This window comes from Alteromonas sp. BMJM2, assembly GCF_027257845.1.
Lineage (GTDB): Bacteria > Pseudomonadota > Gammaproteobacteria > Enterobacterales > Alteromonadaceae > Alteromonas.
Window position 1 is genome coordinate 1 of record NZ_JAPVOT010000019.1, and the last position, 57,671, is coordinate 57,671.

The 57,671-nt window shown below is 44.0% G+C and carries 50 protein-coding genes (1 of these 50 running past the window's edge); 21 read left to right on the forward strand and 29 right to left on the reverse strand.

All coding sequences use genetic code 11. The features are described from left to right. Positions 1 to 309 precede the first annotated feature (309 nt). From O9X84_RS15970 to O9X84_RS15985, 4 genes are all read right to left on the reverse strand, one after another. A complete protein-coding gene (locus tag O9X84_RS15970; RefSeq protein WP_269520687.1) occupies positions 310 to 1,170 on the reverse strand; it encodes a class II glutamine amidotransferase in 861 nt (286 codons plus the stop codon). 213 nt (positions 1,171 to 1,383) lie between these two features. Further along, complete coding sequence (gene yiaA, locus O9X84_RS15975) at positions 1,384 to 1,869, reverse strand: inner membrane protein YiaA (RefSeq protein WP_269520688.1); 486 nt, start codon at positions 1,867 to 1,869, stop codon at positions 1,384 to 1,386. Positions 1,870 to 1,879: 10 nt separating this feature from the next. Continuing rightward, the gene (locus tag O9X84_RS15980; RefSeq protein WP_269520689.1) at positions 1,880 to 2,689 is read right to left on the reverse strand and encodes a DUF2145 domain-containing protein; all 810 of its coding nucleotides are present in this window, start codon (positions 2,687 to 2,689) and stop codon (positions 1,880 to 1,882) included. Positions 2,690 to 2,696: 7 nt separating this feature from the next. After that, positions 2,697 to 3,101 (reverse strand): hypothetical protein, encoded by a 405-nt coding sequence (locus O9X84_RS15985; RefSeq protein ID WP_269520690.1) that lies wholly within the window; start codon positions 3,099 to 3,101, stop codon positions 2,697 to 2,699. 131 nt (positions 3,102 to 3,232) lie between these two features. Here O9X84_RS15985 and O9X84_RS15990 point away from each other — a divergent pair, with 131 nt between their 5' ends. The 6 genes from O9X84_RS15990 to O9X84_RS16015 all read left to right on the forward strand — a co-directional run bounded on the left by O9X84_RS15990 (position 3,233) and on the right by O9X84_RS16015 (position 8,900). Continuing rightward, positions 3,233 to 3,967, forward strand: coding sequence for a helix-turn-helix domain-containing protein (locus tag O9X84_RS15990; RefSeq protein WP_269520691.1), 735 nt, complete (start codon positions 3,233 to 3,235; stop codon positions 3,965 to 3,967). A gap of 188 nt (positions 3,968 to 4,155) precedes the next feature. Beyond that, the gene (locus O9X84_RS15995) at positions 4,156 to 4,374 is read left to right on the forward strand and encodes a VF530 family protein (protein ID WP_269520692.1); all 219 of its coding nucleotides are present in this window, start codon (positions 4,156 to 4,158) and stop codon (positions 4,372 to 4,374) included. A gap of 162 nt (positions 4,375 to 4,536) precedes the next feature. Then, complete coding sequence (locus O9X84_RS16000; RefSeq protein ID WP_269520693.1) at positions 4,537 to 5,271, forward strand: methylamine utilization protein; 735 nt, start codon at positions 4,537 to 4,539, stop codon at positions 5,269 to 5,271. Positions 5,272 to 5,279: 8 nt separating this feature from the next. Beyond that, positions 5,280 to 7,607, forward strand: coding sequence for a GGDEF domain-containing phosphodiesterase (locus O9X84_RS16005; RefSeq protein WP_269520694.1), 2,328 nt, complete (start codon positions 5,280 to 5,282; stop codon positions 7,605 to 7,607). A gap of 14 nt (positions 7,608 to 7,621) precedes the next feature. After that, positions 7,622 to 8,449: a DUF3034 family protein gene (locus tag O9X84_RS16010; RefSeq protein ID WP_269520730.1), complete on the forward strand. Its 828-nt coding sequence runs from the start codon at positions 7,622 to 7,624 to the stop codon at positions 8,447 to 8,449. A 4-nt stretch (positions 8,450 to 8,453) separates the two neighbouring features. Further along, positions 8,454 to 8,900 carry a group I truncated hemoglobin gene (locus O9X84_RS16015; RefSeq protein WP_269520695.1) on the forward strand — a complete coding sequence of 149 codons (447 nt, stop codon included), beginning with the start codon at positions 8,454 to 8,456 and terminating at the stop codon, positions 8,898 to 8,900. Positions 8,901 to 8,977: 77 nt separating this feature from the next. Here O9X84_RS16015 and O9X84_RS16020 read toward each other — a convergent pair whose 3' ends face one another. The 14 genes from O9X84_RS16020 to O9X84_RS16085 all read right to left on the reverse strand — a co-directional run bounded on the left by O9X84_RS16020 (position 8,978) and on the right by O9X84_RS16085 (position 24,943). Then, entirely contained in the window at positions 8,978 to 12,283 is a 3,306-nt protein-coding gene (locus O9X84_RS16020; protein ID WP_269520696.1) for a glycoside hydrolase family 2 TIM barrel-domain containing protein, read from the reverse strand. A 167-nt stretch (positions 12,284 to 12,450) separates the two neighbouring features. After that, positions 12,451 to 13,350: an MBL fold metallo-hydrolase gene (locus O9X84_RS16025; RefSeq protein ID WP_269520697.1), complete on the reverse strand. Its 900-nt coding sequence runs from the start codon at positions 13,348 to 13,350 to the stop codon at positions 12,451 to 12,453. Positions 13,351 to 13,571: 221 nt separating this feature from the next. Beyond that, positions 13,572 to 13,820: a DUF1653 domain-containing protein gene (locus O9X84_RS16030; RefSeq protein WP_269520698.1), complete on the reverse strand. Its 249-nt coding sequence runs from the start codon at positions 13,818 to 13,820 to the stop codon at positions 13,572 to 13,574. Positions 13,821 to 13,908: 88 nt separating this feature from the next. Beyond that, positions 13,909 to 14,979, reverse strand: coding sequence for a DNA polymerase IV (gene dinB / locus O9X84_RS16035; protein WP_269520699.1), 1,071 nt, complete (start codon positions 14,977 to 14,979; stop codon positions 13,909 to 13,911). Positions 14,980 to 15,204: 225 nt separating this feature from the next. After that, positions 15,205 to 15,438, reverse strand: coding sequence for a (Na+)-NQR maturation NqrM (gene nqrM / locus O9X84_RS16040; protein WP_032095528.1), 234 nt, complete (start codon positions 15,436 to 15,438; stop codon positions 15,205 to 15,207). A 21-nt stretch (positions 15,439 to 15,459) separates the two neighbouring features. Next, positions 15,460 to 16,488 carry an FAD:protein FMN transferase gene (locus O9X84_RS16045; protein ID WP_269520700.1) on the reverse strand — a complete coding sequence of 343 codons (1,029 nt, stop codon included), beginning with the start codon at positions 16,486 to 16,488 and terminating at the stop codon, positions 15,460 to 15,462. 75 nt (positions 16,489 to 16,563) lie between these two features. Further along, the gene (gene nqrF / locus O9X84_RS16050; RefSeq protein ID WP_163107327.1) at positions 16,564 to 17,796 is read right to left on the reverse strand and encodes an NADH:ubiquinone reductase (Na(+)-transporting) subunit F; all 1,233 of its coding nucleotides are present in this window, start codon (positions 17,794 to 17,796) and stop codon (positions 16,564 to 16,566) included. Positions 17,797 to 17,816: 20 nt separating this feature from the next. Then, entirely contained in the window at positions 17,817 to 18,425 is a 609-nt protein-coding gene (gene nqrE / locus O9X84_RS16055; RefSeq protein WP_032095525.1) for an NADH:ubiquinone reductase (Na(+)-transporting) subunit E, read from the reverse strand. Positions 18,426 to 18,428: 3 nt separating this feature from the next. Continuing rightward, positions 18,429 to 19,061 carry an NADH:ubiquinone reductase (Na(+)-transporting) subunit D gene (locus O9X84_RS16060; RefSeq protein ID WP_032095524.1) on the reverse strand — a complete coding sequence of 211 codons (633 nt, stop codon included), beginning with the start codon at positions 19,059 to 19,061 and terminating at the stop codon, positions 18,429 to 18,431. Positions 19,062 to 19,071: 10 nt separating this feature from the next. Beyond that, the gene (locus tag O9X84_RS16065) at positions 19,072 to 19,836 is read right to left on the reverse strand and encodes a Na(+)-translocating NADH-quinone reductase subunit C (RefSeq protein WP_163107326.1); all 765 of its coding nucleotides are present in this window, start codon (positions 19,834 to 19,836) and stop codon (positions 19,072 to 19,074) included. Then, complete coding sequence (locus O9X84_RS16070) at positions 19,826 to 21,028, reverse strand: NADH:ubiquinone reductase (Na(+)-transporting) subunit B (RefSeq protein WP_163107325.1); 1,203 nt, start codon at positions 21,026 to 21,028, stop codon at positions 19,826 to 19,828. Before O9X84_RS16070 ends, O9X84_RS16065 begins: the two co-directional genes overlap by 11 nt. A gap of 3 nt (positions 21,029 to 21,031) precedes the next feature. After that, entirely contained in the window at positions 21,032 to 22,372 is a 1,341-nt protein-coding gene (locus O9X84_RS16075) for a Na(+)-translocating NADH-quinone reductase subunit A (RefSeq protein WP_269520701.1), read from the reverse strand. Positions 22,373 to 22,855: 483 nt separating this feature from the next. After that, entirely contained in the window at positions 22,856 to 24,034 is a 1,179-nt protein-coding gene (gene fabV, locus O9X84_RS16080) for an enoyl-ACP reductase FabV (protein WP_269520702.1), read from the reverse strand. Between the two features lie 288 nt (positions 24,035 to 24,322). Further along, positions 24,323 to 24,943: an FKBP-type peptidyl-prolyl cis-trans isomerase gene (locus O9X84_RS16085; RefSeq protein ID WP_269520703.1), complete on the reverse strand. Its 621-nt coding sequence runs from the start codon at positions 24,941 to 24,943 to the stop codon at positions 24,323 to 24,325. Positions 24,944 to 25,176: 233 nt separating this feature from the next. Between O9X84_RS16085 and ppc the strand changes: the two genes are divergently transcribed. After that, complete coding sequence (ppc, locus tag O9X84_RS16090) at positions 25,177 to 27,798, forward strand: phosphoenolpyruvate carboxylase (RefSeq protein WP_269520704.1); 2,622 nt, start codon at positions 25,177 to 25,179, stop codon at positions 27,796 to 27,798. A 188-nt stretch (positions 27,799 to 27,986) separates the two neighbouring features. Next, positions 27,987 to 28,784, forward strand: coding sequence for a hypothetical protein (locus tag O9X84_RS16095; RefSeq protein WP_269520705.1), 798 nt, complete (start codon positions 27,987 to 27,989; stop codon positions 28,782 to 28,784). Positions 28,785 to 29,006: 222 nt separating this feature from the next. On the opposite strand, the gene mdh is transcribed toward O9X84_RS16095, so the two are convergent. After that, positions 29,007 to 29,945, reverse strand: a complete 939-nt coding sequence (gene mdh / locus O9X84_RS16100) for a malate dehydrogenase (RefSeq protein WP_032095517.1) — start codon at positions 29,943 to 29,945, stop codon at positions 29,007 to 29,009. A gap of 260 nt (positions 29,946 to 30,205) precedes the next feature. Here mdh and argR point away from each other — a divergent pair, with 260 nt between their 5' ends. Next, a complete protein-coding gene (gene argR / locus O9X84_RS16105) occupies positions 30,206 to 30,670 on the forward strand; it encodes a transcriptional regulator ArgR (protein WP_269520706.1) in 465 nt (154 codons plus the stop codon). A gap of 164 nt (positions 30,671 to 30,834) precedes the next feature. On the opposite strand, the gene O9X84_RS16110 is transcribed toward argR, so the two are convergent. Further along, positions 30,835 to 31,518, reverse strand: coding sequence for a type 1 glutamine amidotransferase domain-containing protein (locus tag O9X84_RS16110; protein ID WP_269520707.1), 684 nt, complete (start codon positions 31,516 to 31,518; stop codon positions 30,835 to 30,837). Between the two features lie 252 nt (positions 31,519 to 31,770). Beyond that, entirely contained in the window at positions 31,771 to 34,914 is a 3,144-nt protein-coding gene (locus tag O9X84_RS16115; RefSeq protein ID WP_269520708.1) for a TonB-dependent receptor, read from the reverse strand. Positions 34,915 to 35,412: 498 nt separating this feature from the next. Here O9X84_RS16115 and O9X84_RS16120 point away from each other — a divergent pair, with 498 nt between their 5' ends. From O9X84_RS16120 to O9X84_RS16140, 5 genes are all read left to right on the forward strand, one after another. Continuing rightward, complete coding sequence (locus tag O9X84_RS16120) at positions 35,413 to 36,183, forward strand: PhnD/SsuA/transferrin family substrate-binding protein (RefSeq protein ID WP_269520709.1); 771 nt, start codon at positions 35,413 to 35,415, stop codon at positions 36,181 to 36,183. 2 nt (positions 36,184 to 36,185) lie between these two features. Next, positions 36,186 to 37,148, forward strand: a complete 963-nt coding sequence (locus O9X84_RS16125; protein WP_269520731.1) for a hypothetical protein — start codon at positions 36,186 to 36,188, stop codon at positions 37,146 to 37,148. 245 nt (positions 37,149 to 37,393) lie between these two features. Further along, positions 37,394 to 38,017: a uridine kinase gene (udk, locus tag O9X84_RS16130; protein WP_032095511.1), complete on the forward strand. Its 624-nt coding sequence runs from the start codon at positions 37,394 to 37,396 to the stop codon at positions 38,015 to 38,017. 12 nt (positions 38,018 to 38,029) lie between these two features. Next, on the forward strand, positions 38,030 to 39,241 hold the full coding sequence (locus O9X84_RS16135) for a NupC/NupG family nucleoside CNT transporter (RefSeq protein WP_269520710.1): 1,212 nt from the start codon (positions 38,030 to 38,032) through the stop codon (positions 39,239 to 39,241). 168 nt (positions 39,242 to 39,409) lie between these two features. Continuing rightward, positions 39,410 to 40,249 carry an isopenicillin N synthase family dioxygenase gene (locus O9X84_RS16140; RefSeq protein ID WP_269520711.1) on the forward strand — a complete coding sequence of 280 codons (840 nt, stop codon included), beginning with the start codon at positions 39,410 to 39,412 and terminating at the stop codon, positions 40,247 to 40,249. Positions 40,250 to 40,328: 79 nt separating this feature from the next. Here O9X84_RS16140 and O9X84_RS16145 read toward each other — a convergent pair whose 3' ends face one another. Next, a complete protein-coding gene (locus O9X84_RS16145) occupies positions 40,329 to 41,495 on the reverse strand; it encodes a tetratricopeptide repeat protein (RefSeq protein WP_269520712.1) in 1,167 nt (388 codons plus the stop codon). A 380-nt stretch (positions 41,496 to 41,875) separates the two neighbouring features. Between O9X84_RS16145 and O9X84_RS16150 the strand changes: the two genes are divergently transcribed. Next, a complete protein-coding gene (locus O9X84_RS16150) occupies positions 41,876 to 42,382 on the forward strand; it encodes a fasciclin domain-containing protein (RefSeq protein WP_269520713.1) in 507 nt (168 codons plus the stop codon). A gap of 201 nt (positions 42,383 to 42,583) precedes the next feature. Beyond that, a complete protein-coding gene (locus tag O9X84_RS16155; RefSeq protein ID WP_269520714.1) occupies positions 42,584 to 43,567 on the forward strand; it encodes a GGDEF domain-containing response regulator in 984 nt (327 codons plus the stop codon). Between the two features lie 25 nt (positions 43,568 to 43,592). Here the strand turns inward: O9X84_RS16155 and O9X84_RS16160 are convergent, their stop codons facing one another. The 4 genes from O9X84_RS16160 to O9X84_RS16175 all read right to left on the reverse strand — a co-directional run bounded on the left by O9X84_RS16160 (position 43,593) and on the right by O9X84_RS16175 (position 48,402). Continuing rightward, positions 43,593 to 44,285, reverse strand: coding sequence for a 3'-5' exonuclease (locus tag O9X84_RS16160; RefSeq protein WP_269520715.1), 693 nt, complete (start codon positions 44,283 to 44,285; stop codon positions 43,593 to 43,595). Positions 44,286 to 44,310: 25 nt separating this feature from the next. Further along, positions 44,311 to 46,140 carry a putative nucleotidyltransferase substrate binding domain-containing protein gene (locus tag O9X84_RS16165; RefSeq protein ID WP_269520716.1) on the reverse strand — a complete coding sequence of 610 codons (1,830 nt, stop codon included), beginning with the start codon at positions 46,138 to 46,140 and terminating at the stop codon, positions 44,311 to 44,313. A 284-nt stretch (positions 46,141 to 46,424) separates the two neighbouring features. After that, on the reverse strand, positions 46,425 to 48,131 hold the full coding sequence (locus tag O9X84_RS16170) for a sodium:solute symporter family protein (protein ID WP_269520717.1): 1,707 nt from the start codon (positions 48,129 to 48,131) through the stop codon (positions 46,425 to 46,427). Between the two features lie 4 nt (positions 48,132 to 48,135). After that, entirely contained in the window at positions 48,136 to 48,402 is a 267-nt protein-coding gene (locus tag O9X84_RS16175; RefSeq protein ID WP_032095503.1) for a DUF4212 domain-containing protein, read from the reverse strand. Positions 48,403 to 48,660: 258 nt separating this feature from the next. On the opposite strand from O9X84_RS16175, the gene O9X84_RS16180 reads away from it, so the two are divergent. After that, positions 48,661 to 52,113, forward strand: coding sequence for a PAS domain-containing hybrid sensor histidine kinase/response regulator (locus tag O9X84_RS16180; protein ID WP_269520718.1), 3,453 nt, complete (start codon positions 48,661 to 48,663; stop codon positions 52,111 to 52,113). A gap of 81 nt (positions 52,114 to 52,194) precedes the next feature. Here the strand turns inward: O9X84_RS16180 and O9X84_RS16185 are convergent, their stop codons facing one another. After that, a complete protein-coding gene (locus tag O9X84_RS16185; RefSeq protein ID WP_269520732.1) occupies positions 52,195 to 52,815 on the reverse strand; it encodes a mechanosensitive ion channel domain-containing protein in 621 nt (206 codons plus the stop codon). Between the two features lie 274 nt (positions 52,816 to 53,089). Between O9X84_RS16185 and rimK the strand changes: the two genes are divergently transcribed. The 4 genes from rimK (at position 53,090) to O9X84_RS16205 (ending at position 56,646) form a co-directional block, all read left to right on the forward strand. Beyond that, the gene (gene rimK / locus O9X84_RS16190) at positions 53,090 to 53,995 is read left to right on the forward strand and encodes a 30S ribosomal protein S6--L-glutamate ligase (RefSeq protein ID WP_032095501.1); all 906 of its coding nucleotides are present in this window, start codon (positions 53,090 to 53,092) and stop codon (positions 53,993 to 53,995) included. An 82-nt stretch (positions 53,996 to 54,077) separates the two neighbouring features. Beyond that, a complete protein-coding gene (locus O9X84_RS16195) occupies positions 54,078 to 55,109 on the forward strand; it encodes a succinylglutamate desuccinylase/aspartoacylase family protein (protein WP_032095500.1) in 1,032 nt (343 codons plus the stop codon). 5 nt (positions 55,110 to 55,114) lie between these two features. Next, a complete protein-coding gene (locus O9X84_RS16200) occupies positions 55,115 to 55,549 on the forward strand; it encodes an ATP-dependent zinc protease family protein (protein ID WP_269520719.1) in 435 nt (144 codons plus the stop codon). A gap of 98 nt (positions 55,550 to 55,647) precedes the next feature. Next, positions 55,648 to 56,646 (forward strand): amino acid ABC transporter substrate-binding protein, encoded by a 999-nt coding sequence (locus tag O9X84_RS16205; protein ID WP_269520720.1) that lies wholly within the window; start codon positions 55,648 to 55,650, stop codon positions 56,644 to 56,646. A 46-nt stretch (positions 56,647 to 56,692) separates the two neighbouring features. Here the strand turns inward: O9X84_RS16205 and O9X84_RS16210 are convergent, their stop codons facing one another. Beyond that, positions 56,693 to 57,337 carry a response regulator transcription factor gene (locus tag O9X84_RS16210; RefSeq protein WP_269520721.1) on the reverse strand — a complete coding sequence of 215 codons (645 nt, stop codon included), beginning with the start codon at positions 57,335 to 57,337 and terminating at the stop codon, positions 56,693 to 56,695. A 15-nt stretch (positions 57,338 to 57,352) separates the two neighbouring features. Beyond that, positions 57,353 to 57,671, reverse strand: partial view of an acetate--CoA ligase gene (gene acs / locus O9X84_RS16215; protein WP_269520722.1) — the 3' portion only. 1,628 nt of this gene lie beyond the right edge of the window; 319 of the gene's 1,947 nt are visible here — the last part of the coding sequence; the start codon falls outside the window, past its right edge; it ends in the stop codon at positions 57,353 to 57,355.

Sequence of the window (57,671 nt, forward strand, 5' to 3'; positions counted from 1 at the left end):
ATCGATTCCACAATAGTACGGATGTGTATTAGTATAAAAGTTCATTGAGTTTTCTCCCTTGGTTTGGTCGCCTATTAGGATAAACTTAGTTTATGCTGATAGGGAGGAGGCTCAATGATTATCAAAAAAATTAAGTCACTCACTTCGTTCGCTGGGACGCACACATGCGGGGCGGCTTCGCCATTATGCCCCACATGCCTGCGCCCCTTATTTGAAAGTTATTGACCGTCCGTTCATTGTTTTTTGCTGCCTGTCGGGTCAACGAAAATTTCGAGCAAATGTGTCAGATTAGATATGAGCCACTACACGTCAGCCTTGGTTTTCATCAGCTGGCGGTTCTCTTTCAATATCTGGGTCGGGAGATACCATTTCAGATTCTTTCTTGTGTTCAGGTACATCTACTTTGCCAGCAGCAATCACTTCTCCGTCTTGCCACAGTTTCCATTCCCCTCGCTCGTAAACATCCCACTGCTCATCATTGGTTAGGGGCTCTGTGGCAATAATACTCACTACGTCTTTCGGTGTGGTCTCTGCTGCAAAATCAATGGCTACTTCCACATCCTTTAAACACGCTGGCCCAAACGGTGCTCTTCGGGTAATACTGGCTAATTTTGTACTGCAAAACGTAAACAACCAATCGCCATTACCCAACAAACAATTAAAGACACCTTGCTTGGCATAGGCTTGAGCTAATGAAACAAGAGACTCGACCAATTTCAGAGGTGATGTGTCTCGCGGTAAATGTTGTCGTACGTGGTTCATAATGTCGCAAAACATTTCCTCGCTGTCGGTATCGCCCACAGGCTCATACATGCCTTTTACAGCAGAGAAGCTGGGTAGTTGGCCGTTGTGCGCAAACACCCAATATTCACCCCAGAGCTCACGGGCAAAGGGATGAGTATTCGCCAACGTGATGTTACCAACATTCGCCTGTCGAATATGGCAGATGGCGGTTTTGCTTTTGATGGGTAATGTAGAAACAAAATCCGCAATGGGTGATGTAGCGCTAGGCTCTGGGTCGTGAAACATCCTTACGCCTTTACCTTCGTAAAACGCCACTCCCCACCCATCTTTATGCGGGCCAGTCTCACCACCACGGCGAGTAAGCCCGGTAAAGCTGAAACATAAATCTGTTGGTGTATTGGCACTCATGCCTAAAAGTTCGCACACAGCGTTTATTACCTATTGCAGTTATTTAATTAAGTACGTTGAGAATACGCAAGCTATCGAGTTGAATCAATTCGACATTAGGTAGGTGTATCGCTTTTTGTTGCAGGTATAAGCGTTGCTTTAGACAACGTAAAGTGGCTAGGAAATTTAATGGGGTCAGAGTCGGTTATTCTTATATTTAATAACATAAGACACTCTGACCCCATTTATTTTTTATACGGTTTTCGGTGAGTCCTCAGCCTCTAAAGCGTTGTACTCTTGTTCATTGTCGGTCTTGCGAGACTCGATGCTTGCCTTACGTGATTCGCCGATAACATGGCTATCCCGTACGTTTTTCTGCACCGTGATAGCGGCAAAAAGGCTTAGGGTGAAGGCCATGCCGAAGAAACCTTTTTCACTCAATAAGAGTTCAGCATTTAATAGACCTATTACTAATAATACGATGGCTGATACGGTGGCCACGGCAGATGCTAAAAAGTACGCTTTGGTAGTCGGCACGCCTTCCATCTTATCGCGTACCGTTTTTTGCAAACTCACCACTGAAAATAAGCCAAACAACATGATTGTGAAATAGTACCCTTTTTCGTTCAGGGCCATAGGCGCGTTATATAAACCTATGAAATATGCGCCTACTCCTACAATGAGTGCTGCTAGTGACGCAATACGAAAAGCTTTAGTGGGTTTATTAAGATTTTGCATAGTAAAACTCCTAAATATTCTTTATTTGACCCGTATGGGTAAACGTAACTGCCTTGTTCGTTAAATCGTACTTTTGCATATAGCGGACAAGGCTACCAAAGGTGGTGGTTTCTACCTTGCGGCCGTGGTCTGACAGCGTTACGCCATCGCTAAACATACTTGCCATTCCAAGTTTAGCCCTGCTCATATGTACTTTTTGCGGCGTGAAATGCGCTTTCGCATTTACCTTTAACTGCGCAATATCTGTCGTTGAGTACATTGCTGCGTTCAATACATCAAGGGTGTATTCAGTGCAGTTTTGACGTTCGCTATTAAACGGATTGGCCACCACCGAATACCGAGAATTGTGAAGTAACTTAGCGTTGTCATCACGGTATAGATTTATCAAAGCCTGTTGCACCTCTACTGACGGAATAATAATTCCTGCTTCCAGCGCATAGGCACTCCAGAAAAAATCTACAGGATAATCCGTTATTAAGTGACTTTTGCCCTGGTCTTCAGCGTCTTGATACAAATTGTGTATGGCATAACCTTTGGCCGTATTACCATCGCTCAGCTGAATACTCGAGTAAATAGCAATTGCGGTATGGGTAAAGCGAATGCCTTTTGGCATATCTTCAATAGGTCTGCCACGCCTTGCGATAATAAATGCCCGCGCGCCTTCACTTGCCGCATACTTTTCCACATCTTTTGAAAAGGTCGCAATCGCTTCTGGTGTAAAGCTAGGCTTACCATGCTGCTGGCTTCCCGCGTGTACGTTTTGAAAGCTAGACATTAAGAGTACAAAGACAAACCCGATTGAAGTTAACAAGGTTTTCATACCTAACCTACCGCTTAGTATTAGTGGTAGTGGTAGTTACTTTTGTTTTAGTGGTAACCACTTGGTTTGGGGCAGGGTCGGCAGTAATAATTGTCTCGGTAATAACCAAAGGCTGGTTATGAGCCACGGAAGATTGGTGGCTTGCCTGATGAAGGTTGCCAGCACTTTCATCCACCACGCTTTCTGTCAAAGCGCTTCCCGCTACGACTACACTCCCAGTCAGTACCACAGGTACTGCTACTACCGCACTGGCTACTGAGGCCGTGGTCGCTAAACCTTCAGATGCGGCTAGCGCACTGTGCTTACTGGCTTTACCACTATGGTTAATAGAATCATCTGCCAATGCACAGTGGGTAAGAAGCGCACTACTTAGTAATGCAGTTAACATCAATGTTGAACGTGTATTTTTCATATCACTTGCTCCTAGTGTGTTAAGACAAGGTTTGCCTGAACACGTTCTACACTAGAGACAAGAATAAATTTCGTAAACCAAAATGATTAATGTAGTATTAAATTACACCATAAGTATAAAATATTAATACCATGAGCCAAATTACTCTTGTTTATAACACATTAAAACAATGCTTACGCGAACAGCGATTCACTTATAAGCAGCTTGCAGAAACCCTTAACGTGAGCGAGGCAAGCGTGAAGCGTAATTTCTCCTTACAAGCGTTTAGCCTGGATAAATTAGAGCAGATTTGCGAATGCTTAAATTTGTCACTAAGCGACTTATTTAGTCTTTCACAAAAACATCAAGAAAAGATTTCACAGCTATCTGAACAACAAGAAATGGAGCTGCTCGCTAACCCCAAGTTACTCCTTGCCGCGGTGTGCGTAAGAGACGGCTGGCGCTTTGCAGAACTTATCGAATATTACGATATTGATGAAGTGGAAGGCATTAAGCTAATGACAACCCTCGATAGACTTAAGCTTATCGAGCTGTTGCCGAACAACCATTACAAACTGCTTATTGCTCAAGATTTTCGCTGGATCCCCGGCGGACCACTAGAAAAATTTATGGAACAAGAAGTGATGGTGAAGTTTATGGACCCGAAGAAGAACGAGCAGTGGATGTTTCGCTTTTACTTGCGAGGTCGCTATTCCCAATCATCTATCTCTATTATTCAACGACGTTTAGAACAACTTAGGCAAGAGGCGGCCAAACTAAGCAGCGAAGACAACGACTTGCCAATTGAAGAACGTCAGCATGTGGGGTTACTTATGGCAATGCGGCCTTGGGAGCCTTCGCTTTTTGAGAACATGAAACGAAAATAGACTGGCAAGGGTATATCTGGGGTCAGAGTAAGGAAGTAATTTGACGTTTAGTGTAAGTCTTAACACGCCAAAATAATCGTTCATTACATTCAGACAGGCGCTGACAAACGATTGGAATGATCGCAGAGCCTTCTACGATGGCTATATTAGGTATGTTACCATAGTAAAAAAACACGCTTGGCTACCACATGACAGAACAACCAAATAACCCCCTTCACGGTCTTACCCTCGAGAATATAGTAACCCAACTGCACGAGCGCTATGGGTGGGAAGGTCTGTATTACCGAATTCGAATTAATTGTTTTAACAACGATCCTTCTATTAAATCGTCGCTTAAGTTTTTACGCAAAACTCAGTGGGCACGGGATAAGGTTGAGCAACTTTATATACAAACATTTTCTAAGTAGCATTGATTTAAGATGGATACACACGCAGGTTAGTGTTTTTGCTTGTCTGTTTTGAGAACGAAAGTGTCAATCAACACCTTAATAGTGTTTACTTTTTAATGTACTAAGAAGTACAAATACTGCTATGTTTAGCAAAACGAAAAACACCGAAGGGAATAAACCATGATTAAGCAACTTGTTGAATTTCGAACGTTGTTAAATTATGCGCTGCTCCTTACATTAAGCTTTTCACTGTCATGCGCTGCAGCTACCAGCACAGTCACCGTTGTCGACCAAGACAATAAGCCTGTCAGTAATGCTGTAGTCGCTTTTCTCCCCATACCCAACGAGCTTAACACTTCCTTAAACGCAACTACCATCGCTGACCAAGAAACAGCAAAGCGAGCTGACACTGCCAATATCGATAGCGACAATGAAAACGTGGCCATTATGGACCAAGTAGATAAGCAGTTTTTACCTCGCGTTATCGCCATTCAAAAAGGCCAAAGGGTCAAATTTCCTAACAGTGACGATATACGTCATCACGTTTATAGCTTTTCCCCCACTAAACCGTTCGAAATAAAGCTGTATAAAGGCTCAAGTGTCGATCCTGTTTTATTTGATAAGGCAGGTATTGGTACTCTTGGCTGTAACATACATGACGATATGGTGGGGCATATCTACGTGTCCGACGGCGAAGTAACTAGCGTGTCTGACAGTAACGGCATCGCGAGCTTTGACCAGTCAGTGCCAGAATCTGTGATAGTGTGGCACGAAGACTTATCGATAGATGGCAGCCTTAAAGTGAAAGTAATCCTAGAAGAGAGCGACATTACCTCTGTTGCGAGCGTTACGTTAGTCCGCCGCGCTCCGCCCCCTAAAAAGCGTACCTTCGGTGCTAGCCGTTTTGGCGGTTGAGGAAACCTTTGAAGTCTTATTCTCTCAATCAACACGTATTTAGACTGGCTGCAGGGCTGGTTTTACTGTCTACTTTAGCGATACTGTTAAGCGTGTGGTCGTCGACCACTGAACATGCCAAACGCGAATTAGCAGAGAGTCTTGAGGTTGCACGCTACGTGGTAGCAGAGGTTTTTAGTAATCGTGAAGAGCAACTATTTACTAACGCGAGAGTACTTACTGATGATTTTGGTTTTAAAAGCGCAGTAGCTTCACAAGATAACGCCACCATAACAAGCACTTTAGAAAACCACGGTAACCGAGTTGGCGCAGACATGATGGCATTGCTTTCGTTGTCGGGCAGTATTACCAGCAGCACCTCTGAAGGATTGCAGTCTGGACAACAATTTCCCCACCCTCAACTAGTGCAAAATGCGCTACAACAAGGTGGTGAGAATGCATTTATTGTAGTGAACAATGAGCTATATCAAGTGTTACTTTTACTTGTTGAAGCGCCCAACCCCATCGCTATCGCTGCTATCGGCTTTAAAATCGATGAACCCGTTTTAGCTCGTTTAAAATCAATTACCTTGTCTGATGTTGCTATTGTGGCAGAAGAAAAAGACAGCATCGTTTTTAGGCAAAGTACGCTCAGCGAAGCGCAAGAAAATTATAAGCGTGTAAACGGCGTAGACGAACTGTCTTGGTTATCGTTTATTCCTTCAAACCAAACCCAGCTCATTACGCAATACATTCCGTTATCTAGCGATAGTGAGACCAAGATTACACTAGAGCTTTCAGAGAGCGCACAGACTCTTTTAGCCGAGTTTGCCAAACTACAAAAGCAAATTAGCATTATTGCCGCCCTGCTTCTTGCGATCTCGCTTATTATTGCTGCATTGTTTGCAAAACGGATATCACGGCCACTACGTCGATTATCCACAATCTCGCAAGAAATAGCCGCGGGTAAATATAATCAAAAAACGTTCGTTGCTTCCCACACAACGGAAATTGCGGCGCTTTCCGACTCTTTTCAGTCTATGCAAAGCAACATTCAAATGCGCGAGGAGCAAATTCAGTTTCAAGCCAGTCACGACTTGCTAACGGGCTTAGTTAACCGCTATCACATTGCCGATGTCATCAATACAAAGTTGTATAACAAAGAATCTTTTGACGTAATCGGGATAAACATTCTTAGCTTTCGAAATGTGAATGATGTGTTTGGTTATAGCAACGGCGACTTATGCTTACATACTTTAGCAGGGCGCTTAGATAAGCTTGGTGGTATGGCAGCAAGACTAAATGGTGGTGAGTTTTTGTGGATACCCGAATCTAGGCTCAGCAATAACGAATTAGCGGCTATTCAAGCTGAACTTGAAGCCCCTATTTACGCCGAAAGTGTTGTGATTACATTAAAGCTGTCTTTCGGTGAACTACACTGTCCTGAAGATGCCGATGACCCTTCTACTTTACTAAAACGCCTCGCGATTACATTAGACCATGCGCGCCATTTGCCAGAGCACCGCGTTCGCTACAGCCCCAATTTCGACGCTGAATACACGCGGCGTATTAGCATTATTACCGAATTAAAGCAGGCTCTGCACCGAGATAGCCCTGAACTGTCTTTGGTTTATCAGCCCAAGCTGAGCTTAGACACTGGCTCGATAAGCCATGCGGAAGCGCTCATGCGCTGGACCAGCAAAACTCTTGGCTTTGTGGGCCCAGATGAATTTATACTTGTTGCCGAACAGGCAGGGCTGATAGGAGCGGTTACCGATTGGGTGATAAAGCGCGCTATTAATGATACTAAGACATTGGTGGATAATGATGTAGAGGTGTGCGTTGCCATTAATCTATCTGCCAAAGACATATTGAATAAATCACTTCTGCCACAAATAAAATCACGTATTGCAGAGGCAGGGCTATCACCCACTCAACTTGCCTTTGAAATAACAGAAAGTGATTTAGTCAGTGATGCCCAGGGTGTATACAGTGAACTTGGTTTGTATCGAGAGGCGGGGTTTACTCTGGCAATCGATGATTTTGGTACCGGTTATTCATCACTTTCGTATTTAAAAAGCTTACCGGTTAATGAACTTAAAATAGATAAAAGCTTTGTACTGAATTTAGACAAAAACCAAAGTGACCAACAGATAGTCAAAACCATTATCGACTTAGCGCATAACTTTGACTTAAAGGTGATTGCTGAGGGCGTTGAAACCCTACCTAGCCTGTCGTTGCTTAATCAATGGGGGTGTAATTATGCCCAAGGTTACTTTATTTCTCGCCCGGTACCGGTAGAGCAGTTTATGCAATGGTACAAAGACAACAAAAAAACTGATTGGTTATCACAATGAAACACTGCACGGCGATGTTATGCGCCCTTTTATTGATTGTTTATAACAATGAAGCTCTCGCTGGCGACGGTAAATTACTTGGCACTGCAGGGCTTATCCAAGTTGAAGGCTCTGGTGGTGGCGGCATTGTTCCGTGGGCAACGTTGGCTGGCTATGATACGCAAGATCAAGTATCGGTTAATGCTGTGATGACACAAGTTGATCTTGATGACTACCGGCTCAATGTTATGGGCGTTTCCGCTTCTTTCTATGACCGTATCGAAATAAGTGCAGCCCACCAGCGCTTTGACTTGAAAGCGCTTGGAGGCGATATTAGGCAAAACATATTTGGCGTGAAATATCGCCTTTATGGTGATGCAGTTTACTCCCGCCTGCCCCAAGTCAGTGTAGGCCTTCAACACAAACGACTTGAAGACGGTGCCATAGCCGACTTAGTTAGCGCTGACTCATCATCAAACGGGACCGACTATTACATTGCAGCGACTAAAATTCATTTAGGTGCTGTAGCAGGTTTCAATGCGGTGTGGAACGTGACGGCGCGAGCTACTAAAGCCAACCAGCTTGGTTTACTGGGGTTTGGCGGTGCTGAAAACAACGATTATGAAGTTATGCTTGAAGCCTCAGCAGGTATATTGCTCTCGCGCAGCGTTGCCATTGGCGCAGAATATCGTCAGAAACCTGATAACTTAGGTTTAGGTGAAGATGATTGGGTAGACTACTTTGTTAGCTACATCCCCAACAAACACGTTGCGCTTACCCTTGCTTGGGCTGAACTTGGCAGCATTGCAGGTGCACAAGATCAAAACGGCCTGTATCTCTCAATAAATGGCCAGTTATGGTGACATCATGTTGATAACGCGTATTCTCCCCCTCATCAGTTTTGTAGCAATTATTGGCTTTAGTGGCTGCTCTACCAGCGTTGGTGGCCAGAACCCATCATCAAGCGTATACGCAGAGCTGGGCGGCAGTAAAAAGGTAGAAGAGATAGTAGAAAACTTTGTTGTTGAGATTGAGCGCGACCCCGTTATTCTCGCCTATTTTGATGGCGCAGATATTAATCGCTTTATCGATAAATTAAGTGAACAAATATGCCATCGCACCGGCGGCCCCTGTGAATATTCAGGCGATACTATGGAGCAAGTGCACGGTGGTATGAATATTACTGAAGCTGACTTTAACCGCACAGTCGACTTACTGATTAAGGCAATGAACAAGGCAGACGTGCCCCATCCGCTGCAAAACAAAGTGCTAAGAGTGCTTGCTCCCACTCGCGACGAAATGCTTTATTTATAACCTTTTAAACGCTCTGCTTTAAAGCGATTTACTCAACCGTAATAGAATCACAGCCGCTACTGCGGCTGTGCTTTTAGTTACTGCACCTGAATACTAAAGCTATAGTGATAGTCTCTCCACGGTAACGTGTATTTAAACAGTGGAGGACTCATCCACGAATCAGTACCGGCAACCCCTCGCTGCTTAAAGTCGATATTCACGAAGGGCGCATTTTGCTTCGGTATTTCATGAGGATGAGAACCTGTTTTTGTTAGTCCATCGTAATCGAGTATATCGCGATATTCAGCATTGAAACCGATGGTTGGCGAGCCCATAAAAGTAATGTGTGGACGTACATTTGCACTGCTGCCTAACGGCTTGTCAGCGTAAAAACTTACCTCGTAAACGTCTGTGCGATGCCCATTTTCTTGAGGACGAACGTAATCATGACCTAAATCAGAAATAGGCATGCTATAACGTTTGAAAAAGGCCGCTGATTTTCTGTCCCAGTAATTCTCGAAGGGGCCTCGTCCAAACCACGATACTAAGCTGTAATCATCATTTAGCTGCAGTCGGTGCCCAATTCGTGGAAGTGCAGCCTGAAAACGGTGAGGCGCGGCTAAAAGCCAAACGTCTACGTTTAAACCAGAGGAGTTTATGCGGTAAGTTGTTTTATAACGACTCTCTAGCAACGGAAAGTAGTGCTCGGTAGTCACTGAGTAGCCGTCGTTAATCAGTTCAGACGTCATTGAGACTAATTCAGCGCGCTTATCCACACCTTGCCAAACCGCACTTTTCTCTGGGAATCCCTCGCCATAGTCATTGTCGGTAGGAGCGCGCCAGAACCAAGGAACTAATGGTGACTCAAGCAATTGATGATTATCAGCCTCAATGGATGATAACCATCCCGATTGAGTATCAATCGAATAGCGCGTGTTGTTGGCGCGCATTACCCATTGATTTTCTTTCTTAACCAACTGCTTTTCATTCGTCTGCGGCTCGTTGACTAATTCCCCATTTACTTTTTCACCATGCTTCAAATTTTGCAAAGGCTGAGCGTAGTGAGCTTTCGAGATATCTGCAGGATACGCTAACTGTACTTTTGCTATTTCGTGACCTTGAGGCAGTGCCTTAGTCGCCTTATTCAACATGAAATAAAGTGACAGGTGATACCGGGTGTATTTTTGACGTTGGGTGTTTATAGAGAGCGCAATGGCTTTTTTAGCACGAGGTGCAATGGCTAAGGTACCTATTTCGCCAGTTTCAACTACTTCCCCGTCAGCAAGTAATTCCCAGCGAAGCTGCATATCATTCGTGGAGGTGAAAAATCGTCTATTTTCGATAATAATTTCATTTCTCTGAGCGGAAGTAAAGGCAACATCAATATCTTGATAAACATACTTTACTTCATGAGCATGAGGATGTAATTGACGAGTCGCTGTGAGCAGCCCATTCGCAGAAAAATTACCGTCGTGATATTGCCCCTCTTCTTCAAAGTCTCCACCATAGCCCTGAAATTCAATACCTGAGGCGGTTTCAGTAGTAATCGTCTGGTCTACCCAATCCCAAATAAACCCTCCTTGCAGCGGTTTATGTTTGCGTATTAACGCCCAATATTCACTGAGATTACCTACTGAGTTGCCCATCGCATGTTCGTATTCGCATAAAATCATAGGACGATCGCTACCGATTTCTACGAAATTTTTCATTAGATCTATTGATGCATACATCTGTGCATACATATCGGTATGAGGCCTTAGTTGAGCCTGCTCTGACATAACAGGCAGTGACGTTCTTTCTTTAAGCCAGTGGTATAAGTGTTCGATATTTGGGCCATCACCACTCTCATTTCCTGGCGACAACATCACAACTGATGCATGGTTTTTGCTAGCTTCGTACATATTGCGAATTCGATCCTCGTAAGCCGGTCTCCACGAGTCTATATTCACCATATGACGGTCTGGGCTATAGCTATGACCTTGGTTAGCAGCGCCAATACCGTGCGATTCAATATTTGCCTCATCGACGATATACAGACCAAGCTCGTCTGCTAACGCATACCACATTGGATGGTTGGGATAGTGTGAGTTTCTCACCGCGTTAATATTAAGCGACTTCATCAAAGAAATATCTTTTCGCATAGAATCTAGCGATATCACGTGGCCCGTAACAGGGTCGTGCTCATGTCTATTCACACCCTTAAACAAAACAGGCTGACCATTGATGAGTATATTGCCACCTTTCAGCTCGCTTTTGCGAAAGCCCAACCGCAACCAAACAATTTGCTTAGGAATGTTATTGTCATCGAGCAACTGCACTCTCGTGTTATATAAATTAGGCGTCTCGTGATTCCAGAACTCAATATTTTCTATCTGCGTTTTTGAAAATTCGACAGTGTAAGTTGTAGCCTGTGAGTGTGTTGAAGATGCTAGCTGTGCGTTCCCGTTAATAGCCTCGGTTTTATCAAAAACAGGATTACCGTTATCATCAAACAAGGTCATTCGCACACGTGCTTTTTCAATCACATCGCCAGTAATGGTGATAGATGACTCCAATGTACCAGCGGTATAGGTATTATTGAGCGATGCAGTTGTCGCGATATCCTGAATTCTGGTTTTCGGTGTGCGATAAATAAAAACGTCTCTTTCTATACCGCTTAAGCGCCACATATCTTGAAGCTCTAGGTAGCTTCCATCTGACCAGCGATACACTTCTATCGCCATCGCATTTTTTCCAGCAGTTAAATACTCGGTAATATCGAATTCCGCTGCAGTCTTGCTGTCTTGAGAGTAACCGACATAATGTCCATTCACCCAAAGTTTAAAGGCAGACTTTACCGCGCCTAAATAGGCAATTACGGTGCTGTCATGCCAGTCTACAGGTAGCGTGAACTGTTTCTTATAACGACCTGTAGTGTTTGAATCTATAGGAATATGGCCCAATGGTAATTCGCTTGAGTCATTTGCAAAGTCGGCCCGCATATTGACGTAATTAGGCTTGCCATAGCCATTTAACGACCAATTTCCCGGTACTTGAATATGACCCCATGACGCAGTGTCGTAAGTATTCTTGTAAAAATCGACCGCACCTAGGCGCGGCGACTGACTTAGACGAAAGTCCCATTCGCCATTTAGGCTAATATAATCTTCACTTTTCCATGGCGTGTAGGAAAACGTACCGGGGTCGGTAGTGAAAGCGTAAAAGTGGGAGCGCGCAGGCAACCTGTTTTGGCTAAATAAGGTATGGTCATTCCATGGGTCGGTAGCATCAATTTTACGACTACCTGTAGAACCATCTTCAGACACGGACTGAGCCTTAGCAGCAGCCTCCGCGCCAACTGTACAAAGTAAAGCTGCAGAGAGCCAAGTTAGGAATAAGCGGGACAGGAATGAGCGTGTAAACATAGTGCTACCTCTTCGAAATGAACAATCATTCTAAGGTAAACGTTTAACCTATGTAAAGGAAAGTGTTAGATTTATGTTAAAGTGAAATGATAAATGAAATCTGTGCCTAGAAGCCGTAGAACAAAAAATAAGTACTCTTCTACGGCTCTAGTACATACGAGCGTTAGTTATGCATCGTTATAAAGCGTGCTGATCCATTTTTCTTCGTTGATAAAGTTCCAACTCCATTTAGTCCACTTATCTTCAAGCCCTATTGCTTTTACCTCATCGAGGCTTTTGCCTTCTTGCTTAAGGGCTTTTACATAATCAAAAGTTTCACTGATCATGTTAAGGAATGTCGTATATTCCGCCTTAGTGCCTACACCACCGTGGCCTGGAATAATCATGGTGCTATCGTCTATCTTCGTCAGTATATGCTCTACAGACTCCATATACCCTACTACATTGCCGCCTGCTCCTTGGTCTATATAGGGAAACATGCCGTTAAAAAATAAGTCGCCTGTATGCATAACATTTGGCTGTTCGATCCATACAACACTGTCACCATCGGTATGACCCACAGGAAGGTGCATCACATGTACCGTCTCGTTGTTAAAATATATTTTGATACCGTCTTCGTAGGTTATAGTTGGCAAGGCGTCAGGCTCAACGTTCTCGTCTCCCGCTAAACGTACCCGAACGTTTTCGTGAGCAAATATGGTGGCGCCTTTGTGGCTGTGGAAAAAGGCATTCGAGCCTGTATGGTCACCGTGATAATGGGTGTTTATCACATACTTAGGTTTGTCACTGCCTAGCTCGCCAAGTTGTGCGGCAATTTTTTCCGCAAGCGGAGCAAACTGATCATCAATAATAAGCACGCCATCTTCACCCGCGGAGACACCAATATTACCGCCCATTCCCGTTAGCATATGCACAGCACCTTTAATAGGTGTTGCTTTTACTTCAACATTAGCGAACCTATCTTGGGCAAATGATACAGAGGTTGGTAACGCTACCGCCGATAGTGCAACTATTGCTGCCGCTATTACCGACAGTGAATGTGTCGATGCTTTTTTTGCTGTTTTCATTCTTATTTCCTTGGGTGGGTAACCTGTACTTGCAATGCTGCAACTACTTTAACGCTATTAATTTAACAGCCATTTTATCGATTACTAAAATGTAGCAGCTTGATTGGCAATGCTAATTAGTTGCTAACGATTTTGCGGACGATTAACCTTAACTAGCATTAACTAATGGCCGATATTAAGCATAAAATTTACTATGCATTCACTATGGCTAAATCGACGTATTAGATCATTTTTTCACCGTCAGGAATATCGCCCACATAAGCAAAGCGCAAGATTTCATTTCCGTCACGCTCTACTGTTTCTGTAAACATATCGAGAGGGCGAACCCACAGTGCACGTTCTCCGTAACAGGGCCTGTATACCACCAGTTTCGATTCATCCTCTGAATGCGTGGCAACCTCATACACATCGTACATATTGCCTTTGTAATGCTTGTAGCGGCCTGGAGTAATTAGCTGTTTCGTTTCCATTGTGAGTCCTTATTTTTAGCTAGCTTTATCATAAGATTGCGTTTGTTAGATGGCTTAGCGCTATTTGCTTAGCTAGGCTGGCTTGGCGTTAATCGTCAAAAGGTAAGATCAATTGCTGTGTTGATTGATGGGCAGCTAAACCTATGTGTATTCCTACTAGGCGTATTCCCCGTCCTTTAGCCCGTTCAAAAGCCTCTTCCATCAGCGTTGCAAAGTAATGCTCTTCAAGCATGGCATGTCGATGCTCAACGGTAGTCAACTGAAAATCATTAAACTTAAGCTTAACGCCTTGTGTTCTCAAACGCACAGGCTTCCCGGTTCTTTTCTTGTGATTTTCCATGCGCTCGTGGAGCTTTTCGAGTAGATGGGGAAGGAATGCCTTGCACTGTTCAATCGTCTGAATGTCGTCACTTAAGGTACGCTCTACACCAATTGATTTTCGCTCGCGAGACACCGACAATTCGCGCTCATCAATACCATGGGCCCTTTCCCACAATACACTGCCAAACTTCCCAAGTTCTTTTTGTATTCGTTCAAACGGATACTGTCTCACATCGTTACAGGTATTTAGCCCCATGCGTGACAACTTTTGCATTGTCACTTTACCCACTCCAGGTATCTTTTTAAGGGGCATATTGCGAACAAACTCATCAAGATTATCCGGCGTAATTACACAAATGCCGTCGGGTTTGTTTTCATCACTCGCTACTTTTGCAACGAACTTACATGGGGCGACCCCTGCTGATGCGGTTAAACCTAATTCGCTTTCGATTCTTGCGCGGATTTCCTGAGCTATCAACGTAGCGCTGCCGCCGCAAAACTGACTTTTAGTCACATCAAGGTATGCTTCATCTAATGACAATGGCTCTACTATGTCTGTGTAGTCAGAAAAAATTTTACGAATTTTTTGAGACTCGCTGGCATAAGCGTCCATGCGGCCTTTTACTAAGGTAAGATTTGGGCACAGCTTCATGGCATAAGCGGTAGCCATTGCGCTACGTACGCCGTATTTTCTTGCTGGGTAGTTACACGTTGAAATCACGCCCCTGCGGTCAGAACTTCCTCCTATCGCGATGGGAATATTCTTAAGCGCAGGATTATCCCGCATTTCCACTGCGGCATAAAAACAATCCATATCAACGTGGATGATTTTTCGCATTTAAACTCGCATTGCGGTGATAGTGTAGTTTTGAAGCACACACTTACACCAAGCTGTACATATAGACAGTATAGTAGCGACTAGCGAAGACTTATTCCAGTGTTGCATTGGCTTTTGATGTTTGAGCAGATGTATTAGGTAAGGACATTATCAGATTCAAAAAAGCCGCTATTGATGACTAGCGGCTTTATTTATTTTGGAAAAGTTGTACGGTCGCGTATTAAACTACAAAATTTGGTTTTGTTTCCATTCGTTTAATTTTTTCTGGCGGGCTTCTTCTTTTTCCATGCGCGACTTTTTGCGATCGCAAGGTTCTGGGCAGTCACAGGCTTTCTCTATACCGATTGCGCCTAATCCGCCACAACTTCCCGAAATAGTTTTTCGCTGCACCAAGTAACCAATGGCCATGGCTGCAACCATGGTCAAAAAGAAACCGAATGCGAGAATAAATGTAGACATACCTACCCCTTAGTTATCCCCTTAGTTATGTACTGTAACCAGTTTATCAAATTCTGGCGACGCATACTCCTCAAAACTATCTTCTGTGCGACGAATGAGGAATACAGCAAGACTTTCTTGCTCTGCCACTTCAATAGCCTGTTCCCATCCCATTACATTGAATGCCGTGGCAAGACCATCTGCAGTCATTGATGACGGATGAATGACGGTTACCGACACTAAGTTGTGGGATATTGGGTATCCTGTGGTTGGGTTGATAAGATGAGAATAGCGCATGCCATCTTCTTCGTAATAATTACGATAGTCACCAGACGTAGCCACAGCGTTTGTTCCAATCGACACCACTTTTTGAATTGCGCGCTCAGTAGTCACTGGCTTTTCAATAGCAATTAGCCACTCGCTACCATCGCCACGCAGCCCTTTAACTCGCATCTCACCACCAATCTCAACTAGGTAGTTTTCGATATTGTACTGTTCTAGAATTTCAGCAACTTCATCAACACCAAAGCCTTTCGCAATGGTAGATAGGTCAACATACACCATAGGATGCTGTTTCTTTAGACCTGTCTGAGTAGTACCTAATTTTTGATAACCAACAAAATTGCGAACATTGTCAATATCATCACGAGAAGGGACTTTTTCAGGTCGCTTAGTGGGGCCAAACCCCCATAGGTTTACCAACGGCCCTACTGTAACGTCTAATACACCGCCACTTAAATTGGCCAGCCGCAATGCCTCATTTACTACAAGTAAGGTATCATCAGAAACTGGAAAATTATCGGTATAACGATACTGATTAAAGCGAGATAACTCAGACGTGGGGTCGTAAGTTGACATCATTTTGTTAACGTTAACTAAACGCGCATCAATCTCTGCCTGAAGACCTTCTACCGCCTTACCTTTATCTGCCAAATACTTAACATTATATGTTGTGCCCATAGTTTGTCCCTGCAGATGCACAACAGGACGACTTTTGTCGCTGCAGCTTGCAAGCATTACCATGGCTATGGCAATAACAGCTAATAGAATTCGAACAAAAAATCGAATCACAATAGGTTCCTTACTCTATTTTTAACACAAACAAAAAAGGGGCTTACGCCCCTTTTTTAAACTTATTTGCGTAGATTAACCACCGAAGTCATCTAGCATGATGTTCTCGTCTTCAACACCTAACTCTTTAAGCATGTTGATAACGGCAGCGTTCATCATAGGTGGCCCACACATGTAGAACTCACAATCTTCTGGGGCAGGGTGATCTTTCAAATATCTTTCTAGCAATACTTGGTGAATAAACCCAGTTTCGCCTTCCCAGTTATCTTCAGGTTGTGGATCAGAAAGCGCTACATGCCACTGGAAGTTCTCGTTTTCTGCAGCTAGCTCGTCGAAATCTTCTGTGTAAAACATTTCACGAAGTGAACGTGCACCGTACCAGAAACTCATCTTACGCGATGATTTTAGACGACGAAGCTGGTCGAAGATGTGTGAACGCATTGGGGCCATACCAGCACCACCACCTACGAATACCATTTCGTTCTCAGTGTCCTTCGCGAAGAACTCACCGAACGGACCAGAGATAGTCGCTTTATCACCTTCTTTAAGGCTCCAAATGTACGATGACATTTTACCAGCAGGTAGGCTTAAGTTATTAGGCGGCGGCGTAGCAATACGCACGTTCAGCATAATAATGCCTTCTTCCTCTGGGTAGTTCGCCATTGAATATGCACGAATGGTTTCTTCATCTACTTTAGACTCAATGTCAAAGAAGCCAAAGCGCTCCCAGTCACCACGGTACTCATCAGGAATTTCAAACTCTTTATACTTAACATGGTGAGCAGGTGCTTCAATTTGAATGTAACCACCAGCACGGAAAGGTACACTTTCACCGTTAGGAATTTTAAGTTTCAGTTCTTTGATGAAGGTTGCTTTATTATCGTTAGAGATAACTTCACAATCCCATTTCTTAACACCAAACACCGACTCTTCAAGTTCGATTTCCATGTCTTGCTTAATCGCAACCTGACAAGACAAACGGCAGCCTTCACGTGCTTCACCTTTAGTGATGTGATCAAGCTCGGTAGGTAAAATCTCACCACCACCTGAATGCACATCTACGCGACACTGACCACAAGAGCCACCGCCACCGCACGCTGAAGATACAAAGTAACCAGCATCTGCAAGCGCACCTAGCAACTTGCCGCCTGGCTCAGTTTTAATAGCTTTGTCCGGATCACCATTAATTGTAATAGTAACGTCACCACTTGGAACCAATTTAGACTTGGCAAACATGATGATGAATACTAGTGCCAATACAATGGCAATGAACATGCCGACGCCTAGATAAATTTCTACGTTATTCATTTAAATGCTCCCGAGCTCGATTAAAGCTGAATACCAGTGAATGACTGGAAGCCTAACGCCATAAGACCCGCAATCATGAATACCGATCCAAGACCGCGAATACCGTCAGGCATATCTGCGTATTTCAGCTTTTCACGTACAGCGGCCAATAGCACAATAGCAATTGCCCAACCGATACCACTTCCTACGCCGTAAACTACACTTTCGGTCAAGTTATATTCACGTTGAACGGCAAATGCTACGCCACCAAAAATTGCACAGTTAACTGTGATTAGTGGTAGGAAGATACCAAGTGCGTTGTATAGCGCTGGAAAGAACTTATCCAAACTCATTTCTAATATCTGTACCAACGCAGCAATAACGCCGATGAAGGTTAGAAAGTTAAGAAAACTTAAGTCAGCTTCTGGGAAGCCTGCCCATGCAAGCGCACCCGGAGCAAGGATATTAACGTAAATGATTTGGTTAACAGGTACTGATATACCAAGCACAACGATTACTGCTACACCAAGACCCATTGCAGTTTTAACTTTCTTAGATACCGCCAAGAAGGTACACATACCTAAGAAAAGTGATAACGCCATGTTCTCAACAAATATTGAGCGAACAAATAACGACAAATAATGTTCCACGACTTACTCCTTAGGCTCTACTTGCTCTGGACGGATAGTACGGATAAACCATATCAAACCGCCGATTAAGAAGAATGAACTGAATGGCAGTATTAACAGCCCGTTACCCTGATACCAACCACCGTTCTGAACAAGCGGAAGGATCTCAAATCCAAGAATAGTACCGAAGCCAAATAGTTCTTTGATGGTACCAATAACTACTAGAACGAAAGAGTATCCTAAGCCGTTACCAATTCCGTCAAGGAAGCTCATAAGAGGTGGACTCTTCATCGCATAGGCTTCTGCACGCCCCATTACGATACAGTTAGTAATTATCAATCCGACGAACACCGACAGCTGTTTCGAAATTTCATACGAATACGCTTTCAATATTTGGTCAACAACGATTACCAATGAGGCAATGATTGTCATTTGGATAATAATTCGAACACTAGAAGGTATCTGGTTGCGAATAAGTGAGATAAACAAGTTTGAGAATGCTACAACGCTTGTTAGTGCTAATGACATTACCAACGCTGTTTCTAGCTTTGTGGTAATTGCCAGTGCTGAACATACCCCTAATACCTGAAGGGCGATCGGGTTGTTGTCCAAGATTGGCCCAAAGAGGGCCTTTTTCATTTCTTTAGTATCTGCCATGAGACTTCCCTTATGAACGCCATGCTTGGTTCTTCAGGAACTGGCCGAAGCCTTGCTCGCCTACCCAGTAACGAATTGTGTTTTCTACACCGTTACTTGTTAGGGTCGCACCTGAAAGCGCATCAATTGTGTGAGGATTGCTTGGGTTAGCATTCTTTACTACTCGAATGGCTACATCACCATTTTCGTATATTTCCTTGCCATCCCATTTGTCCTGCCACGCTGGATTTTGAACCTCACCGCCTAGTCCTGGCGTTTCTTTTTGCTGATAGTAAATAAGCTCACGAACAGTTTGTCCGTCTGCATCTAGCGCTAAGAAGCCGTACATAAGATCCCATAGTCCGCTGCCGTGCACTGGAAGAATAATGCGTGAAACATCACCTTGTGCGTCACGTACCAAGTAAACACTGGCTACGTCAGGGCGGCGTTGGAAACCAACATTGCTGTTTGTTACTTGCGTGCTGTATTCAGTTTGTTTAGCAGCCTTATACATATCGTAATCTGCAGTTGGCGCTTCAACGAATTGACCGCTATCCAGATTAACGAAGCGCGGTTCAACACGCTCGGCGTAAGTGCTTTCAATAACGCTGTTGCTCATGCCCATCTCGTATAGGCCTGCGGCGTTAAGGATATTACTCTTCTTATCAAGAGCAGCGTTCGTCTGCTGTAGCGAGCGCAGGCCAACGGCCGCGCCAGATACAACAATTGAACATACTAAACATACGGCAACAACAATACCTACCGTTTTGCCTAAAGATTCTTTCTTAGCCGACACGTGCTACCCTCCGCTTGATATTGCTCTGCGCGACGAAATAGTCGAACAATGGTGCCCACAAGTTAGCAAATAGAATCGCTAGCATCACACCTTCAGGGAAGGCTGGGTTCAATACGCGTATTAATACCGTCATGAATCCGATGAAGAAGCCGTAAGCCCATTTACCTTGGTTTGTGAATGCAGCCGATACTGGGTCTGTTGCCATAAAGAACATACCGAAGGCAAGTCCACCCACTACAAAGTGCCAGTATGCAGGCATTGCAAACATCGCGTTAGTATCGCTACCGATTAGATTTAGCAATGTTGCAAAGAACGCTACACCAAGACCAACACCGGCAACGATGCGCCAGCTTGCAATACGCATGTACATGATGAATAAACCACCAAGAATAATCGCAAGGGTCGATACTTCACCAGCAGAACCTGAGATAGTACCCAAGAAGCTGTTCATCCAGTGATCCATGTTTGCGTAGTCAAGTTGGCCTGATGCCGCTTGGCTTAGTGACGTTGCACCTGAGTAACCGTCTGCTGCTACCCATACTTGGTCACCTGAAATTTGTGCAGGGTATGCAAAGTATAAGAACGCACGACCAGACAATGCTGGGTTTAAGAAGTTACGGCCTGTTCCGCCAAATACTTCTTTGGCGATAACCACACCGAAGGTAATACCCAATGCTACTTGCCACAAAGGAATTGTTGCAGGTAACGTTAGTGCGAAAAGTACTGAGGTTACGAAGAAACCTTCGTTAACTTCGTGCTTACGCACCGAAGCAAAAAGCACTTCCCAGAAACCACCTACAATGAAGGTAGTGGCATAAATAGGTAACCAGAAACACGCTCCGTAGAAGAACATGCCTAGTACGCCTGCATTCGATAAGTCTCCGCCTAGGGCTGAGAACAAACCTGCCTGCCACGTATCTGGCAGTGTACCTGCACCAGCAGCAATCGCGTCTTGCGCTTGAAAACCAATGTTGTACATACCAAAGAACATAGCTGGGAATGTTGCCATCCAAACCATGATCATTATGCGCTTAAGATCGATACTGTCGCGCACGTGAGTGTTTGCTTTATTTACTTTGCCTGGCGTGTAAAAGATGGTCGCCGCAGCTTCGTAAAGCGCATACCACTTTTCATGCTTACCACCTGGCTCGAAGTTCGGTTCGATTTTTTCTAAATACGCTTTTAAACCCATGACTTAACCCTCTTTCTCTATCGTGGCCAAACAGTCGCGTAAAATAGGAGCATAGTTATACTTGCCAGGGCATACATATGTACACAATGCCAAATCTTCTTCGTCCAACTCTAAGCAACCCAATGTCTGAGCACTGTCAGTATCACCAGAAATCAGATCCCTAAGCAAAAGCGTAGGAATGATATCTAGGGGCATAACGCGTTCATAATTACCAATTGGAACCATAGAGCGTTCAGAACCATTGGTAGTTGTTGTCATATCAAATTTCTTGCTACCACCTAAATGACCTAGGTAGGCACGTGTCACTGAGTGCTTGTCTGAGCCTGGAGTAATCCAACCAAAGAGCTTTTTCTCGTGACCTTCTTTTAATAATGATACTTGCGTGTGAAAACGACCTAAATAACCGTGAACACCTTGTGCTGTTGTACCGTTAAGTACAGAGCCCGACACAACGCGAACGTCGCCGTCAACAAGTTCATTTTCTGTTAGTTCTGCTAAATCAGCACCCATCGTTGTGCGAACAAGGCGTGGATTCTTAGCTGCAGGACCTGCTACTGAAATTACACGTCGGCTGTCAAGTTCACCTGTTGTCAGTAACGCGCCAATGGCGATCACGTCTTGGTAATTAACATGCCACACGGTTTTGTTCATGCCAGCAGAATCTAAATAATGAATATGCGTACCTGGAAGACCCGCTGGGTGTGGACCACCAAACTCTTCTACGTCTACCGCGGCATCACCGGTTGCTACCGATGTACCTGGTGCTTTACAAACGTAAGTCTTTCCACCGCTCAACTGCGTTAATGCCTTCAGACCATTTGCAAAGTCTTCTTGGCGCTCAGCAATAATCACAGCCGGATCGGCTGCAAGTGGATTAGTATCCATTGCTGTAACAAAAATTGAGTTTGGTACAGAATCTAACGCAGGCGATTTGCTAAATGGACGCGTACGAATCGCTGTCCACATGCCAGATTCCACTAGGATTGATTGAAGCTGCTCTCGTGAAGCACTTGAGATTTGCTCAGCAGATAGCGTATCAAATTTAACAGCATCGCTGCCGTTTGCTTTGATGACTACAGACTGAAGCACTCGTTTTGCACCACGATTAACCTCTACCACCTCACCCGCAACTGGTGCAGTGAATTTAACGCCAGGGTTCTTTTTATCTTCAAAAAGAACTTGGCCTTTCTTCACTACATCGCCAGCTTGGACGTGCATGGTAGGGCGCATACCCACATATTCTTCTCCCAGAATGGCAACGCGCGTTGCAGCAGATGCATCAGCAATCTCCTGCTTTGGCGCTCCCTCAATTGGGAGGTCGAGACCTTTCTTGATTTTTATCATATGTAATTGCACTACTCTAATATAAATACCCTTTTGCATAACCGCAGTTATCCTGCCTGTCAGCATGCAAAAGCGTACTAGTAACAGGTGCTAAACACCTTTTTGTTTTGATTGGCGGAACTTACCGATAAGGTCGCGGTATGCTTGCTACGTTGCCGCAACGGTTTGTTCCTAATGCGGGCTTCTCGCCCTGTTTTTATTGAACAACAGTAATTGAACTATTTGTTGCGATAACTCTGATATCAAATTCGTTACTGTTGTATAAGCGAAACACCGTCAAAAGCTTCTCACTTAATATCGGGATTTTAGCATTAACCAATACCTTTGTGCCACGCAAATCACATATAAAGACAAAAATTTCGACAATTTAATGTAAACCTATGGTCTTTATCAGCTAATTTTTGCTTTTAAGGTGTTAAAGAAGCTGTAAAAAAGCCGCCCTCACAGGCGGCTTTAAACACATTTTAGAACATTAATTTGGACTTACCAACTTACTTGAGGATCCATATCCTGCTCGTAATCTACCGACTCTATGTCAAATCCGAATAGCTTAAGAAATTCGTGATGATAGCCAGCGTAATCACTTAATTCATGAAAGTTTTCTTGTGTAACTTGGTCCCACAACACCTTAACTTTTGCCTGCGTCGCGTCGTTGGTTTCTTTTGCATCCATACGATAACGATTGGCTTCATCAAGAATGGGGTTATCGCCAAAAAGACACTGGGTGAATAAACCGTGAATTTGCTCTATGCACCCCTCGTGCGTTCCCTCTTCTTTCATCACTTTGTAAATAAGCGAAATATAAAGAGGCATCACGGGAATTGCTGAACTTGCTTGAGTAACAAGTGCTTTAAGCGAACTGACGTTAGCCTCAACAAATAAATCGCTATTTTTACCAATAATAGCTGCAGCAGCGCGGTCTAAATCTTCTTTCGCTTTACCGATAGTCGCTTGCCCATAAATAGGCCAGGTTAATTCCTTACCAATGTAGGTATAGGCAGTTGTCTTGCACCCTTCGGCCAGCACATCGGCATCGCGAAGAAAGTCCATCCAGCGCTCCCAGTCTTCTCCACCCATTACTTTGATGGTATTGAGAATTTCATCATCATTTGCTGGCTCTAAAGATACATCGTGCACTTTGTCTTTATCAGTATCGTAGGTCTTAGTGGTATAGGCCTGACCTACAGGCTTTAAAGTAGACTTATAGGTAACGCCCGTTTCTGGGTCTGTTCTACGCGGTGAAGCAAGGCTGTAGATAACAAGGTCTACTTTTCCGATATTTTGCTTAATCTTTTCGATAGTTTCTGCTTTTATCTCATCAGAAAATGCATCACCGTTCACAGTGTCTGCGTATAAACCTTTGGCGTTAGCTTCTTTATGAAAAGCGGCGGTGTTATACCAACCAGCGGTACCTGTTTTTCTCTCCGTTGGGGCTTTTTCAAAACATACACCCAAGGTTTTAGCGCCATATCCAAAGGCTGAAGTAATTCGAGATGCCAGGCCATAGCCTGTTGAGCTGCCAATAACGAGTACGTTTTTTGGTCCATCACCTAGGTCGCCCTGACCTTGTACATATGCGATCTGTTCTTTAACTGATGCTGTACAGCCCGCTGGATGCGCGTTTGTACATATGAAGCCTCTCACTTTAGGCTTAATAACCATAATAATTTTCCTTATTTAAGCGTGGCGCTATTGTAATGCCGTCATTGCGATTAACAACTCGGAGCAGATCGAAAATTGTTTATTCCATCACACAGCATAACGCAAAGGAAGGGGTATTGAATATGGTCTTGCTAAAAGGCCAATCTACTGAAGATGTTTTTTACGGAAGGTACTTTTAATAGGTAGTGTTTTTCACAAAACAAGATTTTTATTGATGGTACTTTACTACACCAGATGATTTTTAGTAGAGATTGGGGCGCAGCAAAATACTGCGCCCCAACAGGCTGATTAACCTAGAATGTCGAGTAATTCAACATCAAAAATCAGAGTACTGTAAGGTGCAATTGCTGCGCCAGCACCTTGCTCACCATAGGCAAGATCATGCGGCACATATAAACGCCATTTTGCGCCAACTTTCATGCTTTGAAGTGCTTCAGTCCAACCTTTAATTACACCGCCTACTGGGAACTCTGCAGGCTGACCACGCTCGTAAGAGCTGTCGAATGTTGTACCGTCAGTTAAGGTGCCGTGGTAATGAACTCTAACCGTGCTTTCAGCAACCGGTGAATCACCCTCGCCTTCAGCAACCACTTCATATTGTAGACCAGATTCAGTTACGTTAACTTCGTCGCGCTTTGCGTTGTCTTCAAGAAACTTAGTGCCTGCTTCTATTACAGCCTTGCTAGCTTCTTCTTTAGCCGCTTGCATACGGTTGTGTATTTCACCGAACGCATCGCGAAGTGTATCGTTGTCAACTTGAGGTGCAGAAGCCGCAAACGCATCTTTTAAGCCAGCAACAACTGCATCAATTGCTAAACCGTCAAAAGGGTTAGATTGTAGTTGTTGGCCCATTTGGTAACCAATGCCATAACTCGCTTGGGTTTCTACTGTATTGAAAGTATCAGTCACAATAACTCCTGAAATTAAATTACAAATGCAGTACGAATTTTAAACAACTCGCATACTGCGAGAATTTTTCTGCATTTTCCGGTGCGAGAGTGTACCACACCATAATTTATCTTGCCTTCAGCATTGTTAATAAGGCTGTAAAAGTATCAAAATGTTGTAAATTATAACCGAAAGAGGTTAGACAAGTTGCAAAGGACGCAGTATGGTTAGAACCATATATTTAGGAGGATAGCATGCAAACTCATCACGATGCTGAACTAAAAGATACCGTTCGATATCTTGGAAAGACACTTGGCGAAACTATTAAAAATCAGTTGGGTCAAGAATGGCTTGATCGTATTGAAAAAATACGAATCGACGGCAGAGCCTCGTATCAAGGCGACGGAAAATGTAGCGAAGAACTGAAAGAAACTTTCAAAACCATGTCTGACGATGATTTACTCACCGTTGGTCGTGCATTCGCGCAGTTTTTGAATTTAGGCAATATTGCTGAGCAAGAGTACAACGCAGCGATGAATGTTGATGCGTCGATGGATGCATTATTTGAGCACCTTGATAAAGCCGAACTCACCACTGAGAAAGTACAAGAGGCTGTAGGCAAACTCAATATCGACCTTGTTTTAACCGCCCACCCTACTGAAGTTACTCGTCGAACGCTAATACACAAGCATAAAGAACTCGCTGACTGCTTACAGGCTGTTCACCAAGAGTCACTCAACGATGTGGATCGCGGCCAAGTAGAAACCCGTATCGCCGACTTGATTGCACAGGCGTGGCATACTGAAGAAATTCGTTCGGTTCGCCCTACACCTGTAGACGAGGCTCGCTGGGGCTTCTCGGTCATCGAAAACTCACTATGGGAAGCAGTTCCAGACTTCCTTCGCGAGTTAAGTGATCGCCTTACTAAAGATTACAATGTTGCATTGCCGCTTGACGCTTCCCCTGTTCAGTTCAGTTCTTGGATGGGCGGCGATCGCGACGGCAACCCATTCGTTACTTCAAAGGTAACTGAGCAAGTATTGTTATTGGCAAGAAAGCGAGCTGCAAAATTATTTGCTATCGATTTAGATCGCCTGCAGGTTGAGCTTTCAATGTACGACTGCAACGACGATGTACGCGCTAAAGTAGGCGATGCCAACGAGCCTTACCGAGCCCTTTTACGTCCGCTAGTAAGTCGCTTCATCAAAACTCGTGACGGTATTGACGACTACCTTGCAGGGAAAAACCCTGATTCATCGGATTGGATTGAAAGCGACGACGAGCTTATCGATGCACTTATGCTGTGTCATCAATCGTTAATTGACTGTGGTATGCAGGTTGTTGCTAATGGCTTATTGCTAGACACCATTCGCCGCGCTCGCGTATTCGGTATTCATCTTCTACGCCTTGACGTACGTCAAGATTCAGAGCGTCATTCAGATGTATTCAGTGAGCTAACGCGTTATCTCGGCCTTGGTGATTACGCACAGTGGAGCGAAGCAGACAAGCAGGCATTCTTATTACGCGAGCTAGGCTCGAAGCGTCCCTTATTCCCGGCTAAATGGGATGCATCAGATGACGTAAAAGAAGTACTCGATACCTGTAAAGTTGTGGCTAAACACAGCAAGCACGGTTTTGGTATTTATATTATTTCGATGGCGAGTGAACCCTCTGACGTGCTTGCTGTGCAGCTATTGTTGCAAGAAAGTGGCGTAAGCTGGCCAATGCCTGTTGCGCCATTATTTGAAACATTAGATGACTTAAACAACTCGCCTGATGTAATGCGCAAGCTACTGTCAATTGACTGGTATCGCGGATACGTGAAAGGCCGTCAGTTTGTAATGATTGGTTACTCTGATTCTGCAAAAGACGCAGGTGCACTAGCCGCTGGTTGGGCACAATATCAGTCTCAAGAAGCGCTCGTTGCCATTGCTGAAGAGTTTGATGTGTCACTGACGTTGTTCCACGGTCGTGGCGGTACTATCGGTCGTGGTGGCCTACCTGCTCACGCCGCTATTTACTCGCAACCTCCAGGGTCTCTTGAAGGCGGCTTCCGTGTGACGGAACAAGGTGAGACCATTCGCTATAAGTTTGGTATGCCAACACTTGCTAAACGTAGCTTAGGTATTTATGCCAGCGCTATTATTGAAGCAATGTTGTTCCCGCCTCCGGCACCAAAAGAAGAATGGCGAGAGCTTATTACTACTATGGCAGGTCAAGGCCGCGACAACTATCGCGCCACTGTACGCCACGATAAAGAGTTTGTTCCTTACTTCCGCGTTGCAACACCTGAACAAGAGCTTGGCAAGTTGCCGCTAGGCAGCCGCCCTGCTAAGCGTAAACCTCAGGGCGGTATTGAAAGCTTACGTGCTATTCCGTGGATATTTGCATGGGCACAAACGCGCTTAGTACTGCCTAGCTGGCTTGGCGTTATGCGTGCAATCGACAGCGTGAAAACACCAGAAAACGAGAAAGTCGTTAACGAAATGTTCAGCGAATGGCCATTTTATCGTTCGCGCTTATCCATGCTTGATATGGTGTTTCACAAAGCCGACCCACGCATCAGTGAAGCGTATGATGAGCGCCTAGTGCCAAAAGAGCTTAAGCACTTTGGTGAAGCCCTGCGTACTGAGTTAAAAGAGAGTATTTCTTCTCTACTCGCGATAACTGGCGAACAGGACATTATGGCCAATGATCCACAAGGCAAAGAGTCGATGGAAATTCGCGCAGCGTATTTGCAGCCGCTTCACTATCTGCAAATTGAATTGCTTGACCGCATCCGCAAAGCAGGCGATGAGTCGCAAAATACCAGCTTAGAACGCGCTATGATGGTGACGATTGCAGGTATTGCCATTGGTATGCGTAATACTGGTTAATAGAAACAACGTTAATTTGATGAGCGGTCAGTTAACCGATTGACGACCTCATTATTCGAAAAGCCCGTACTGGATTAACAGCACGGGCTTTTTTATTTGAATTATTAAAGAAAACTGGTATTACTCCTATTGGCAATACGAGCCTGATAACCTTAAAAGCCCTCTCCTCTTTTTTTAAAGGATTAAAAATGCGCACTATTCTACTAACACTATTTATTGCATCGTTGTCGCTAAGTAATATCGGCAACGCTAAAACTATGGAAATGCCACCAGGGTTATGGGAAGGCATTGCTGATGATGAATTAACCTTTAGACTGCTTGAAATTACTGACAGTGATGAACACTACTTCTATGAAATAGTCATCCCGGGTGGTTTGAAAAAAGTTCGACGTACAGCCTTCACCAATAACGATATAAAGTGCATAGAAAACCGGTGCACAATCAACACTATTATTGAAGACAACGTAACGCGAACTCTCACCCTATCTCCTTATTTAGGGATCGGTTTTTCGGTTTTAGAATCTAGCTATAAAGGGGATGATAGTTATTTATCTCGAACCTATCGGCTTGTAAAACAGGAAGCAAAATCCACCCCCCGTAAATTTGTTGAGAATCGTAAGCATCTCATTCTGGACGCTGAGAAGAGTTTAGTAGAGCACCCCTACGGCACATGGGTTGGCGTGATGCAGTATTTAGATAAACCAGAGCTGGCATTACTGCAATTAAACGAGCATAAACAGGGAACATTGAGTGTATATAGCAAAGGCACCAATACATTTCAGGAAACTCAAACTCATTTTTCACCAGACAACGTCAGTATAAACGGTAAAGTGATCGAGATTGAAGCCTCACACACTACCTTTGCCTCAAACATTCTTTTATTTGTTAAAGCAGAAGGCATGATACACGGTTATACCTATGCCTTACATAAAGGTTATCCAGCTGGCACGGGGGAAATAAAACTGTACAGAATCAAAAACCAATAAGGCAGCGAAGCCCAAAGGATGTAACAAAAAGGCTGGATACGTAAGGGTGTAACAGACTGTCTGCTCTAAAACTGAAACGCAGTAAATGAGTGCTATGCGGGGAATGCTTGAACTGGTTGGCTTGTAATAAGCAGGCTCTCCACCGCATGGATGCGGTGGCGAAGCCTACAAGGATGTATTCACGGCGGGCCTGCGTTTACGAGCCTACCAGTGATTTCACCCCTAGCCGTTTACGAAGTCTACGCCTAGCTTGATATCGCCACGTAGGCCTTCAAGCATGTCGTTTTTCGCTTTTTCTTCGAATGCGCTTAGCTCGCCGTATGGCAAGATTTCTTCAACACCGTTTGCACTAAGGCGAACTGGGTGTGCAAAGAATGCTGCGTCGTCGCTGTCGTCAGTTTGTACATAAGTGTACTCAACCACGTTCTCGCCTTGCATTGCTGCTACAAGAGATAGGCAGAAACGCGCTGCTGCTTGACCCATAGAAAGGGTTGCAGAACCGCCGCCCGCTTTTGCTTCAACAACTTCAGTACCCGCATTTTGGATACGAGTCGTTAGGCTAGCCACTTCTTCGTCAGTAAACTCAACACCTTCAACTTGTGAAAGAAGAGGTAGAATAGTTGTGCCAGAGTGACCACCAATGACTGGTACGTGCACAGAAGCAACATCTACACCTTTGAGCTCAGCAACGAAGGTTTCAGCACGAATAACGTCAAGCGTCGTTACACCGAAAAGTTTGTTTTTGTTGTAAACGCCTTTTGCTTTAAGCGTTTCAGCTGCAATAGCAACTGTAGTGTTAACTGGGTTGGTGATGATTCCAACACACGCATCTGGACAGTTATCAGCAACACCTTCAATAAGGTTTTTAACGATTCCAGCGTTGATGTTGAATAGATCAGAACGATCCATACCCGGCTTACGTGGCATACCAGCTGGAATAAGAACAACGTCTGATCCAGTTAGTGCACCAGCTAGGTCATCTTTACCGTGACCGGTTACTTTAACCGCAGTGGGGATGTGGCTTAAATCAACTGCAACACCAGGAACCACTGGCGCAACATCATAAAGCGCTAAATCTGAACCTGCTGGCAATTGTGTTTTTAACAACAACGACAGCGCTTGACCGATACCACCTGCAGCACCTAACACGGCTACTTTCATACCATTTCTCCTATGGGATTACTCACGTATTTAAACGGAACGTCACACTAATGCAACGCGGGGGAAAACTCAATCACCGGATCGTCTTATTGACGTCATAAGCAGCGATATTTTGTCAATATTCATTATCATGGATGATTATGCAAACAAATTGCCTAAAGTCCACCTGTGGGGCACAATATGCGAATAAAAACTGAATTCAGTTGTTTTGGCCATACCCTACTGGTGAAAACAACTAGTGAGACAAAAAAGAGCACTTAATGGCTAATACAAAACAAGAACAACTGATTAAAGCTTTCAAAGAGATACTTAAAGCTGAGAGCTACGGTTCACAAGGTGAAATAGTAGACGCCTTAAAGGCCCAAGATTTTGACAACATCAGTCAATCGAAGATATCAAGAATGCTCAGTAAGTTTGGAGCCGTACGTACTCGTAACGCCCGTGGTGACATGGTGTACTGTCTTCCCCCTGAGCTTGGTATGCCTACCGCTAAAAGCCCCTTAAAACAGCTAGTGCTTGATGTAGTACACAACAATGTCATGGTTATCATTAGAACTAGCCCTGGCGCCGCACAGCTCATTGCACGCCTGCTCGACTCTTTGAGTAAGAAAGATGGCGTACTAGGCACCATTGCCGGTGACGATACTATTTTTATCGCCCCTGCGGATGTTCAGAAAATTGAAGAACTACGAGTTCGTGTGGAAGAGTTATTCGACAATGTTTAGCTCAGACAATGTTTAGCTAAGTCTTGCTAGGCCATATACGTCACAAACTATAAAAAAGCCGCCGATGAAGATTCACTATGAAGTGAGGTCATCGACGGCTTTTTTTGCGTTTTAGTTCACGTTATCGTGTTATTTGCACAATCGTTTTTGTGCACCTGAGTACACTACGACAGTAACTTAATTAACGCATCTGCAGCAGGTCGTGATGACGGTGGATTTTGGCCTGTTACCAATAACCCGTCGGTACATACCTTCACAGCAAAGTCGTCTGCAGCTTCAAATTTACCGCCTTTATTTCGCAGCTCGTCTTCCACTAAATAAGGCACCACATCAGTTAACTGCATTACAGCTTCTTCACTGTTTGTGAAACCTGTTACTGCCTTACCTGCAACAAGAAAGCTACCGTCAGGCATCTTCACGTCTTTTAGTACGATTGGCGCATGGCACACCGCACCAACAGGCTTATTCGCGGCAATAGTATCTTCAATTAATTTGATTGAATGAGCGTTGTCCGACAAATCCCATAACGGGCCATGTCCGCCTGGGTAAAATACCGCATCGAATTCTTCTGCCCTTACATCCTCCAGTGGAATAGTAGAAGCAATGGCACTTCGAGCAATATCGTCTTTTGTATAGCGAATAGCATCATCGGTCATCGCGTCATCAGAGAGGCTATTGGGGTCGATAGGTACCTGACCACCCATAGTCGATGCGAGTGTAATGGAGTAGCCCTGGTCTTTGAATGCATAGTAGGGAGAGGCAAACTCTTCCAACCACATACCAGTTTTGTTACCCGTATCGCCCATAATTTCGTGTGATGTCATTACCATAAGAATAGACTTTGACATTTGACCTCCTTGCGTTGATTTCCAGAAAATAGAGTCTTCTTCTTTCGTCCAAGGTGAATGATTAGATCAATATCCTAATGAAACGAATGATATAGCGTCATCACTACCGCATCAAAAGTGCTTATTAAACGCTACTCGAAATTTTATTAAACAATAAAAAATGCCACTGTCTAGTAAAGACAGTGGCATTTTATTTATCGTATTGAGTGGTCTTTTAAAAAAAACCACTACGCGATGTATACTTACTAAAACTTAGAAACGATAGTTAACACCCACACGAACTTCCCAAAGTGAAGCACCACGATTCACAGACTCTGCAGGAAGACTGAAGTTTTCATACACGAGTTGACCAGCATCGTTAGTATCAACGTCAACAACTTCTTGACGAGTTTGGAATTGACGGAAATCACCCCATTCATCATTTAGCATATTAGTTAAGTTTTCAATAACGAAGAACGCGCTAGCAGTATGTCCCTCATAGAAGCCCGGTAGCTCTTGAGAGATACGAACATCCGCTTTAACCCACCATTTTGCATTTTGAGCATTTCGTTCTGTTACTTGACCACGTGCTAGCCCTTCAGCCGCTACCCAATCATTAAACGCTGCTTCATTCTCAGGAGAATCAAATACAACATTTGCGTCGTTCGCAGTTGGGATGTAAAGCAATTGACGGAAGTCTGCACTGTCCCAACCAAATGCATTGTTTTCGCCGAACACATAGGAGAACGGTGCGCCTTCATTCGCAGTCATAAACAAGTTGAAACGAGTTGAATAACCATCGAAGAACTCGTGCTCATAACCAACCGAAAGGTTAAAACGGTGATTAATTGCATAATCAGAAGTTGCCGCCGCAGGGTTAATTGGATCAGTTGTTGCGGTAGCTCCCCAGTTTGAACCTGCCGTAGAGCTAGTCATTGGATGCGCATCTTCCGCATCAACAAACGCATAGCCAAGTGTTGCATCAAGTCCAAAGTCCCATTCTTTCGATACTGACGTTGACAATACTATTGAGCTGCCACTGTCGCCATTAACGTTACCGAGAATAAGATCCTGTCCAATTCGACGCGATGGATCAAGCTGTTCGTAGACAGGGCGTCCGTCAAATGTCGTAGTACCGGTTGGAACAATATTGGCTTCGCGAACAATTGGTGCATCGCGACGGTCTGTATAAATAACATCAGCTGTCACTAAATAATCACCAGGAGCTATCCAAGTAGTTCCCAAAGAGTATTTCCATTCTGATGGAATTTCAAAGTCTGGATCGGTTGCATTTACAAATGCGTCACCATCGGTAAGACTAGTGTTTGCAACTTTGTCAACCAAGTCTTGCGGGGCATCAAAGATTGGCTGACCGCCGCCTGAAAGAGGAATATCAAAGATCGATGTTTCGCCTCGAACGTAACCAGGAATATCGTTACCGAATCTGTTTACTTGTGTACCCACATTCGTCACGCCGTCATTAGAATAGGCGTTCGAAATCCACACATTTGGATTACCACCAGAGTAAAGACCAAATCCACCACGGATCTCAAGGTCTTCATTAACGGTATAGTTGAAACCTACGCGTGGTTGTAATAAGTCTAGACCATCGACGTTTGCTGTGTTTGCGAAACCATAACGTTCAGTAAAGTTTTGATTTAATGTTGGTCTGTCGTCTGAACCGTATGTTTCGTAGCGCAAACCGGCCATTATTTTCAAGTCATCTGTCAAATAGAACTCGTCTTGAACATAAAACGTTGCTATATCTTGACTAAATGAGGCACCTGCGTCCGCTGGGTTGTTAGTACCTGCAGAATTATTATAATAAATCTGGTCAGCTAATCCTGCTTCAAAATCTGCGATACTGTTGAAGCGGTATTCACCAACAGTGTGCTGCATGAACAGATTAAAAACGTCAACTTCTTCATATTCGAAACCAGCAGTAATAGTGTGCTCGCCGTAATAATAAGTACCCGCGAGTTTGAAGTTCAGCACTTCATAATTTAACTGGTTGGATTGACGTGAGTCATCTGGGCCGATGTATATAGTACCACCGCCGTCAGTGCGTATTTGTGCTTCACCAAAGCCAGAAGCTGCATCAATTGAGTTCTGACGATTATCTAAATCAGTATGGCCGATACGTAACTCGGTTACAAAATCATCCGTCCAATCAGAAAACAATGAACCTACTATGGTCGTTAATTCTGCACCACGTTCGTAGAAGTGATTGCTAAGAGATAAGCGACGTGAGCCGCCGTCAGATTGGCTAATGCTGAAACCGTCGTTCCAGTTGTACACCAAGTTGGCACGATGTGAATCTGAAATATTCCAATCTAATTTCACTAGAATTTTTTCATCTTCAATTGGCGCTGAACCAGGTAGACCACCTATGTCATACCCATATACGCTTTGGGCAATCTGAGAAACCTGACTGACTTCATCAGACGTTACTGAATTTCCAAGCGCGTCGTAATTGAAAAGCTGAACACCTTCCAATTTTTCATAAGCACCGAAGAAAAACAGTGTGTCTTCAATAAGAGGGAAACCTACATTTACGCCATAGCGCTTCTCGGTGTAATTACCATTGTCTCGCTCATCTCCATTAACTTCTTCACCGCGTAAAGAATCGCTTGTGTAATCGAAGAATGCGCTACCAGCTATTTCGTTGGTACCTGACTTTGTTACTGCGTTGATGTTACACGCTGTAAAGCCGCCATATTCAACATCAAAAGGAGATAATTCTACCGCTACCTGTTCTATTGCGTCGTATGAAAAAGGCTGCCTCTCTGTTGGAAATCCGTTGCTATTCAGACCAAACGCATCATTCAAACGAATGCCGTCCAATGTAAGGCTATTGAAACGTGGGCTTGCACCACCACAGCTAATCGCATCGTTTGAACTCTCGTCCAAGAATACGCGTGGGTCGGCACGAACGATGTCTCCGATACTACGGTTTATTGCTGGTGCATTTTGAAGTGTTTCGAAATCGAATATTGATTGTGGTCCAGTTGCACCAAAAGCAGAAGCTGCTAGAGCGCTACCGCTTACAGAGATGACTTCGATGTCGCTAAGGTCGTCAAGCTTTAAATTAACGCCGAATGCACTACCCAGTTGAAGATAAACATCTTCAACTGTCGTGTCTTGATACGCATCTGAATCAATAATAATCTTATATGGGCCGCCAACACGTAAGCCCCTAAGATTGAAAGTTCCATTTTCTCCAACAGTTACTTCTCTAACAGAGCCTGAAGGTTCGTGAATAACTGTGATAGATGTACCAGCAGCAGGTGCGCCAGTAGGTGTAAGGATTCGACCCTCTACAGCAGATGCAGTTTCCTGCGCCATTGCTGCGGTAGACAAACCGATAGACAACGCAACAGCAGCTGCTATGCGGCTGAACTTAGCTGGAGTGTTCATGTGTGTGTTTCCCTTTTGTTTAGAATCTTTTTCTAATTAGATGTTACTGACAATTTTTGCTCGCCCAGTTAGGGGGCGAAAGTTCGCTAGATTGTCTTCGAGCTTCGTGTCATTTTTATTACAAAATTGCATTTTTATTTACGCAGAGTTCCGTGTTACCGAATCAGCTACGCCATTTAAGCTGACCAAACGGTCAAGTTAAATTACTTATTATTATTATTTGATCCTTTTTACAATTTACGTCGGTATTCTTGCCACAACTGCGACTAATAAACAGCGTTTAACAAAAATCAGTTTAACCCAGACAAATATCATTAAAAACAGTACGATAGGCCATTTAAATAAATTTACCTATTGCAATAAATAATCTTAACTGTTGAAATACTACTTTCGATTATTAACTTTATTGGTCGCTGTTTGACAACTCATCGCATTGTTTCTTATTTAAAATGGTGGTTATTAATACTCGTAGTAGTTTGCTGCGTCTCAGTTAATTATTTGTCAAATTTGACAAATTTTGCTGACATACCGCCGCAAACGGGCCATTTTTTAACCTGCAATGCTGAATTTTCAGCCAATGCCGACCGTTTTTCAGTATATGTTACAGATAGCCGAATTGCACAACTTGCGAGTGAAAAAATCTGTAACAATAGTGTCATAAAGCGGCAGTATGGAGAAGTGAGAGTTATCATAGGCCAGAGCGACTACGATACCTTCAGATATATAAACCACGGTGTGGTTGATTTAGCCTTAGTGAAAAGGAACGTGGTAGACGCATTCGCAGCCAATGATATTTATGGCTTAACCCCTATTGCATCTCACCCAAATTACGGGGCGTTCTTTATCTCGTTGCGAGAGCAGCCCAAATTAGAGAAAGAATATTTATTGGGTAAACGAATTGGCCTCCTCGACTACCCGAGCAGCCGCTCGGGACACATCGTTCCAAAGACTGTGCTCAAAAGGCTGGGTTTAACTGATACCAATGTAAGTATAGTGTATTACAGTTCACATCAGGAACTGAGACGAGCACTCTTGGCAGGAGAGGTTGATATCATTTCCTCTTATTGGGCAAAAGACGATGAAGAAATCTTATCAAAGAACTATACAACTCCATTATTGCAGCAGGTAAGTGGAATGCGCTGGTATTTGAAGATGCAGACAGAAAATACCGATTTATTTTGCGCAATGCAGACCGTCATCCATGATATCGCCATGGAACATCCTCGGTCCTACTATAAAAATATTGTACTTGAGGAAGGCTGCCAGTGAACATGTCGAGCAAAGTGTCGTTTAAACCTAAACGAAGAATCTTCATCAATGGGATATTACTTTTCATAGTACTACAGATTGTTGCAATTGCTGGACAACTGCTCTCTTACCAAAGCACCCTTCACCGAGCTATTGATAAGGTTGAGCGAAGAATTAGTTTGGACAGTGCTTTTTTAGATGTGGGTAATCAAACTCTGCAGACTCCGGTAAACAGTTTCGCAATATGGCAATACACTACAAAGCTAAATAAAGAGCTGTCGCAGCGAGGTTACCCTATTTTAGTGAAGTCGATTCAGGGTGAAGAATTTAAAAGCGAGGATATCACCGAAGTCAACTTTCCAAAAACCCACACAACAGTTTTAAAAAATGCTGAACAACGTATAGATATTGAAATAGTAAGCAAGCCTACTTCCCACGCACTTTATTTTAGCTGGACAGCTTTACTCATAGCTTTGCTTGTGACGCCAGTGTTTGCAATTAATACACGATTTACCGCAAAACAAAGAGCCCTTCGAGAAGAGGCCCTGTTACCTCCTATTCCGAAACTTATTATTAATTTGGAAGATAAAACCATATCTAACGGCGTTACTGACAATGTAGTGATCTTACAGAACAAGCCCCTTTGTTTTTACACTGCGTTAGTGAAATTCTGCATTGAGAATCCTGAAGAGCCTTTACCACCGCACAAAGACGTACCTAGCGAGTTAGTGGCACTGGCAAATAAAAGTTTTGGTCGACTTATTGAGTTAGGTCATACCAAACGAAAAAGGCCAGATTTCAATGCTAATTTAGATAAAACCCTCAGCGAAATTCGTGCAGCACTTGATGAAGTATTTGCCAACTTCGTTACGGAAAAAGAAACCTACTATCCGCCAAGAGCGCAAGGAGAGGGATCTCGCTCAAAACAGCATTCTTACGCTTTACCCAAAATCACTTTAGCCGACATAGAAATTATTGGTAACTAAGATCGTAAAAGCCTAGAATTTCCGCTTTAAATTTGAACAACAACCCGCTGTATGTGAATAATATTGACCAATTGGATAACTTCTTCGTGTTTTAATGAAGGGCCTGCAATACCTTGAAATATCGGTAAACTTCAAGAATAGACCAAGCAAAGACCAGACCAAAAACCAGCGAAACATGAATATAACATTGATTCGTGAGGGCTAAGCGCGTATCTTTGCACCAACAAAATCAGCTTTAAAGTACTATGCAATCGCCATTAATTATTGCCATTTCTGGAGCTTCAGGCTCTGGAAAGTCTCTTTTTACGAAAAATTTATTTAACGGATTCAGCGCACAAGGCCGTCCTGTACAGGTTTTGCGCGAGGATCATTACTACCGTGCGCAAGATCATTTGCCCATGGAGCAGCGCGAGCAAAATAACTACGACCATCCAAACGCATTTGAGCACGAGCTGCTTAAAGCGCATTTGCAGGCGTTAAGAGAGGGGCAGCCAATCGACTATCCTCACTATTGCTATAAAACACATACTCGTTTGCCTGAAACTGAGCGCTTAAACCCAGCACCAGTTATCATTCTTGAAGGTATTATGTTGCTTGCTCGTACGGACCTTCTTCCTTTGTATGACGTGAAGATCTTTATCGACACGCCATTGGATATTTGCTTGATGCGCCGAATGATGCGCGACCTAAAAGAACGCGGGCGCTCTATAGAGTCTGTGGCCAAGCAGTATGAAGAAACAGTAAAACCAATGTACCACCAGTTTATTGAGCCAAGCCGCTTTACTGCCGACGTAGTAGTAACGCAGGGTGGAAAAAATCAAATAGCATTAGATGTGATTAAATCACACATTCAGCAAGCGCTTCTTTAAGGGAATAACATTATGGTAGGTTTACTGGGCGTTGCGCTTATAATAGGTATTGCTTTAGCGATGTCGTCGGCGAGGCGCAGCATTAACTGGCGCACTGTTGGTGGTGCATTCGCTATTCAAGCCTCAGTGGGTGCGTTTGTCCTGTATTCCGAACCCGGCAAGGAGTTCCTCCTCAAAGCAACAGAATTTGTTGGCAACATCATTGGTTATAGCCAAGACGGAATAAGCTTTCTATTTGGTCCCCTCAGCAACAATTCTCTTGGCTTTATATTCGCGGTTAATGTACTTCCCGTTATTGTTTTCTTCTCAGCACTTATTGCGGTACTTTATCACCTTAAGGTGATGGGCGTTGTTATAAAAATTATTGGTGGCCTTCTGCAAAAGCTATTAGGCACCAGTCAACCTGAGTCGATGTCTTCAGCGGCAAATATCTTTGTCGGACAAACAGAGGCGCCTCTGGTTGTTCGCCCCTTTATTCCACATATGACTCGTTCTGAGCTGTTTGCCATTATGGTAGGTGGTTTGGCATCAATCGCGGGCTCTGTTATGGCCGGATATGCAGGTATGGGCGTAGAACTTAAATACTTACTGGCTGCGAGCTTTATGGCTGCACCTGGCGGATTGCTAATGGCGAAAATTATTTTGCCAGAGACAACAAAGCCCAACGAAGATTTACACGACGTAGATGCAGACAGCGCAGGCTACGCCAACGTATTCGATGCTGCTGCTAGTGGTGCAGCATCAGGCATGCAGCTTGCGTTAAACGTAGGTGCAATGCTACTCGCTTTCATAGCACTAATTGCCATGTTCAACGGCCTCATTGGCTGGACCGCGGGGTTATTTGGCTATGAAAACGTGACTTTTGAAGGGATCCTGGGATTTGTTCTTCAGCCACTAGCATGGGCAATCGGCGTACCATGGGAAGAAGCACAACTTGCTGGTAGCTTTATCGGGCAAAAGATGGTGGTTAACGAATTTGTCGCTTACCTCAGCTTTTTAGAAAACCAAGATCAGCTGTCTCAAGCCTCTCAGGCCATTATCACCTTTGCATTATGTGGTTTTGCAAACTTCTCTTCTATCGCTATTTTGATGGGCGGAATTGGTGCTATGGCGCCAACACGCAGAAAAGAAATTGCGCGACTGGGACTTAAGGCAGTTATTGCTGCAACCTTATCTAACTTAATGAGTGCTGCATTAGCTGGCGTTTTTCTATCTCTCGGTTAAAATTTTTTTAAACAGACTATTTGGTCAAGTTTTTACTAGACTAAACGGTCAGGTTTATGTAAATTACGCACGTTCTTCGCTGGCGTTGATCTGAATCAACGCCAGCGTCTTTTTTCTGTAGCCCGTCTACCTTTATAATGCCGCAATCAAAATATACGGGATAACGTTATGCAATTAGTTGCTGTTGATTACCAAGCTGAAAACGCTCAAGAAGAATTTGTTAAATCACTTCGAGAAACTGGATTTGGTGTTCTTAAAAACCACCCTATTCAGCAGTCTTTAGTTCAAGGTATTTACGACAATTGGCAGGGTTTCTTCAATAGTGAACAGAAGAACGATTACCTCTATAACAAAGGTAAGCAAGACGGATTTTTCCCTCAGAGTGTTTCTGAGGTAGCTAAGGGTTTCACGAAAAAAGACATAAAAGAGTATTATCACTACTACCCTTGGGGTCAGTGTCCAGAGGAGCTACGTCCTCAGGTATCTCAATACTACAATGAAGCCAACACGCTTGCTTCAGAGTTATTGAGTTGGATTGAGTCTCACTCGCCAAGTGAAGTCAGTGATAAATACAGTCAGCCGCTAGGGGATATGATTAAGGATTCAGATCAAACTCTATTGCGTATTCTTCACTACCCGCCTCTAAGCGGTGATGAAGAGGTAGACGCAATTCGCGCTGCTGCTCATGAAGATATTAACTTAATTACTATTTTACCAGCTGCAAATGAGCCGGGCCTTCAGGTTCAAGCGAAAGACGGCAGCTGGCTAGATGTTCCTTGTGATTTTGGTAGTTTGATTGTGAATATTGGTGACATGCTGCAAGAAGCATCTGGCCACTACTTCCCATCAACCACTCACAGGGTAGTGAATCCTGATGGTGCAGACATGACAAAGGCTCGTATTTCACTACCTTTGTTTTTGCATCCTCGACCAGATGTTGTTCTTTCAGAACGTCATACCGCAGGCTCATACCTGCAAGAGCGCCTTCGTGAGCTGGGCGTGATTTAAGTTAAGTTCCTTTTGTAGTGTTACCTTTCTGCCACGGCTTGTCCGTGGCTTTTTTCTATCCGCTTATTTTCATCTCTATTCAGCGTCGAGCCAATACGGCAAGCTTTGATGAATAACGCTCAGCGCTGTAATCATCTGGTGCGTAGGTCTCTGCACTTTTTAGGTAACGTACGGCATTGTTAGTATCGCCCAATTCGAAATAGGTCTTAGCCATACCAAATAACACTTCGTGATTCTTTCTGTCTAGCCGTACAGCACGTTGATAGTGACTCAGCGCCTTCTCAAACTTACCATCCTCAAATGACTGCTCGCCAAGGATGAAATGATAAAAAGGGTTAGTCTTTCTTTTTGTTTCTATTTTGCTAAATAGTTCAGCCGCTTCCTCACGCCTATTTTGATATCGATACAAAATGGCGAGGTTTTCCCAAACGGTTAAGTTTTCAGGATCAAGAGATAGCGCGTGCTCGTAAGCCCTTTGAGCTTGTTCAAAATCTCCCTGCATACGATAAAGCACGCCTAAATTTGTCCAGGTTTGCTGCAATGTTGGCGCAACTTTGGCTGCAGCTCTGAAATAGCTGTATGCGCGGGTATAGCTATTTGCTACAAATGCATCTGCCCCCTTGTTGTTATAAAACATGGCTAACACACTTTTTTGCGATACGGGAATGCGAGGGAAGTGACTTCGAATGACCTGTGGATCAAAGTCCACGTCGGCATAGGTTGTTCCTATGGTAATTGCCATTGAGGTTTCTGGCGCGCTTACTCTTAGATTGATATGCCCATTGAGCAAACTAAAGCCATCTCTGCGGGTCCAGTATTCGGGAATGTCTACCTCGTAAAATGTAGTATTTAATCCAAGGTGTTGAGCTAAGGCGAAGGTCATTATTGACAATGATAGGCAATTAGCCGCTCGGTTATTAAAAGTGGTATTTGCCACCGTATTGGCGCTGTTGCGGTACATCATGCCATTGTCTGAGTAGTCTAAAATAGCATTTACAAAGCCTGTAACATTCTTTGCATTTAATGCATTGTCGTAGGCAGAGCGCTCTGCAAAGCGTTTTGCTTCTTCACCGAGATAAAATACATCTTCCTCTGACTCAACGCGAAAAAGTGGGTAACTGGGGAATAACTCATCTTTTAATAAGGACTTGATATCTGCAGTTGCACGATCATCTTGCTGTGTACTTTGGCAAGCTGCTAAACACACCGTTATTATGACTAGTGTTAATAATGATTGGATAGGCATGACATATACTCCTCATGCGCTTTTTATAGGCGTTTCATAGAGCCGCTTAATAAAAGCGCGCTACGAGCCTCTATGAAGCGTCATTCACTGCTATAAGTATAGACTGCCCTGATAAACTTGCTTTTCTCTGTATTTTACCTGTGTTATCCGCCTTCAATTTGCTCCACTTCTTTTTCTATTTACTGCGCCAAAGAAAATAAATAAAACCGTCTTTTAACGCCTCGCGCCCTTTCACAGATGCATTTTGACACTAAGAGCTCTCGTGTTACATAAAGTTAATCATCACTTTTTGAGAAACCACCGTAACCATAAGCGAAATCAAATTTGTTAAAAGATAGTAAATTTATATAACCCGTTGGATAAACTCAAAAGGAAATATTATGCGTAAGTTTTTAAGTGCTTTAGTTATTTTAGTAGTGAGCTCATCTGCATTCGCTGGACACCATAAAATGGGTGACCACAAAGATATCGTTGACACAGCGGCGAGCAACCCAATGTTTTCAACCTTGGTAGCAGCGGTAAAAGCAGGTGGTTTAGTAGAGACATTAAAAGGCGACGGCCCGTTTACTGTTTTTGCTCCTACTAATGACGCCTTTGCAGCGCTTCCTGCAGGTACATTGGAAATGTTGTTGAAACCAGAGAACAAAGACACCTTGGTGCAAATTCTTACCTACCATGTTGTTTCAGGTAAAGTGGCGGCGAAAGATGTGGTATCACTTTCATCTGCTACCACGGTAGAAGGCAGCGACGTTACTGTGAATGCAGCCATGGGTAAGGTAAAGATTAACAACGCAAACGTTGTGAAAGCTGATGTAATGGCTGAAAACGGTGTAATTCACGTAATCGATACAGTGCTACTACCTGCTGACGTAGCAGCTGCGCTGTAACCTAAAAGCTAAAGAATTAAAATGTGTAATAAAAACCATCGCCTGTGCGATGGTTTTTTTCTGGAGTACACAAAGCAAAACCTGCCGGTTAATACATAAGGTTTCTATAATTTAAACTTATGTTGAATAACTTTTTATCTTATGCGGGTGTAAAGTTATGAGAAATACTACCTAAGAGTAGTAACCTAACGAGGAATTGATGTGTACATCGAACAAGTCGACAACAGAGCACTCTCTGATTGTAACGTTCTTATTGTAGATGACGACGCGAGTAGCAGGCTTATACTGGAAACTCTTTTAGAAGATATGGTTTCATGCGTTTCAGTTGCCTCTGGAAAAGCCGCTATTGAACATTGCCGCTATGAAAAGCCCGATCTTATTCTGATGGATGTTTCCATGCCAGAATTAGACGGCCATGCCACCACTTTACTGCTCCGTAAAAAGCCTCAGTGCGAATCTATACCTGTTATTTTTGTAACCTCTTCTTCAACGGAAGATGAAGAGTCGAAGTGCTGGAATTCCGGGTGTGTAGATTTTGTTGTGAAGCCAGTTAATGCATGTACTCTGCAAAATCGCGTTAAATCTCATTTAAACAACAAAATGCGAAACGATTTACTCGAAAAGCTTATTTATATAGATAAATTGACCGGGGCGTACAATAGACACTACCTCGATGATTATCTTCCTAGACTAGTTAGAGACGGACTTCGAAACGTTTCGCCGCTGTCACTTCTTATTCTCGACATCGATCACTTTAAACTCTTTAATGATAAGTACGGTCATTTAGACGGCGATAGCTGTCTATGGAAAGTAAGCCAATGCATAAACGATACTCTTCAGCGTCCTATGGATAAACTGATTCGTATAGGTGGCGAAGAGTTCTTAGTTATTTTACCTAATACGGATACGAAAGGTGCCATAGCAGTAGCAGAAAAACTGCTAGAAAACGTTTACGACTTAAATATCAAACATGAATCTTCTGAGTTTGACCGCGTTACGTTAAGCGCGGGTCTCGCCACCAAACAAGCAGATGATAAAAAAACAATAGACTTTGTCATGTTAGAAGCTGATAAAAACCTTTACTCAGCTAAAACCGACGGTCGAAATCGTTTGAGAGTAGAAGGGCTTGATGAAGCCGAATGTGATACCCCAGTGCGAGACACCAAAAAACGAGTACTTATTTAGGCTTAGCGTTTCGTTAGCTAGCTTTTTACCTGTTCTGTGTTTCTCCCAATCGATATTTCCCAACCGCCTTAGTGTGCAGCAGTTGCGTAAACGGACTGGTTTGGTCTAATCCAAATTGTTCAACTTGAGCGAATAATAACTGAAGCGTGGCGAGAGCATCGTCAAGAGCATTATGTTCAGGGAAGCTAGGGAGGTCTAATCGCTGTCGACACACGGTAAGTGTTGCACTGTTGGTAGGAAGCACTTGATGCTGCTTGTTCAACTGATAAACCGCAATCTTAAGCGTATCAATGTAGATAACATCTATAACAGGTAAAGACAGTTCTATAAACGCTTTGTTAAGCGCAGCTAAATCAAGACTGGCATTGTGAAACACCAGCACTGACGATTGAAGTAGTGGCATCAACTTATCTAAGCTAACGGCTAACGGCTTCCCTTGGGCCAAAATATCATGGGTTAGCCCGTGAATAACCGGACTTTGGCCTAACGCAGCCGATGTTTTTATCACAAAGTACTCGCAAGAGCCCAGCGACAACTGCCCGCCCTTACCTGCCACCCACCCTATAGAAGTAATATCAGTGACTTTGGCATCAAGAGAGGTCAACTCAACATCAATTGCCAGTAAATCCGTGTTATTGATATACCTACCGCTAAGTTGCTTTTTAAGCGACGAACCTGAAAATAATGTGAGTCGCTCTTTAAACCATTGCAATATCATCTGATGTTCTGTCCTTCGCTTTTTTTTACCCTATTCCGCCAGAAAACTTCATTACCATGGCTTCGTTTGCTCGCTCTATCGCTTTAAAACCCGCTTTAAGTTGATGTTTTTGAATCGACGACAGCATGCTCACCGATACAAGATTATCGGTTACTTTGTTCTCTAGCTGATGACGCCAGCGCAGCCTATTTAAAAATACCCAGATGTCTTTCAAGTTAGCTGCATCTTTAGCAGAGAGCTCAGACTTGTCAGACAAACTCTCAAGACGCGCCACAGTATTAGGCAACGTAATACCATCTGCTAGAGCATAAATTCGCGCAATGTTGTTAATAAGCGCTACCGCTCTCGTTTTTAAGTCGATGGTGTCTTTTTGTTTACGTCCTTTTTCATAGCTAAATTTTTGAAACATGGATAGGGGGACAGACACGTCATTACTATTGCGCGCTAACGCGGCTAGAAACATATTTTGCTGCAACAAGGGCGCTCGTCTTTTTTGCAGTAGTTTGAATAGGCTTGAATCACCTGCTGCGCAGCGAACATCCAAAAAGATATTAAAGTGCATAATGGCCTTACTTGTGGGTGATGCGACCCACCTCTCGGCTTCTTTTACCGCTTCATCAACTGATAATCGAAGTTCTGGATTACTTGCCATAATGTTGCCATCACACAGTTTAATACCGCATTTTGCTAACCCTTTACACACGTAATCTGTCATATCAGCAAAATAAGCAGCCTGTTTTTTGTTAGGCGTAGACGCTAACAGTAACCCGCTGTCTTGATCAGAGCCCGTGGTTTGATCTTCCCTTGCCTGCGAGCCATAAACTAGCCAAGCAAACATCATAGGGGCTTTACCATTATCTTGCTGGAAAAAGCCAATAAGCTTTCGCGTCATTACGTCGGTGGCTTGAGACAAAATTTTGCCCGCAATATCGTAATCACCAGCTCGTTTAGCGTGCGCAGCAAAGTAATGCGGTAATTGCCAAGACAGTCTTGTGAGTTCATACAAATTTTTGGCTTTTGTTAACTCTCCAATAATGAAAAGTACATTGCCTCTTTGGTGTCTTATAATATCACTCGCCGTCACCATTCCTATTGGCGACTGAGATTCATGGTCGATAACCGGCAAATGATGAATATTTTTTTCTGTCATCAGCGCCATGGCATCGAACAACGTTCGGTTGTTGCCAATTTGGGTAGGGTTCACCGTCATTATTTGCTTAACCGGAAGGGTGGTATCAAGAGCTTGAGCGACTACGCGAGAGCGCAAGTCTCTATCTGTCACTATGCCAATGAGCTTATGGTTATCGGTTACTAATAAGGATGACACTTTTTCTTGAGTCATTAGCGTTGCGGCATCAGCAATAGACATATTACTGTGAGCGGCCACAGGCGCTTTGTCTACAACATCGGTGAGGGCCTTGTATAACCACATGGAGTTAGAGTCAGCGATGGCATGATTTTGCAGCGCATTATTGCGTAAGCCAGTAAAGAAGCTATCAACCTCTACAAGCTCAAGTAACGCAAATACGTCTTGTGCGGCAAAACTATAGACAAGCCCAGGACTGTCTACATGCACAGACAGCGGATAAGTGCGCTTATCTAAAATTGCAGCATAATTAAAATAATCCCCTTCACTTAAATGCCTAGCAGCGCCTTCCCCATCTTCCACGGAAAACTGACCGCTTTGAATGAGATAAAGTCGAGGCTCGTCCGTTACAAAATGCTCGGTATTATCTTTGGTTACATAGAGTAAATCAGCATGTCGAATAAGGTCATAACGCTGAGATTCATTCAGCATATCAAACGGTGCTGATGTAGAAAGAAAGTCCTCAACCTGCTTTGCTATTGCTGTCATTTTTTGGTCCTTATTCCTTAATATTGGCCTTACCGATGCTCTGTTTTTTGTCTGACTTTTGCTCTGTGTTTATGTCTATGTATTGAGCTGTAACATGAACTGTCTTTAGCTCTGTTAGAAGTTGTGTGCCATGTCTGAATGTGTTCCTTTTTCTTAGTGAACGCGTTCCTCCATTCGCTAAGAAAAAAGAATATATACAAAAGAAAAAACCAACCCACTAAACACTGTTAGAAGGTTGGTTTTCCATTGTACTAATGCATCTTCTTACGAATGTTTTTCATTCATTAGTGTGCAGAGGCCTCGCCCGCTCCTTTAGGATAGCGAATACTTTCAACCAACTCTTGAATTTCCTCTGGTGCTTCATCTGTCACTTTGAAGACAAGGAATGCCACGATGAAGTTAACTATCATACCCAATGTACCGATACCTTCAGGTGAGATACCAAACAACCAGTTATCGGGTACGTTAGCAGCCGGATTAACAAACTTGAAGTAGATAATGTACGTCGCGGTGAAGGCAATACCAGATAGCATTCCCGCAACTGCACCTTTGTCATTCATACGCTTGCTAAAGATACCCATAATAATCGCAGGGAAGAAACTGGACGCTGCTAAGCCAAAGGCAAAAGCGACCACCTGCGCAACGAATCCGGGCGGATTAATACCAAAGTAACCGGCAATGACAATGGCGACACCTGCGGCCAATCGTGCATAAAATAGCTCTGCCTTATCCGTAATATCTGGCGCGAAATTTCGTTTCAGTAAGTCATGAGATACCGACGTGGAGATTACGAGCAACAAGCCAGCTGAGGTAGAAAGCGCAGCGGCAACACCACCAGCGGCCACTAGAGCAATAACCCAAGCCGGTAAATTCGCAATTTCAGGGTTCGCCAGTACCATGATGTCACGGTCGACGGTCATTTCGTTGCGCTCATCACCAGAGTAGAACATAACGCCATCGCCATTCTTATCATTAAATTCGATAAGTCCGGTTTGCTCCCAGTTCTTAATCCACGATGGCGCTTCTTCGTAACTTGTACCCGTAAGCTCAGGGCCGTTAATGGTTTCAATCATATTAACGCGAGCAAAAGCGGCAAGTGACGGTGCAGTGGTGTAAACAATAGCAATAAATGCTAGTGCATAACCCGCTGATTTACGTGCATCGTGTACTTTTGGAACCGTGAAGAAGCGAACGATTACGTGTGGCAAACCTGCCGTACCTACCATAAGCGCGAAGGTAATGAAGAACACATCTATAGTACTTTTCGTGCCTGTGGTGTATTCATGGAACCCGAGATCGGTGGATAAATTATCGAGCTTTTGCAGCAGATGCATGCCCGAGCCATCGGCCAGCGTGGCACCGAACCCGGTTTGAGGAAGGATATGACCGGTTACCATTATGGAAATAAATACCGCAGGAACCACATAAGCAAACACCATCACACAAAACTGAGCCACTTGCGTGTAGGTAATACCTTTCATGCCACCTAATACGGTGTAGAAAAAGACGATAACCATACCAAGCACAACGCCGGTAACAATATCCACTTCTAAGAATCGACTGAATACTACGCCGACCCCTCGCATCTGCCCTGCCACATAGGTAAAACAAACAAAAATGGCGCAAAATACAGCAACCGTTCGCGCGGTTTGTGAGTAGTAGCGGTCTCCAATAAAATCGGGTACAGTAAATTTTCCGAATTTGCGAAGATAAGGTGCTAAGCAAAGCGCCAGCAAAACGTAGCCGCCAGTCCAGCCCATGAGATAAACGGCGCCGTCGTATCCCATAAAAGAGATAAGGCCTGCCATTGAAATAAACGATGCAGCTGACATCCAATCGGCAGCAGTTGCCATGCCGTTGAGTACAGGTGGAACACCGCCGCCGGCGACGTAGAAATCGTTTGTCGATCCGGCTCTGGCCCAGATCGCAATGGCAATGTACAGCGCGAAAGTAGCGCCTACAATGATAAAGGTGAGTGTTTGAACATCCATCGTATTATTCCTCTTCTACGCCGTAACGTTTGTCCATCGCACTCATTTTTGCCATGTAGACAAAAATAAGAGCAACAAAAACTAAAATGGAACCTTGTTGCGCAAACCAGAAGCCCAGTTTGAAACCAAAGAATTGGATGTTGTTTAATGCATCGGCAAATAAAATGCCGGCACCAAAAGATACAGCGAACCAAACGACTAAAAGTTTAAAAAGGAGAGCTAGGTTCTCCTTCCAATATGCTTTTTGGTCATCATTATTTCTAAAAGACATTGTTCCGTCCCCACGTCAGGTTAATCGGTTGTTGTTTTTTTACATTTTCCTAACGCTTAACTTTTTTTACATTGTCGCTACTGATTTCACGTTGCGAGCAACATTCACCAAAAGCAGCGAAGCCAAGCCTATAGGAGGTTGGATATCACTTTAGACCTGCATGAAATATTTAAAAATGAGACCATGGTCGTAGGTAGACGAAGGTCTCAATAGGTATAATACACATCGAGTTGTAAATTTTTAGTTAATGGAAAGGCTATGGTTTTTGGTTGGGTTACACTAGCGGTACTGTATCTATTTTTACTTTTTTCTCTGGCAAGCTGGGGCGAAAAGAACTCGCCAACGGCACGGGCGCTTACCTCACACCCAGCGATTTACTCCCTAGCATTGGCGATTTACTGCACCGCGTGGACATTTTTTGGCATGGTGGGACAGGCAAGTAGAGATACCTGGATTTATCTGCCTATTATGCTCGGCCCCATTTTGGTGTATGTGGTGGGTTATAAGTTTATTTATAAGTTGACTTTGGTAAGTAAAAAGCAGCACATCACGACTATTTCTGATTTTATTGCCTCTCGTTACGGAAAACGTCAAACGGTGGCGTTGGTTGTTACACTCATCGCATTACTTGCCACCATTCCCTATATCGCACTGCAACTAAAAGCCGTTGGCAACACATTTCAGCTACTGACCCAGCAACCTAAAAACGACATTATTATTATTGCGGCAACGGCATTTATCGCCGTTTTCGCCATCTATTTTGGTACCCGTCAAACGGATGTCACCGAATATAGAAGAGGCTTAATGCTAGCTATCGCCTTCGAATCGTCGGTTAAATTACTAGCACTCGTTTTAGTGGCATTTGTTGGTTATAGCGCGTGGAAAACCACACAAAGCGGGCCCTTTTTTGAAAGCTTTTTAAACGAAGCGGCCTTGTCTACCTTTAGCTCATTTACGTTTATTGCTCAAACCATAATGGCAGCTGCCGCCATCGTGTGTTTACCACGGCAGTTTCACGTAGCGATTATCGACAATTTAAGCTTGTCACACTTACGCACTGCTCGCTGGTTGTTTCCGCTTTATCTCATTATTATTTCAGCGGTTATCCCGGTTATCGCCATTGCCGGTAAAGCCATATTTGCGGGTACCAGTGTAGAGCCTGATTCGTACGTTTTATCACTGGCCATGTTTTCCGAGTCTGCCTTACTACAAGTCATCGTTTTTGTTGGCGGCCTGTCTGCTGCCACCGCGATGATTATTGTTGCAACGCTTACGCTCAGCACCATGCTAACGAACGACGTTATACTGCCACGCATATTGGCACTGACCGAAGATACGGGCAAAAAACGTGATATTTCTCGCCGCATAAGATTAATAAGGCGAGTGGTTATCGCCTTTATCTTGCTAATGGCCTTTTTATACCACCAGCAAATGACGAGCAGCCGCTCGCTGCACTCTATAGGTCTAATTGCATTTTCACTGGTTATTCAGCTACTTCCGGCCATTGTAGGTGGCTTATATTGGAAACGAGCCCATGCTCACGGTGTGTATGCGGGGTTAATGATTGGCTTGGTTATTTGGGTTTTGTGGCTAGTGCTACCTATTGTGAGCGACCAAGTGTCAAGGCTTGAACAAAACGAACTGATTAGCCAAGGAGCAATGATCAGTTTAGCTGCTAATGCCTTTATGTATGTGCTGTTTTCTTGGTTTGCCCCCCAGCGACTCATCGATCGCATGCAGGCGGAAGCCTTTGTGTCGCCCACTATGTCTGCCAGTAACACGGTTAAAACACAGGCAACTAACGTGAAAGTGTCAGACCTAACTACGCTACTGTCCACGTTTATGGGTTCGGGCAGATGCGTACAGCTTGTTGATGAATATCAGACGCTTAATCACTGCCAGCTGCATGAGCAAGATACGCCAGATGAATCGTTCTTATCATTTTGTGAACGGGCGCTAGGTGGGGTAATTGGTGCATCAAGCGCTAAAGTGCTTCTCGATAGCGCGCTGCGCGGTAAAAAAATGGACTTCACTGAGATCATCAACTTCTTTGATGACACCACTCAGGCCATGCAGTTTAATATGACCGCCCTACTTACCTCCCTTGAAAATATGGACCAAGGGATAAGTGTTGTCGACAAACACCTTCATTTAGTCGCGTGGAATAAGCGCTATTCAAACCTGTACCCCTACCCAGACGACTTACTTGCTGTTGGCGTGCCCATTGAACGTCTTATTCGCTATAACGCGGCTCAGGGAGAGTTTGGCACGTATAATGTTGAGGCTGAGGTAGAAAAACGCTTAGAGCACTTGCGCTCAGGCATGCCCCATCGATTCACCCGTCAGCGAAAAGACGGCCGAGTGATAGAAATGGTGGGCAACCCGCTACCTGGTGGCGGCTTTGTAACCAGCTTCAATGATATTACCGGTCACGTAGAAATTCAGCAGGCCCTTGAAGAGTCTAATATCGATCTTGAAGCCAGAATAAAAAAGCGTACTGAAGAGGTACATTCCATTAATGCCGAGCTGCGCCTTGAAATTGAAAAGCGCGCCGGCGCCGAAAAAGAGTTAATTCGAGCGAGAAAAGCTGCGGAAGATGCCAACGCAAGTAAAACGCGATTTTTAGCCCTTGCCAGCCATGATGTATTACAGCCCCTCAATGCGGCCAAGCTATACGTAAGCGCACTGGAAGAACAAGACCTATCCGAGCAAACCCACACTATCATTCAAAAGCTCAGTCACAGTGTGTCGTCCAGCGAAGCGCTTATTGGTACGTTGCTAGATATTGCGCGCCTTGATCAGGGCGAGATGAAGCCAGATTTCGAGTCGGTTGACGTGAGCAATCTGCTTTCGCCTCTTTTGGATGAGATGTCTATGCGAGCGAAAGAGAAAGGGCTGGAGCTTAAAGCGATAATTCGCCCATGCTGGGTGAGAGCCGATAAAACTTATTTATACCGGATTTTGCAAAACCTGCTGTCTAACGCGGTGAAGTATACCGAGAAAGGCAGAGTGTTATTTGTTGTGAAACCTGTCGGCAATTCCGTGACGTTTAATATTATGGATACCGGCATTGGTATTTCAGGCGACAAATTAGACACTATATTTGGCGACTTTTTTCGCGCTAACGAGAGCAAGGAGCATGGCCTTGGGTTAGGACTAGGTGTAGTACGGCGACTTAGCTTACAGCTTAACAGCGAAATTAACGTCACTTCTCGCCTAGGCAGAGGCAGTAGCTTTCGCTTTACGTTGGAAAAAGTTGCGGCGAAACTGCCTTCTGCCCAAGCCGCGAAACCAAGAAACACCACATTTAGTGGAATGAAAGTACTTTGTGTAGACGATCAGCAAGAAAACTTAGATGCATTGAGTACGTTACTAGAAAAATGGGGAGTCAGCGTAACGCTTGCCAATAATTGGGATGATGCGTTATCCCTTGCCATGTCAGTGAAGCCGCAAATTCTTTTGATGGACTATCAGCTAAGTCATGAAGATGACAAACATGGTCTAGCGCTTATCGAGCTTATTAGAACAACCCTTAATGTAGTGGTTCCAGCGGCATTGATTACCGCGACCCCCGATGAAAACTTGGTGGTTCAATGCAAAGAACAGGGCGTTAACTTTTTAGCCAAACCGCTAAAACCTGCAAAGCTGCGGGCTTTACTGCAAAGCATGACCCGCTATATTCGAGAAGCGAAAAATGTAGAGCGCGACTAGGGGTGTTGATCTTTGCTGTACCTTTAGCCCAAAACTCGTACAACAAAGATCAACACGCCCTAATTAAGTTAGGGGAACTTGCTATAGTTCTTCATTCGCTTTATTCGAATCGTCTAGCTGCTTAGGAGTCGGCGCGTCGGTCTTGGCCACCACCTTTCCTATACTGTTCCACTTTACCTTCGGATTGAGCATAACTGGACGAGTAAGAATAAGGTTGTTTGGGTACATAATGGTTTCGCGCTCCGTTGTCACTAATCGAGTACTAAACGGACCAATATCAGCAATAAAGCCTTCAACAAAATTATCGCCATCGATAATGCGTAGGTAGTTGCCTCTGCGATAGGACACATTAGTGAGCAAAATAAAGTAGGCGGTGATGTTACTTATTAACGACCAGCTAGCAAATAAAGCAACACCGGTTACCGTAATAATGGACGTGGAAAGTACAAGTAGCCCTGAAAAGTCGATGCCCCATGCGAGTAATAATAAACACAAAGAAACAGTGGCCACCAGCACACGGGCAGCAAACAGCCCCTTTAATGCGCTATGAGATTTTAACTTTGACTTGGCAATATCATTTTCAATTTTTGGCAGCAGCTTTCTAGACATCACCAGATAAACCAGCAAAACTAAACTGCTAAACACGATATTCGATTGGTACTCAGTAGCCCACCGCAACACCCCATTTAACAGTTCCATCATTAACCCGTCGTTTTCCACAAAAACCCTCATATCAGTGTTAATATTCGTTACTAAGTTTATGGCAAATATACCGCCATTGTCGACATGCTACCGTTATTGGGCTACTCTTTCATAAAATAAAAACAATCGCCACCATAAGAAAAAATCGTAAGACAGCCGTTACAGAGTCAATTAGTATGCGCGCCTAAATAGCTTGCGCATTTACTTGTCCCATGTAACGGTATGGTTAATACGTAAGCAAACTCACTTCTTCGTTATCAAGGCTGATATATTCATGCGCATTGCAATACTCTCGAGAAATCCGAAACTCTACTCTACTTCACGCCTTGTTGAGGCAGGCAAGGCTAAAGGTCATGAAGTTGATGTTATTGATACTATGCATTGCTATATGGATATTACGAGTGCCCGCCCTTCGGTAAGATACAAGGGAAGAAAGCTTCCCTATTACGATGCGGTAATTCCGCGAATAGGCGCGTCGGTGAGTTTTTACGGCACATCAGTCGTTCGCCAATTTGAAATGATGGGCACATACAGTGTTAACGAGTCTGTCGCTATTAGCCGTTCTAGAGACAAGCTTCGCTCTTTACAACTGCTCTCTCGTAAAGGCATTGGTATGCCAAGAACGGGATTTGCCCATCACCCGGATAAAATAGATGACGTGATCAAAACCGTTGGTGGCGCTCCTGTGGTGATAAAATTGCTTGAAGGCACTCAAGGTATTGGCGTTGTGTTAGCAGATACACACAATGCGGCTGAATCTATTATCGAAGCCTTTATGGGGTTGAATGCCAGTATACTGGTGCAAGAATTCATTAAAGAAGCTGGCGGCAGTGACATTCGCTGTTTGGTAGTGGGCGGCAAAGTGGTAGCAGCAATGAAGCGCCAAGCGGCCGAAGGTGAGTTTCGTTCTAACTTACATCGCGGCGGCCAAGCAAGCTTAGTACGATTAAGCCCTGCAGAGCGCAAAACCGCAATAGATGCCGCCAAAACCATGGGGCTGAACTGTTGTGGAGTGGACATTTTACGCTCTAATAATGGCCCGGTTGTCATGGAAGTTAACTCATCACCTGGCTTAGAGGGTATTGAGAAAGCGACCAACAAAGATGTCGCAGCGATGATTATCTCATTTATTGAAAAAAGCGCTGGGCCGCATAAAACAAAAACACGTGGTAAAGGATAAGAAGGTCGTTAAGTGATGATTAGGGTATTTGGCCCAATTAATAATTTAAGGCTGCAACGCCATCTGTGAAGGAAAAACCTGAGTGGTAAGTAACGTTTTGACGATTGGGGGACACGATATAGCCCCAGGAGAAACCAAAAAAATAAACCTTGAGATGCCACCGCTTTATACAGCGACGAATATGAGCATTCCTGTTTATGTAAAGCGAGGCAAACGCCCCGGCCCCATTATGTTCGTTAGTGCAGCTATCCACGGCGACGAACTCAACGGGATAGAAATTGTAGGCCGCTTAATTCGCTCAAAAGCTATTGAGAAACTGCGTGGTACACTTATCGCAGTACCAATGGTTAACGTTTACGGTGTACTGAATCAATCCCGCTATTTACCTGACAGACGAGACTTGAACCGCAGCTTTCCCGGTAGCAAAAAGGGCTCTTTAGCAGGTCGACTTGCCAATTTATTTTTTAACGAAGTAGTAAGTAAGTGCGATGTGGGAATAGATCTTCACACCGGCGCTATTCATCGAAGTAATCTTCCACAAATTCGAGCGAATTTGGACGATACGGAAGTGCTGGAAATGGCGAAAGCGTTTGGCGTACCGGTATTGCTGAATGCTGAAATACGTGAGGGCTCGCTAAGAGAGGCGGCTAGCACCAGTGGCGTAAAGATTCTGCTTTATGAAGCTGGACAAGCACTTCGCTATGATGAATTTTCTATACGGGCCGGAGTGAAAGGGATTATTAATACCATGCGGCATTTAGGCATGCTGAATAAAAGCCGCAGCAAAGGTCACAGTATTAATCGTTTCATCGCACAACAAAGCGGATGGGTAAGAGCTTCTGAAAGCGGATTTGTTACCCATTTGGCACAGCTTGGCGACCACGTTGAAAAGGGAGATAAATTAGCGGCCATTGCCGACCCATTTGGTAACTTTGTTGGCAGTATTATCAGTCCAGCCGAAGGCATTGTAATCGGAAAGCAAAATATACCGCTTACCCAAGAGGGTGAAGCCATATATCACATTGCCTATTTCTCTAAGCCTAACGAAGTAGCAGAACATGTTGAGCTTTACCAAGACAACCTGCTGCCTAGTGAAGAACCTCTTGTAGAGTAAAAATAATGAACAATAAAAAACTTATTGGTGCTGTCGAGCTATGTGATTTACCCCAGTTAGCTATTACAGAACTCAACGTGAGAGTAGACACTGGAGCAGCCACATCGTCTTTACATGTGGATAATATAGAAGAGCTAACGAAAGACGATGAGCTATGGATTAGCTTCGACATTCACCCTGACATTTACAATGTCGATACGGTTGTAAGGCGAGAAGCGAAAGTTTTTGGCAAAAAAAAGGTGAAAAGTTCTACCGCAACGCGAGAAAAGCGCTATGTTATATTAACGGACATTGTTATGGACGGTTTTCAGTGGAATATCCAGCTTACGCTAACAGACCGTTCTGAAATGACATATTCTATGTTACTTGGCCGAGAGGGAATGGCTGGACATTTCGTTGTAGACCCTGAATATGATTTCCTTCTCACTGGAAAAGACTAGAGCGCATCCCTTTTTACTAGCCTTTACTGTATAGCAAAGGTCAATGCGCTGTTATCAAAGGAAAGAATTTAATGGACACGTGTCGGCCAGGTAGGACTTTGCTTTTTTCATCTCTACAGATCCGCATTGTTTTTGTGCTGTTTGCCTATGTTCTTTTTACCTTCATACCTAACGTATACGCTAATGAAGATAGCGACTCTTCAAGCACGGCCCACACGAAGATAAGATTACCCAATATTCACCCAGGCCGAGATGCTGTCTATGCCCACGCGAAACAGTTGCTTACCGAGGCGTTACTGATAACACAAGCAGACTACGGCACTTTCGAATTTGTAGTGAGTGGTCAAGAAAGCCCACAGCAGCGGCAATTGAGGAATTTAGAGCACGACCTCCTCGACGTTACTTGGAGCGTTACCTCATCAGACAGAGAAGCCTATTTTTTGCCTATACGTATTCCTATTATGGCAGGGCTTTTTGGCAAACGCGTGCTGTTAATTAACTCTGAGGACAAGCGATTTTCAAAGGATATGGACTTAGCGAGTTTACGAGAATTTAGAGCGGTTCTAGGATACGATTGGCCCGATACCGCTATTTTTAGACAGGCTGGGATCCCAGTACTAGAAACCACCTATCGGGCATCGTTTAAAATGGTGTCAGAAAGATTTGCTGACATGTTTCCTCGCAGCGTGATGGAAGTAGTAGAAGAGATTGAAAACAAAGACTTTATTAGAGGACTTGTTGTTGAGGACAATATTGTTATCTCATACCCTAGCCCAATATTCTTCTTTGTGAGTAGTAATAATCAGCAGCTTGCTACACGAATAACCGACGGCTTGTTACAGCTGTTAAAAAATCACCGGTTTCAACAGTTACTAAAGGAACATAAGGGCTATAAACAAAGCCTTGCACTACTAAAGGGGCGAACAGTCATTAGTATAGGCAACCCTCTTTTAAGCATCGAGAGTAAAAAGGCAATAGAGAATTTTCTGCCACTATTCACGCCCGCAGAAATCCTGTTCGACAACTTTGCACCAGATAGTGATATTTCAGACGATGGTGTAATCGAGCATAATGCTGCTGCAAAAAGCTCGTCATAAGTCGTTAATTACGAATAGCTCATATTCAAAGATACCATTATTCCGCCTAACGCGAAGGGGGTTCTAGTTCTAGCTGTGAAGCAATGAGTACCGCTTGCGTGCGATTGTTAATTCCCAGCTTTTTGAATAGGGCTGTAACGTGGGCTTTTACCGTCGCTTCAGCAATATCTAAGTTGTAGCCAATCTGCTTGTTCAACAAACCGTCTCGCATATAGCACAGCACTTTATACTGAGAAGGTGTAAGCGAAGCAACCTTGTCAGCAAGCTCTGAAAATGCCTCGTCAACGTCATCGACACTTTCACTTAGCCCTTCAGGTAGCCAAATATCACCATCGAGAATGGCCTCAACAGCATTACCAATATCTTGTGCACTGGCAGTTTTAGGTATAAAGCCCGATGCGCCAACACCAATAATTTTAGATATTAACGCAGTATCTTCGGTACCCGATACTACGGCCACAGGAATATCTGGATATAGCTTGCGAATATGAAGAAGCCCGAACAGATCGTTACTGCCGGGCATATGTAAATCGAGTAAAAGCAGGTCGATATCCTCTTTGTTGAGCATATCAACCGTAGACATTAAGTCGCCTGCCTCCTTGAGTGTTAAGGACGGCAGCGACAAGGATAGAGCGCCTCTTAATGCATCGCGATACAGCGGGTGATCATCTGCAATTAAAAGCGTTATCATTGTCGTTTTCCTTGATTATTTATTGAGTCGTTCCTCTATGAGTGTATCAACAACAGATGGATCCGCCAACGTCGATGTATCACCCAATTGCTCGTGCTCGTTTGCCGCTATTTTGCGCAAAATTCGACGCATAATTTTACCTGAACGTGTTTTCGGTAACCCTGTAGACCACTGAATAATATCCGGTGTTGCAATAGGACTTAACTCTTGGCGCACCCACGCTTTTAACTCGTTCGTCAGCGCTTCGTTAACCTCAACGCCTTCAATAGGGCTCACATACACGTAGATCCCTTGACCTTTAATATCGTGTGGATATCCAACAACTGCGGCCTCT

Bases quoted from the DNA above. Each gene is read 5' to 3' on its own strand.
- yiaA (WP_269520688.1), bottom strand. From the start codon at position 1,869: ATGCAAAATCTTAATAAACCCACTAAAGCTTTTCGTATTGCGTCACTA.
- O9X84_RS15980 (WP_269520689.1), bottom strand. From the start codon at position 2,689: ATGAAAACCTTGTTAACTTCAATCGGGTTTGTCTTTGTACTCTTAATG.
- O9X84_RS15985 (WP_269520690.1), bottom strand. From the start codon at position 3,101: ATGAAAAATACACGTTCAACATTGATGTTAACTGCATTACTAAGTAGT.
- O9X84_RS15990 (WP_269520691.1), top strand. From the start codon at position 3,233: ATGAGCCAAATTACTCTTGTTTATAACACATTAAAACAATGCTTACGC.
- O9X84_RS15995 (WP_269520692.1), top strand. From the start codon at position 4,156: ATGACAGAACAACCAAATAACCCCCTTCACGGTCTTACCCTCGAGAAT.
- O9X84_RS16000 (WP_269520693.1), top strand. From the start codon at position 4,537: ATGATTAAGCAACTTGTTGAATTTCGAACGTTGTTAAATTATGCGCTG.
- O9X84_RS16010 (WP_269520730.1), top strand. From the start codon at position 7,622: ATGTTATGCGCCCTTTTATTGATTGTTTATAACAATGAAGCTCTCGCT.
- O9X84_RS16015 (WP_269520695.1), top strand. From the start codon at position 8,454: ATGTTGATAACGCGTATTCTCCCCCTCATCAGTTTTGTAGCAATTATT.
- O9X84_RS16020 (WP_269520696.1), bottom strand. From the start codon at position 12,283: ATGTTTACACGCTCATTCCTGTCCCGCTTATTCCTAACTTGGCTCTCT.
- O9X84_RS16025 (WP_269520697.1), bottom strand. From the start codon at position 13,350: ATGAAAACAGCAAAAAAAGCATCGACACATTCACTGTCGGTAATAGCG.
- O9X84_RS16030 (WP_269520698.1), bottom strand. From the start codon at position 13,820: ATGGAAACGAAACAGCTAATTACTCCAGGCCGCTACAAGCATTACAAA.
- dinB (WP_269520699.1), bottom strand. From the start codon at position 14,979: ATGCGAAAAATCATCCACGTTGATATGGATTGTTTTTATGCCGCAGTG.
- nqrM (WP_032095528.1), bottom strand. From the start codon at position 15,438: ATGTCTACATTTATTCTCGCATTCGGTTTCTTTTTGACCATGGTTGCA.
- nqrF (WP_163107327.1), bottom strand. From the start codon at position 17,796: ATGAATAACGTAGAAATTTATCTAGGCGTCGGCATGTTCATTGCCATT.
- O9X84_RS16060 (WP_032095524.1), bottom strand. From the start codon at position 19,061: ATGGCAGATACTAAAGAAATGAAAAAGGCCCTCTTTGGGCCAATCTTG.
- O9X84_RS16070 (WP_163107325.1), bottom strand. From the start codon at position 21,028: ATGGGTTTAAAAGCGTATTTAGAAAAAATCGAACCGAACTTCGAGCCA.
- O9X84_RS16075 (WP_269520701.1), bottom strand. From the start codon at position 22,372: ATGATAAAAATCAAGAAAGGTCTCGACCTCCCAATTGAGGGAGCGCCA.
- fabV (WP_269520702.1), bottom strand. From the start codon at position 24,034: ATGGTTATTAAGCCTAAAGTGAGAGGCTTCATATGTACAAACGCGCAT.
- ppc (WP_269520704.1), top strand. From the start codon at position 25,177: ATGCAAACTCATCACGATGCTGAACTAAAAGATACCGTTCGATATCTT.
- O9X84_RS16095 (WP_269520705.1), top strand. From the start codon at position 27,987: ATGCGCACTATTCTACTAACACTATTTATTGCATCGTTGTCGCTAAGT.
- mdh (WP_032095517.1), bottom strand. From the start codon at position 29,945: ATGAAAGTAGCCGTGTTAGGTGCTGCAGGTGGTATCGGTCAAGCGCTG.
- argR (WP_269520706.1), top strand. From the start codon at position 30,206: ATGGCTAATACAAAACAAGAACAACTGATTAAAGCTTTCAAAGAGATA.
- O9X84_RS16110 (WP_269520707.1), bottom strand. From the start codon at position 31,518: ATGTCAAAGTCTATTCTTATGGTAATGACATCACACGAAATTATGGGC.
- O9X84_RS16115 (WP_269520708.1), bottom strand. From the start codon at position 34,914: ATGAACACTCCAGCTAAGTTCAGCCGCATAGCAGCTGCTGTTGCGTTG.
- O9X84_RS16125 (WP_269520731.1), top strand. From the start codon at position 36,186: ATGTCGAGCAAAGTGTCGTTTAAACCTAAACGAAGAATCTTCATCAAT.
- udk (WP_032095511.1), top strand. From the start codon at position 37,394: ATGCAATCGCCATTAATTATTGCCATTTCTGGAGCTTCAGGCTCTGGA.
- O9X84_RS16135 (WP_269520710.1), top strand. From the start codon at position 38,030: ATGGTAGGTTTACTGGGCGTTGCGCTTATAATAGGTATTGCTTTAGCG.
- O9X84_RS16140 (WP_269520711.1), top strand. From the start codon at position 39,410: ATGCAATTAGTTGCTGTTGATTACCAAGCTGAAAACGCTCAAGAAGAA.
- O9X84_RS16145 (WP_269520712.1), bottom strand. From the start codon at position 41,495: ATGCCTATCCAATCATTATTAACACTAGTCATAATAACGGTGTGTTTA.
- O9X84_RS16150 (WP_269520713.1), top strand. From the start codon at position 41,876: ATGCGTAAGTTTTTAAGTGCTTTAGTTATTTTAGTAGTGAGCTCATCT.
- O9X84_RS16160 (WP_269520715.1), bottom strand. From the start codon at position 44,285: ATGATATTGCAATGGTTTAAAGAGCGACTCACATTATTTTCAGGTTCG.
- O9X84_RS16165 (WP_269520716.1), bottom strand. From the start codon at position 46,140: ATGACAGCAATAGCAAAGCAGGTTGAGGACTTTCTTTCTACATCAGCA.
- O9X84_RS16170 (WP_269520717.1), bottom strand. From the start codon at position 48,131: ATGGATGTTCAAACACTCACCTTTATCATTGTAGGCGCTACTTTCGCG.
- O9X84_RS16175 (WP_032095503.1), bottom strand. From the start codon at position 48,402: ATGTCTTTTAGAAATAATGATGACCAAAAAGCATATTGGAAGGAGAAC.
- O9X84_RS16180 (WP_269520718.1), top strand. From the start codon at position 48,661: ATGGTTTTTGGTTGGGTTACACTAGCGGTACTGTATCTATTTTTACTT.
- O9X84_RS16185 (WP_269520732.1), bottom strand. From the start codon at position 52,815: ATGATGGAACTGTTAAATGGGGTGTTGCGGTGGGCTACTGAGTACCAA.
- rimK (WP_032095501.1), top strand. From the start codon at position 53,090: ATGCGCATTGCAATACTCTCGAGAAATCCGAAACTCTACTCTACTTCA.
- O9X84_RS16200 (WP_269520719.1), top strand. From the start codon at position 55,115: ATGAACAATAAAAAACTTATTGGTGCTGTCGAGCTATGTGATTTACCC.
- O9X84_RS16210 (WP_269520721.1), bottom strand. From the start codon at position 57,337: ATGATAACGCTTTTAATTGCAGATGATCACCCGCTGTATCGCGATGCA.